At 71.7% G+C, this 56,983-nt stretch carries 52 protein-coding genes (2 of these 52 running past the window's edge); 7 read left to right on the plus strand and 45 right to left on the minus strand.

What is annotated here, in order from left to right:
* The 7 genes from ACGFR7_RS28035 to ACGFR7_RS28065 all read right to left on the minus strand — a co-directional run.
* Positions 1–658 carry the 5' end (the start) of an amino acid permease gene (locus ACGFR7_RS28035; RefSeq protein ID WP_393324680.1) on the minus strand. 806 nt of this gene lie to the left of the window's left edge, so 658 of the gene's 1,464 nt are visible here — the first part of the coding sequence; its start codon is at positions 656–658; its stop codon lies beyond the left edge, outside the window.
* Between the two features lie 379 nt (positions 659–1,037).
* The gene (locus ACGFR7_RS28040) at positions 1,038–2,501 is read right to left on the minus strand and encodes a GuaB1 family IMP dehydrogenase-related protein (protein WP_393324682.1); all 1,464 of its coding nucleotides are present in this window, start codon (positions 2,499–2,501) and stop codon (positions 1,038–1,040) included.
* A 177-nt stretch (positions 2,502–2,678) separates the two neighbouring features.
* Entirely contained in the window at positions 2,679–3,122 is a 444-nt protein-coding gene (locus ACGFR7_RS28045; protein ID WP_336050903.1) for a barstar family protein, read from the minus strand.
* A complete protein-coding gene (locus ACGFR7_RS28050) occupies positions 3,119–3,586 on the minus strand; it encodes a ribonuclease domain-containing protein (RefSeq protein ID WP_393324684.1) in 468 nt (155 codons plus the stop codon). Before ACGFR7_RS28050 ends, ACGFR7_RS28045 begins: the two co-directional genes overlap by 4 nt.
* Positions 3,587–3,706: 120 nt before the next feature.
* Positions 3,707–4,723: a sugar-binding domain-containing protein gene (locus ACGFR7_RS28055; RefSeq protein ID WP_336050943.1), complete on the minus strand. Its 1,017-nt coding sequence runs from the start codon at positions 4,721–4,723 to the stop codon at positions 3,707–3,709.
* A gap of 282 nt (positions 4,724–5,005) precedes the next feature.
* The gene (gene rpe / locus ACGFR7_RS28060; RefSeq protein WP_393324686.1) at positions 5,006–5,689 is read right to left on the minus strand and encodes a ribulose-phosphate 3-epimerase; all 684 of its coding nucleotides are present in this window, start codon (positions 5,687–5,689) and stop codon (positions 5,006–5,008) included.
* Positions 5,690–5,841: 152 nt separating this feature from the next.
* Complete coding sequence (locus ACGFR7_RS28065) at positions 5,842–6,762, minus strand: LysR family transcriptional regulator (protein ID WP_393324687.1); 921 nt, start codon at positions 6,760–6,762, stop codon at positions 5,842–5,844.
* Between the two features lie 300 nt (positions 6,763–7,062).
* Between ACGFR7_RS28065 and ACGFR7_RS28070 the strand changes: the two genes are divergently transcribed.
* Entirely contained in the window at positions 7,063–7,758 is a 696-nt protein-coding gene (locus ACGFR7_RS28070; RefSeq protein WP_393324689.1) for an SDR family oxidoreductase, read from the plus strand.
* A gap of 459 nt (positions 7,759–8,217) precedes the next feature.
* Here the strand turns inward: ACGFR7_RS28070 and ACGFR7_RS28075 are convergent, their stop codons facing one another.
* Both ACGFR7_RS28075 and fmt read right to left on the minus strand, forming a co-directional pair.
* Positions 8,218–9,651 carry an RsmB/NOP family class I SAM-dependent RNA methyltransferase gene (locus ACGFR7_RS28075; protein ID WP_393324691.1) on the minus strand — a complete coding sequence of 478 codons (1,434 nt, stop codon included), beginning with the start codon at positions 9,649–9,651 and terminating at the stop codon, positions 8,218–8,220.
* A 158-nt stretch (positions 9,652–9,809) separates the two neighbouring features.
* Positions 9,810–10,748 (minus strand): methionyl-tRNA formyltransferase, encoded by a 939-nt coding sequence (fmt, locus tag ACGFR7_RS28080; protein WP_393324693.1) that lies wholly within the window; start codon positions 10,746–10,748, stop codon positions 9,810–9,812.
* Positions 10,749–10,995: 247 nt separating this feature from the next.
* Here fmt and ACGFR7_RS28085 point away from each other — a divergent pair, with 247 nt between their 5' ends.
* Positions 10,996–11,553, plus strand: coding sequence for a hypothetical protein (locus ACGFR7_RS28085; RefSeq protein WP_393324695.1), 558 nt, complete (start codon positions 10,996–10,998; stop codon positions 11,551–11,553).
* A gap of 128 nt (positions 11,554–11,681) precedes the next feature.
* Here the strand turns inward: ACGFR7_RS28085 and ACGFR7_RS28090 are convergent, their stop codons facing one another.
* The 14 genes from ACGFR7_RS28090 to pyrR all read right to left on the minus strand — a co-directional run bounded on the left by ACGFR7_RS28090 (position 11,682) and on the right by pyrR (position 28,440).
* Positions 11,682–13,820 (minus strand): primosomal protein N', encoded by a 2,139-nt coding sequence (locus tag ACGFR7_RS28090; protein ID WP_393324697.1) that lies wholly within the window; start codon positions 13,818–13,820, stop codon positions 11,682–11,684.
* A gap of 123 nt (positions 13,821–13,943) precedes the next feature.
* On the minus strand, positions 13,944–15,152 hold the full coding sequence (gene metK, locus ACGFR7_RS28095; protein ID WP_350249835.1) for a methionine adenosyltransferase: 1,209 nt from the start codon (positions 15,150–15,152) through the stop codon (positions 13,944–13,946).
* Positions 15,153–15,405: 253 nt separating this feature from the next.
* A complete protein-coding gene (coaBC, locus tag ACGFR7_RS28100) occupies positions 15,406–16,641 on the minus strand; it encodes a bifunctional phosphopantothenoylcysteine decarboxylase/phosphopantothenate--cysteine ligase CoaBC (RefSeq protein WP_393324699.1) in 1,236 nt (411 codons plus the stop codon).
* 127 nt (positions 16,642–16,768) lie between these two features.
* Positions 16,769–17,041, minus strand: coding sequence for a DNA-directed RNA polymerase subunit omega (gene rpoZ, locus ACGFR7_RS28105; protein WP_005319902.1), 273 nt, complete (start codon positions 17,039–17,041; stop codon positions 16,769–16,771).
* A gap of 71 nt (positions 17,042–17,112) precedes the next feature.
* A complete protein-coding gene (gmk, locus tag ACGFR7_RS28110; protein WP_393324701.1) occupies positions 17,113–17,733 on the minus strand; it encodes a guanylate kinase in 621 nt (206 codons plus the stop codon).
* Positions 17,734–17,771: 38 nt separating this feature from the next.
* Positions 17,772–18,095, minus strand: a complete 324-nt coding sequence (locus ACGFR7_RS28115; protein ID WP_006607450.1) for an integration host factor — start codon at positions 18,093–18,095, stop codon at positions 17,772–17,774.
* 215 nt (positions 18,096–18,310) lie between these two features.
* Complete coding sequence (pyrF, locus tag ACGFR7_RS28120) at positions 18,311–19,222, minus strand: orotidine-5'-phosphate decarboxylase (RefSeq protein WP_393324703.1); 912 nt, start codon at positions 19,220–19,222, stop codon at positions 18,311–18,313.
* A complete protein-coding gene (locus tag ACGFR7_RS28125) occupies positions 19,219–20,328 on the minus strand; it encodes a quinone-dependent dihydroorotate dehydrogenase (RefSeq protein WP_393324705.1) in 1,110 nt (369 codons plus the stop codon). Before ACGFR7_RS28125 ends, pyrF begins: the two co-directional genes overlap by 4 nt.
* Before the next feature lie 80 nt (positions 20,329–20,408).
* Positions 20,409–23,720 (minus strand): carbamoyl-phosphate synthase large subunit, encoded by a 3,312-nt coding sequence (gene carB, locus ACGFR7_RS28130; RefSeq protein WP_393324707.1) that lies wholly within the window; start codon positions 23,718–23,720, stop codon positions 20,409–20,411.
* The gene (carA, locus tag ACGFR7_RS28135; RefSeq protein ID WP_393324709.1) at positions 23,713–24,882 is read right to left on the minus strand and encodes a glutamine-hydrolyzing carbamoyl-phosphate synthase small subunit; all 1,170 of its coding nucleotides are present in this window, start codon (positions 24,880–24,882) and stop codon (positions 23,713–23,715) included. The genes carB and carA overlap by 8 nt, the downstream gene beginning before the upstream one ends.
* A complete protein-coding gene (locus ACGFR7_RS28140; RefSeq protein ID WP_393324711.1) occupies positions 24,879–25,475 on the minus strand; it encodes a hypothetical protein in 597 nt (198 codons plus the stop codon). The genes carA and ACGFR7_RS28140 overlap by 4 nt, the downstream gene beginning before the upstream one ends.
* Positions 25,472–26,758, minus strand: a complete 1,287-nt coding sequence (locus tag ACGFR7_RS28145; RefSeq protein WP_393324713.1) for a dihydroorotase — start codon at positions 26,756–26,758, stop codon at positions 25,472–25,474. The genes ACGFR7_RS28140 and ACGFR7_RS28145 overlap by 4 nt, the downstream gene beginning before the upstream one ends.
* Positions 26,759–26,760: 2 nt before the next feature.
* On the minus strand, positions 26,761–27,756 hold the full coding sequence (locus ACGFR7_RS28150) for an aspartate carbamoyltransferase catalytic subunit (protein ID WP_393324715.1): 996 nt from the start codon (positions 27,754–27,756) through the stop codon (positions 26,761–26,763).
* A 93-nt stretch (positions 27,757–27,849) separates the two neighbouring features.
* Positions 27,850–28,440 carry a bifunctional pyr operon transcriptional regulator/uracil phosphoribosyltransferase PyrR gene (gene pyrR, locus ACGFR7_RS28155; protein ID WP_393324717.1) on the minus strand — a complete coding sequence of 197 codons (591 nt, stop codon included), beginning with the start codon at positions 28,438–28,440 and terminating at the stop codon, positions 27,850–27,852.
* A gap of 221 nt (positions 28,441–28,661) precedes the next feature.
* On the opposite strand from pyrR, the gene bldD reads away from it, so the two are divergent.
* Positions 28,662–29,162: a transcriptional regulator BldD gene (gene bldD, locus ACGFR7_RS28160; RefSeq protein ID WP_030987313.1), complete on the plus strand. Its 501-nt coding sequence runs from the start codon at positions 28,662–28,664 to the stop codon at positions 29,160–29,162.
* 199 nt (positions 29,163–29,361) lie between these two features.
* Here the strand turns inward: bldD and nusB are convergent, their stop codons facing one another.
* The 14 genes from nusB to ACGFR7_RS28230 form a co-directional block, all read right to left on the minus strand.
* Positions 29,362–29,793: a transcription antitermination factor NusB gene (gene nusB / locus ACGFR7_RS28165; RefSeq protein WP_393324719.1), complete on the minus strand. Its 432-nt coding sequence runs from the start codon at positions 29,791–29,793 to the stop codon at positions 29,362–29,364.
* A 2-nt stretch (positions 29,794–29,795) separates the two neighbouring features.
* Positions 29,796–30,362, minus strand: a complete 567-nt coding sequence (gene efp, locus ACGFR7_RS28170; RefSeq protein WP_129245034.1) for an elongation factor P — start codon at positions 30,360–30,362, stop codon at positions 29,796–29,798.
* 67 nt (positions 30,363–30,429) lie between these two features.
* A complete protein-coding gene (locus ACGFR7_RS28175; RefSeq protein WP_393324721.1) occupies positions 30,430–31,536 on the minus strand; it encodes an aminopeptidase P family protein in 1,107 nt (368 codons plus the stop codon).
* Between the two features lie 75 nt (positions 31,537–31,611).
* Positions 31,612–32,469 (minus strand): Pro-rich N-terminal domain-containing protein, encoded by an 858-nt coding sequence (locus tag ACGFR7_RS28180; protein ID WP_393324723.1) that lies wholly within the window; start codon positions 32,467–32,469, stop codon positions 31,612–31,614.
* A gap of 297 nt (positions 32,470–32,766) precedes the next feature.
* Complete coding sequence (aroQ, locus tag ACGFR7_RS28185) at positions 32,767–33,207, minus strand: type II 3-dehydroquinate dehydratase (RefSeq protein WP_393324725.1); 441 nt, start codon at positions 33,205–33,207, stop codon at positions 32,767–32,769.
* Positions 33,204–34,295 carry a 3-dehydroquinate synthase gene (gene aroB / locus ACGFR7_RS28190; RefSeq protein ID WP_393324726.1) on the minus strand — a complete coding sequence of 364 codons (1,092 nt, stop codon included), beginning with the start codon at positions 34,293–34,295 and terminating at the stop codon, positions 33,204–33,206. Before aroB ends, aroQ begins: the two co-directional genes overlap by 4 nt.
* Positions 34,292–34,849: a shikimate kinase gene (locus ACGFR7_RS28195; protein ID WP_393324728.1), complete on the minus strand. Its 558-nt coding sequence runs from the start codon at positions 34,847–34,849 to the stop codon at positions 34,292–34,294. The genes aroB and ACGFR7_RS28195 overlap by 4 nt, the downstream gene beginning before the upstream one ends.
* Positions 34,846–36,030: a chorismate synthase gene (gene aroC / locus ACGFR7_RS28200; RefSeq protein ID WP_393324730.1), complete on the minus strand. Its 1,185-nt coding sequence runs from the start codon at positions 36,028–36,030 to the stop codon at positions 34,846–34,848. Before aroC ends, ACGFR7_RS28195 begins: the two co-directional genes overlap by 4 nt.
* A 143-nt stretch (positions 36,031–36,173) precedes the next feature.
* A complete protein-coding gene (locus ACGFR7_RS28205; RefSeq protein ID WP_393324732.1) occupies positions 36,174–37,001 on the minus strand; it encodes a shikimate dehydrogenase in 828 nt (275 codons plus the stop codon).
* On the minus strand, positions 36,998–38,665 hold the full coding sequence (mltG, locus tag ACGFR7_RS28210; RefSeq protein WP_393324734.1) for an endolytic transglycosylase MltG: 1,668 nt from the start codon (positions 38,663–38,665) through the stop codon (positions 36,998–37,000). Before mltG ends, ACGFR7_RS28205 begins: the two co-directional genes overlap by 4 nt.
* Before the next feature lie 127 nt (positions 38,666–38,792).
* Positions 38,793–39,257: a Holliday junction resolvase RuvX gene (ruvX, locus tag ACGFR7_RS28215; protein WP_350256737.1), complete on the minus strand. Its 465-nt coding sequence runs from the start codon at positions 39,255–39,257 to the stop codon at positions 38,793–38,795.
* Positions 39,258–39,271: 14 nt separating this feature from the next.
* Positions 39,272–41,941 carry an alanine--tRNA ligase gene (gene alaS, locus ACGFR7_RS28220; RefSeq protein ID WP_393324735.1) on the minus strand — a complete coding sequence of 890 codons (2,670 nt, stop codon included), beginning with the start codon at positions 41,939–41,941 and terminating at the stop codon, positions 39,272–39,274.
* Positions 41,941–42,285 (minus strand): DUF6167 family protein, encoded by a 345-nt coding sequence (locus ACGFR7_RS28225; RefSeq protein ID WP_393324737.1) that lies wholly within the window; start codon positions 42,283–42,285, stop codon positions 41,941–41,943. Before ACGFR7_RS28225 ends, alaS begins: the two co-directional genes overlap by 1 nt.
* Before the next feature lie 8 nt (positions 42,286–42,293).
* On the minus strand, positions 42,294–42,728 hold the full coding sequence (locus ACGFR7_RS28230; RefSeq protein ID WP_393324836.1) for a DUF948 domain-containing protein: 435 nt from the start codon (positions 42,726–42,728) through the stop codon (positions 42,294–42,296).
* Positions 42,729–42,949: 221 nt separating this feature from the next.
* On the opposite strand from ACGFR7_RS28230, the gene ACGFR7_RS28235 reads away from it, so the two are divergent.
* On the plus strand, positions 42,950–45,196 hold the full coding sequence (locus ACGFR7_RS28235) for an ATP-binding protein (protein WP_393324739.1): 2,247 nt from the start codon (positions 42,950–42,952) through the stop codon (positions 45,194–45,196).
* A 73-nt stretch (positions 45,197–45,269) separates the two neighbouring features.
* Here the strand turns inward: ACGFR7_RS28235 and rpsD are convergent, their stop codons facing one another.
* Positions 45,270–45,881, minus strand: coding sequence for a 30S ribosomal protein S4 (gene rpsD, locus ACGFR7_RS28240; protein ID WP_030987289.1), 612 nt, complete (start codon positions 45,879–45,881; stop codon positions 45,270–45,272).
* 38 nt (positions 45,882–45,919) lie between these two features.
* On the minus strand, positions 45,920–46,060 hold the full coding sequence (locus ACGFR7_RS28245; protein WP_393324741.1) for a hypothetical protein: 141 nt from the start codon (positions 46,058–46,060) through the stop codon (positions 45,920–45,922).
* A 3-nt stretch (positions 46,061–46,063) separates the two neighbouring features.
* Here ACGFR7_RS28245 and ACGFR7_RS28250 point away from each other — a divergent pair, with 3 nt between their 5' ends.
* Positions 46,064–46,816 carry a DUF2470 domain-containing protein gene (locus ACGFR7_RS28250; RefSeq protein ID WP_393324743.1) on the plus strand — a complete coding sequence of 251 codons (753 nt, stop codon included), beginning with the start codon at positions 46,064–46,066 and terminating at the stop codon, positions 46,814–46,816.
* Between the two features lie 24 nt (positions 46,817–46,840).
* Here ACGFR7_RS28250 and ACGFR7_RS28255 read toward each other — a convergent pair whose 3' ends face one another.
* The 4 genes from ACGFR7_RS28255 to ACGFR7_RS28270 all read right to left on the minus strand — a co-directional run bounded on the left by ACGFR7_RS28255 (position 46,841) and on the right by ACGFR7_RS28270 (position 51,258).
* Positions 46,841–48,211, minus strand: a complete 1,371-nt coding sequence (locus ACGFR7_RS28255) for a replication-associated recombination protein A (RefSeq protein ID WP_393324745.1) — start codon at positions 48,209–48,211, stop codon at positions 46,841–46,843.
* Positions 48,212–48,300: 89 nt separating this feature from the next.
* Positions 48,301–48,942 (minus strand): vitamin K epoxide reductase family protein, encoded by a 642-nt coding sequence (locus tag ACGFR7_RS28260; RefSeq protein WP_393324747.1) that lies wholly within the window; start codon positions 48,940–48,942, stop codon positions 48,301–48,303.
* 328 nt (positions 48,943–49,270) lie between these two features.
* The gene (gene hisS / locus ACGFR7_RS28265; protein ID WP_393324749.1) at positions 49,271–50,533 is read right to left on the minus strand and encodes a histidine--tRNA ligase; all 1,263 of its coding nucleotides are present in this window, start codon (positions 50,531–50,533) and stop codon (positions 49,271–49,273) included.
* Positions 50,534–50,544: 11 nt separating this feature from the next.
* Positions 50,545–51,258, minus strand: a complete 714-nt coding sequence (locus ACGFR7_RS28270; protein ID WP_393324751.1) for an MBL fold metallo-hydrolase — start codon at positions 51,256–51,258, stop codon at positions 50,545–50,547.
* A 162-nt stretch (positions 51,259–51,420) separates the two neighbouring features.
* Between ACGFR7_RS28270 and ACGFR7_RS28275 the strand changes: the two genes are divergently transcribed.
* Positions 51,421–52,248: a peptidylprolyl isomerase gene (locus ACGFR7_RS28275; protein WP_393324753.1), complete on the plus strand. Its 828-nt coding sequence runs from the start codon at positions 51,421–51,423 to the stop codon at positions 52,246–52,248.
* A 250-nt stretch (positions 52,249–52,498) separates the two neighbouring features.
* Positions 52,499–53,728 carry a DUF349 domain-containing protein gene (locus ACGFR7_RS28280; protein ID WP_393324754.1) on the plus strand — a complete coding sequence of 410 codons (1,230 nt, stop codon included), beginning with the start codon at positions 52,499–52,501 and terminating at the stop codon, positions 53,726–53,728.
* Between the two features lie 63 nt (positions 53,729–53,791).
* On the opposite strand, the gene ACGFR7_RS28285 is transcribed toward ACGFR7_RS28280, so the two are convergent.
* Both ACGFR7_RS28285 and ACGFR7_RS28290 read right to left on the minus strand, forming a co-directional pair.
* A complete protein-coding gene (locus tag ACGFR7_RS28285; RefSeq protein WP_393324756.1) occupies positions 53,792–56,419 on the minus strand; it encodes a RelA/SpoT family protein in 2,628 nt (875 codons plus the stop codon).
* A 174-nt stretch (positions 56,420–56,593) separates the two neighbouring features.
* On the minus strand, positions 56,594–56,983 hold the 3' portion of the coding sequence (locus ACGFR7_RS28290; protein WP_393324758.1) for an adenine phosphoribosyltransferase. It continues 159 nt past the right edge of the window; the window shows 390 of its 549 coding nt (coding positions 160–549); its start codon lies beyond the right edge, outside the window — the gene reads right to left on this strand; its stop codon occupies positions 56,594–56,596.

Consider the following 56,983-nt stretch of genomic DNA (forward strand, 5'->3'; position numbering starts at 1 on the left):
CGCAGAACAGCAGCAGGGCAATGATCTTGACGATGACCATGATCGTGTTGGCGCGGGCGCTCTCCTTGGCCCCGCCCAGCAGGAACACCATCGCCAGCAGCACGACCAGCAGGGCCGGCAGGTTGAAGACGCCGCCGTCACCGGGCGGCTGGGACAGCGCGTCCGGGATGGTGAAGCCCAGCGTGCCGTCCAGCAGCTCGTTCAGATACTGGCCCCAGCCCACGGCGACGGCCGCGACCGAGACGCCGTACTCCAGGATCAGGCACCAGCCGCAGACCCAGGCGACCAGCTCACCGAGGGTGGCATAGGCGTAGGAGTACGACGATCCGGAGACCGGGATGGTGCCGGCCAGCTCCGCGTAGGACAGCGCGGAGAACAGGGCGGTGATACCGGCGATGACGAAGGAGAGGATGACCGCGGGCCCGGCGTCCGGGACGGCCTCGCCGAGGACCACGAAGATGCCGGTGCCCAGCGTGGCGCCGATGCTGATCATCGTCAGCTGCCACATGCCCATCGAGCGGCGGAGCGTGCCCCCCTCGCCCTTGCCGCCCTCGGCGACCAGCCGCTCGACGGGCTTGCGCCGCATCAGCCGGGTGCCGAGGCCACCGGAGGATTGCGGTGGGGGCCCTGCGGGCGGGGCTGCGCCGTGCTCCAACACTGGGGTGGCTCCTTTATCGCTGCCGATCAGATGACGGTACGGAGGACGGCGACCGGCAGCGGTCGGTACACGGGCATGCCGAAGCAACCCGCAGCAGGAGACCGCCGAGCAGACGGACTCCGTCACTCCACGTACAGCGCATGACCTTACGGCCCGCCGCTGACCTGCCGTAATGCAGGTTCCTTGCGCAACAGCGACAGATTGTTGCGCACCGGTGCGCCGGGCAGCCGTTCGTTGCGCGCCGGGCTTCGATCGTACGGGCTCCGAGAGGGTGAGGCGGAACCGGGGGCCCGGGTTCCGGATAGCCGACCGGCCCCGCACCGAGTCGGTGCGGGGCCGGTGAGCGGCGGTGCCGGGACGGGGCAGGTCCCGTGGCGGGTCAGTTCCAGCTGTCGTGCAGCGGCTTGCCCTCGGCGTAGCCGGCGGCGCTCTGCACCCCGACCACGGCCTTGTCGGCGAACTCCGCCAGGGAGGCGGCGCCCGCGTAGGTGCAGGAGCTGCGAACCCCCGCGATGATCGTGTCGATCAGGTCCTCGACGCCGGGGCGCGCCTGGTCGACGAACATCCGCGAGGTGGAGATGCCCTCCTCGAAGAGTCCCTTGCGGGCCCGGTCGTAGGCCGACTCATCGCTCGTACGGTTGCGCACGGCACGCGCGGAGGCCATCCCGAAGCTCTCCTTGTACGGCCGGCCGTCGGCGGTGTGCTGGAGGTCACCGGGCGATTCGAGGGTGCCGGCGAACCAGGAGCCGATCATGACGTTGGAGGCGCCCGCTGCCAGCGCCATCGCGACATCGCGGGGGTGGCGCACGCCGCCGTCGGCCCAGACGTGCTTGCCGAACTTCTTCGCCTCGGCGGCGCACTCCAGGACCGCGGAGAACTGCGGCCGGCCGACACCGGTCATCATCCGGGTGGTGCACATCGCGCCGGGTCCGACGCCGACCTTGATGATGTCCGCGCCGGCCTCGATCAGATCGCGGACGCCCTCGGCGGCGACGATGTTGCCCGCCACGATCGGGACCTGCGGGTCCAGCCCCCGGACGGCCCGGACCGCGGTGATCATCGACTCCTGGTGCCCGTGCGCGGTGTCCACGACGAGGGTGTCCACACCGGCCTCCAGCAGCGCCTTGGCCCGGCCGGCCACATCGCCGTTGATGCCGACGGCGGCCGCGATCCGCAGCTTGCCGTTGGCGTCCGTGGCGGGGGTGTACAGGGTGGCGCGGAGCGCGCCCTTGCGGGTGAGGATGCCGATCAGCATGCCGTCCGCGTCGACCGCGGGCGCGAGCTTGCGGTTGGCGGCGTCCAGGCGGTTGAAGGCCTCCCGCGGGTCGATGTCCGCGTCCAGGACGAGCAGGTCCTTGGACATGACCTCGGCCACCTGGGTGAAGCGGTCCACCCCGGCCAGGTCGTGCTCGGTGACGACGCCGACCGGGCGGCCGCCCTCGACGACGATGCCCGCGCCGTGCGCCCGCTTGGGCAGCAGCGCCAGGGCGTCGGCGACGGTCGCGACCGGGGACAGCACGATCGGGGTGTCCAGGACCAGATGGCGGCGCTTGATCCAGGTCACCACGTCGGTGACGACATCGAGCGGGATGTCCTGCGGAATGACGACCAGACCACCACGGCGGGCCACGGTCTCGGCCATCCGGCGGCCGGCGATCGCCGTCATGTTGGCGACCACGAGAGGGATGGTGGTGCCGGTCCCGTCGTGGGAGGACAGGTCCACTCCCTGACGGGAGCCGACGGCGGAGCGGCCGGGCACCATGAACACATCGTCGTAGGTCAGGTCGTAGGGCACCGAAGAACTCTCTTCGAGCGCGCCGTTCTTCGGATTCAGGAATCGCATACGGCCAGGATACGGGCCCTGACCAGGGCTCATGTGATAATCCGAGCCTTTCCCCGGCCGTGTGTGCGATCCGCCAAAGGCGCCGTTGACGGCGGGGAGAGCCACGCCGGAACAGGGGTGCTCCGCCGCCCGCCGGCCCGCACCGCATCGCCGCCGGTCAGGCCTGGTGCGCCGCCGCTACACTCCCTGCCGGTCCCGTCCCCTGGCCATGATCACGGCCAGCCCGGTGTCCGTGTCGCGCCAGTAGCCCACCGCATCCGCCAGTACGCCCTCGACGATGCTCCACTCGTCCGGCGACGCGGCCGCATAGCCCTGCCAGCCCGTCACGACGAGCAGCCGGCCGCGGTCGGCGGGGCACCAGGACAGATCGGTGAGGCAGTCGGCGAGCGCGTCCCAGTTGCGGCCGAACCAGTCCGGCAGCCGCAGGGCGCGGGCGCACCGGTCCATGAAGGCGGCCTTGTCCGCGACCCCCTCCAGATCCAGGGACGTGCCGGTCCAGCCGGCGTCCCGCGCGGCGGCCAGCGCCTGGGCCACCGAGCGCTCCGCCGGCCAGGGCAGCACCCCGGGGGGCGTACGTCCGTCGAGCACCGCGGCGAGCGGCCGGGGCACGGAACCCGTCATCGAAGCACCGCCTTGAAGGTCCGGTAGTGGTCGTCGGTGTAGTACGTCTCATGGCTGCGTCCGGTGACGAGCCGGCGGGCTCCGCGGTCCGGCGAGCCGGGCGTGGGCACCGTGTACTCGTGGTAGTAGCCACGCGGCTGACGGGGCAGCAGCCGCTCACGGTTGCCGAACACGGTGCCGTCCTGCGGATACGGGAAGGGACCGCCGGCGTCGATGAGCCGGAGGGTGTCCCGCGCCGGGGCGGGCAGCGCGCCGGCCGGCACGACCGGCATGCCCCGCGGCCGGTCCGGGGCGCCGGAGGGGCCCGGCGCGTCGGCTGCGGCCGTGGCGGTGGACCGCGGCGATCCGGACGAACTCCCGCCCGCGCCACCGCCCGTGGCACAGCCGGTCAGCACGAGGAGCAGCCCTGCGAGCAGCGTGCCGAGGACAGCGGCGGCACGACGCGGGACGGAGCGGATCACCATGCGCCGATGCTGTCACAGGGCTGCGCAGGCTGCTCGTCGGTGACCGGCGCCAGGGGGCCCGGGCGGGGCGGTGGGGCGGTCACGCAGGGCCATCCGCCGCCGCGTCCCGCCCGGCGCGGGTCACGCCCCGTCAGGATCCGCCCGGTCCAGTGCGGGGCGCGGCCCGGGGCCGGTCTCCAGCAGCAGGTGGTCGGCCGCGGCGGTGTCCGTGACCAGGCTGGTCACCAGGCCGGAGCGGAGCACCGCGCCGATCGCGTCGGCCTTGCGCCGGCCGCCGGCGATGGCGACGACCTCCGGGATACGGCGGAGCCGGTCCGCCTCGACGGTGATGCAGCGCTCGCCGAGGTCCCGGCCGATCCGGCGTCCTTCGGCGTCGAAGAGGTGCGCCGACATCTCGGCGGCCGCCCCGAGCGAGGCGTAGTGCTCCCGCTCCTGCTCCGAGAGCATGTCGTAGACGGTCGAGACGCCCGGTTCCCAGGAACCGATGGAGACGCAGGCGACGGTGACCTTGTCGAAGTAGTCGAACGCGCGGGCGATGCCGGTCTGGCGGCGCAGCGCCTCGGCGGTCGCCGAGTCGGGCAGCAGCATCGGCGCATAGATCGGATGCGCCTCACCGCCGGCGACATCGGCCGCGCGGCGCACCGCCTCGACCGAGCCGCGGTCGGCGGTACCGGCGTCGTACACACCGGTCAACTGCACCACGGTGCAGGGCGGGAGGCGGTGCAACGCGGCCGCCATATGAATGGTCGACCGGCCCCACGCGAGCCCCAGCACATCGCCCTCGGTGACCAGCTCACCGAGGAGATCGGCCGCGACCTCGCCCAGGTTCTCCGGGTCCGCGGCGTCGTCGGGCGGCGTCTGGCCGCCGAAGGCGGGGGGAGCGTCCGCGGGCGACTCGACAACGACCGCGTGCCGCAGCCCGTAGCGGGCCCGCAAGGCGTCGGAACGTTCGGCGTCCAGCTCGGAGGGCACCCGGATCTCGATCCGTACGAGATCACGTTCCAGGGCGGTCTCCAGCACCCGCGCGACCTTGAACCGGCTGACGCCGAACTCCTCCGCGATCTGGATCTTCGACTTGCCCTCAAGATAGAAACGGCGGGCCATGGCCGCGGCCTGCACCAGCTCGGCAGGGCCCATTCCGGACTGTGGGCGGCTGGCTACCACGAAATTCTCCCCTTTTGCGCATCTGATCGAGTCTTTGCTCATCCTTTCAGAAACCCGGCGGCAACGGGGACCATGACCGCCCCGACCCTCGTGAACGCTCGGTTGCGCCCCGCACAACGGGCGGCAGGGCCCCGGCCACGGGCAAATTCCCGTGGCGTGAATCAGCCGGGCCGCCGGCTCCGGTCCCCAGGGCCTGTCTTCCATCCCGCCTGCCCTGCGGGCGAACGACGGGACTGTGCGGACAGGCCCGCGCACTCAGTGCGCGCAGCCCCAGCCCGCCGCCGCGGTCGCCGTTTCGGCCTGCTCGCGCAGGTCCCGGACCGCCTTGGCCGGGTCGTCCGCGCCGTACACCGCGGAGCCCGCCACGAACACATCGGCGCCCGCTTCGGCGCACCGCTCGATGGTGGCCGCCGAGACCCCGCCGTCCACCTGGAGCCCCAGCTGCAGGCCGTGCCGGGAGATCAGTTCACGGGTGCGGCGGATCTTCGGCAACATGATGTCCAGGAATGCCTGGCCGCCGAAGCCGGGCTCCACGGTCATGATCAGCACCATGTCGAGCTCGGGAAGCAGGTCCTCGTACGGCTCGATCGGCGTGGCCGGCTTCAGCGCCATCGCCGCCCGCGCGCCCTTGGCCCGGATCTCCCGCGCCAGCCGCACCGGCGCGGCCGCCGCCTCCACGTGGAACGTCACGGACCCGGCTCCGGCCTCGATGTACTGCGGCGCCCAGCGGTCCGGGTCCTCGATCATCAGATGCAGGTCGAGGGGGGTGTCCGTCGCCTTGCTCAGCGACTCGACCACCGGCACACCGAGGGTGAGGTTCGGGACGAAGTGGTTGTCCATGACGTCGACGTGCAGCCAGTCGGCGCCCTTGACGGCCTGCGCCTCCTCGGCGAGGCGGGCGAAGTCTGCGGACAGGATGCTGGGGTTGATCAAGGCCATGCCCCCAGTATGGCGTGCGGGCCGGGAGCGGGCGGCGGCGGGAGGGACGGGGACCGGCGGGCCTGTGACACCCCGGCGCCCCCGGACGCGGAGCGCGGGCTTCGAGGGCGCCGATGAGCGCTCCCCCGCGTGCTCGGTCGCCGCCCGCTCGGTCAGTCCGCGGACGCCGCGCGCACCGGTTCGCCGCCTGGGCGGCCGCCGCGGAAGGGCGCATGGCTCGCGGCCCCGGCGTCCTCCGCCTCCGCCTCCGCCTTCGCCTCGCCGGACGGCCGGCGCAGCGTTGCGGTGGCGATGTCCAGGAAGTCCGGCACGGGGCCCGCGCAGTTGTCCTCCGGAACCGCCAGGCAGGTCTCGACGGGCGGGGCATCGCTGACGGGCAGGTAGACGAGGTCGGGGCGGGAGTATGAGGCCGCGACACTGAGGGGGACGAGCGCGAGGCCCTGCCCGGAGGCGATGAGCTCGAACTTCTCCTCCAGTGAGGAGGTCCGCCGCGTCCTGACGTCGAGGACCGGCTCACCGTCGAGAGCGGCCGACGTGAGGGTGCGACGGCCGGCCAGCCGATGGGTCACGGGCAGGCACGCGACCTTGGTCTCGTGGCCGATGGGGACGGTGCGCAGCCCCGCGTCGTCGAAGGGGCGCCGGAGGTATCCGACGTGCGCGCGGCCGTCGCGGAGCGGGGCGTCCTGCTCCCACCAGCGCAGCGGAAACACATCGATCTCAACCTTCGGGTGGCTCGCCGTGAACGCCCGGATCGCCTCCGACACGCGCAGGCCGGGCGAGAAGGCGACGACGAGCCGCTGCTCGCCCCGCCCGGCCTCGTGCACGCGCCGCAGCGCCGTCTCCACCACCGTGGTGATCCTGCCCGCCTCGTCGTACAACTGCCGTCCCGCGGCGGTCAGTTCGACGCTGCGCGTGGTCCGCGTGAACAGCAGGCAGCCCAACTCCTGCTCGAAGGCGCGGATCTGCCGGCTGAGGACGGGCTGCGCGATGAACAACGCCTGTGCCGCCCGGCCGAATTGCCGGTGCTCGGCCACCGCGACGAAATAGCGGAGCTTGCGCAGATCTAAATCCATGCCCGAAAGGTATCAACGTGGTGGAAAGGGTATTGGACGCCCGGCCGAACCCCTCGGAGACTTGCCTCGTGATCGCCATCGCCTCTCCGGCGGGCGGCACCCACGCGGACCTCCGCCCCGCGGTACGGCGCGCACCTCATGTCCGAGGTACTGCACCGTCAAGCGGGCCACGCACGGCCGCCGTTGGACGGCCACGCCGCCACGTTCACCGGCCGCGTCAACGAGGTCTCGCGGCAGCCCCGGCCCCACACCTCCTGACCCGCGACCCTGACCACAATCCTGAACCGCAAGAGGAATCACATGACCGACACCCGCAAGACCGCCCTCGTCATCGGGGCCTCCCGGACTCTGGGCCTCGGGCTCGCCGCCGAGTACCTGCGCCGTGGCTGGGACGTCATCGGCACGGTCCGCGGCAGCCGGCGCACCGGCCTCCACGACCTGGCCGAAGCCTCCGGAGGGCGGCTGACCATCGAGTCGCTGGAGATGACCGAGCCGGAGCAGATCTCGGCACTGCGCGACCGGCTGGCCCGGCGCACCCTCGACCTGCTCTTCGTCAACGCCGCCATCACACGCGGCGACCTCCCGATCGGCGAGGTACCGACGGACATGTTCACCGAGGTCATGGTCACCAACGCCCTCAGCCCGATGCGCGTCGTGGAATCCCTGCGCCCGCTGGTCGCGCCCCACGGGACCATCGGCGTCATGTCCTCCGACCAGGGAAGCATCGCCCTGAACACCGAGGGCGGACAGGATCTGTACCGGGCCAGCAAGTCCGCGCTCAACCAGCTGATGCGCAGCTACGCCGCCCGCCATGCCGAGGACACCCGCAAGCTGCTGCTCATCGACCCGGGCTGGGTGCGCACCGAGCTCGGCGGCCCGGACGCCGAGCTCAGCGTGGAGGAGAGCATTCCCGGGGTGGTGGAGACGATCGAGGGCCACCGGGGGGAACCCGGTCTGCGCTTTCTCGACTACCAGGGTCAGGCCGTGCCCTGGTAGACGCCGCGACCGGGTCGCGCCGGAGCAGTGTTCCTGCTGCAGCGCGGTAGGCCCTCGTTCGGAATGTCCCGTTCCGCCTCCCCCGCTTCGAGTGCGGCCGCCGGTTCTGCCTGGGTGGGCGGCTGAGCTGCTTGGCAAGAACCACAAGACCCGCGACCAACTGGGCAAGGAGCACCCAACGACAGCACTCGCACCGACGAGGCCGCCGCTTGGGCCGTCGCTCATTTCCCGCCCGGCTGCGGTCCAACGATCGACGGAACCGCGGACGACCTCGACCGCCCCTGATCACGCGTCGGCCATCCGGCGCGCCCCAGGCACTGAACGGCGGCGCAGACTCACCTCATGGGGTCTGCGCCGCCATTCGTAGCGGGAGACCACCGCAGGGGATGGCATAGCGCGGGGTGGCGCAGGGTGCTCCCACCGCAGCGGCTCCGGGACACCACGAAGGCAGACGTCTCCTCATGCCGTCCGGCGCAGCAACGCCAGATACATCGCGTCCGTGCCGTGCAGATGCGGCCACAGCTGGACGTCCGGCCCGTCGCCGAGCGCCGGGACGCCGGGCATCAGCGGGCGGGCGTCGATCCACTCCACCTGCACCGGCTCGCCGCCCCGCCCCTTGAGGACGTCGTCCACCACGGCCCGGGTCTCGGCCGGATGCGGCGAGCAGGTCGCGTAGCCGACGACGCCGCCGACCCGTACGGCCGTGAGCGCCTGCCGGAGCAGTTCGCGCTGCAGCGGGGCGAACCCGTCCAGGTCCTCGGGGCGGCGCCGCCAGCGCGCCTCCGGCCGCCGGCGCAGCGCCCCCAGACCGGTGCACGGCACGTCGACCAGCACCCGGTCGAAGGAGCCGGACCGCCAGGCCGGGCGGGTGCCGTCGGCGGTGATGACCGCATACGGACCGGGGTTGCCGTCGAGTGCCCGCGCCACCAGGCGTGCCCGGTGCGGCTGCTTCTCCGAGGCCAGCAGGGCGGCACCGCGCTCGGCCGCGAGCGCCGCCAGCAGCGCTGCCTTGCCGCCGGGGCCCGCGCAGCCGTCGAGCCAGGCGCGGTCGGGGCCCTCGACCGGTGCGTTCGCCAGCGCGAGGGCGACGAGCTGGCTGCCCTCGTCCTGCACCCCGGCGCGCCCTTCGCCGACCGGCCCCAGGGCGCCCGGCTCCCCGCCTTCCGCGAGCCGCACCGCATACGGGGACCAGCGTCCGGGGAGCACGCTGTCCGCGCCGGCCGCCGCCACCAGCTCCTCGGTGGTGCTCCGGCCGGGCCGGGCGACCAGCGTCACCTCGGGGCGTTCGTTGTCCGCCTCCAGCAGGTCCTCGATACCGGCCCGGCCCCCGCCGAGCGCGTCCCACAGCGCCGAGACGATCCAGCGGGGGTGTGCGTGCACGATGCCGAGGTGGTCCTCGGGGTCCTCGTCGTACTCCGGGGCGACCCGCTCCAGCCAGCCGTCCAGGTCATGGGCCGCGACCTTGCGCAGCACCGCGTTGACGAACTTCGCCCGACCGTCGCCCAGCACCACCCGCGCCAGCTCGACGCTGGCGCTCACCGCGGCATGCGTCGGAATGCGGGTGCCGAGCAACTGGTGCGCGCCGAGGGTCAGCACGTCCAGGACCGGCGGGTCCACCTCCCGCAGCGGCCGGTCCACACAGTTCGCGATGACCGCGTCATACGTCCCCTGCCACCGAAGCGAGCCATAGACCAGCTCCGTCGCCAGCGCCGCGTCCCGGGCGTCGAAGTCGCCGCCCTCGCGTGCCTTGCGCAACAACGGCGGCAACACGAGGTTCGCGTACGCGTCCCGCTCGTCGACGGCCCGCAACGCCTCGAACGCGAGGACCCTGACCGGGTCCTTCTGCGGGCGGCGATGGGGCTTGCTGGGGCGGCGGCGCGGCTGCTGGCTCACAGAAAAGGTGCTCCGGATACGAGATGAGGGGTCCCTCCCAGCCTACGCGGGCACGCGGCCGGACCGCGCGGAGAGGCCGGACCGCGCGGAGAGGCCGGAGCCGGACCGGGGCCGCCCTCCGGCGGCTGCCGGCCCGCCCGGCAGCGCACGCCGGGGGTTCAGTCCCCCAGCCGCTCCCCGCTCTCGATCCGCACCCCGCGGGCCCAATCGGCCGCCTTCATCGGCTTCTTGCCCTGCGGCTGGACCCAGCCGAGTTCGACGGGGTGGCTGCCGGTACCGGCGTACACCGCCTTCTTTGTCACGGCGAGTTCGCCGGGCGCGAGGGCGGGCCCGGTGTGGCCCGCGGCGTCAGCGGCCGACATCAGCTTGAGGCGCTCGCCGCGGAAGACCGTCCAGGCCCCCGGCGCGGGCGCACAGCCGCGGATCACCCGGTCGACCCGCAGCGCGGGCGCCGCCCAGTCCACCTTGGCGTCCTCGACCTCGATCTTCGGCGCGAGCGTGACCCCGTCGGCCGGCTGCGGCACCGCCTGCAGCGTGCCCTCCTCGATGCCGTCCATCGTCGCCACCAGCAGCCCGGAGCCGGCGAATGCCAGCCGGGTGAGCAGATCGCCGCTGGTATCGGTCGGCCGGACCTCCTCGGTCAGCACCCCGAAAACCGGGCCGGAGTCCAGTCCGGTCTCGATCTGGAACGTCGAGGCACCGGTCACCTCGTCCCCCGCCAGCACCGCATGCTGCACGGGCGCCGCGCCCCGCCACGCGGGCAGCAGCGAGAAGTGCAGATTGACCCACCCCTTGGCGGGAATGTCGAGCGCGGCCTTCGGCAGCAGCGCCCCGTAGGCGACCACCGGGCAGCAGTCCGGCGCGATCTCCCGCAGCCGGTCCAGGAAGTCCTCGTCGCGCGGCTTGACGGGCTTGAGCACCTCGATGCCCGCCTCCTCCGCCCGCTCCGCGACGGGGCTGGCGACCAGCTTCCGGCCGCGCCCCGCGGGCGCGTCGGGCCGGGTGACGACGGCCACGACCTCGTGCCGGTCCGAGGCGAGCAGGGCATCGAGGGCGGGTACGGCGACCTCGGGGGTGCCGGCGAAGACGAGCCTCATGGGTGGCGATCTACCTCTCACACGCAGCGGAACGACACACCAGTCTATGGGGACGTCCCAGGCCATGGGCGGTGGATCAGGGGGCGTACGACATTTCCCGCGCCTTGTACGGAAGCTCGTGCGCCCCCATACCGTGACCAGAGCCGCTGCTGTCGCGTTGGTCAAACAGCATTGACCCGGACCGGGCCGCTTTGGCGGCCCGCTCGCTTTCACCCTTCCTTTCCACGCCGGTTCGAGAGGCTTGCTCATGGCCGACCACGCAACCCACGACGCCCAGGCGCGCGCCAGCCTGCATCTCCTGGTGCGGGACATCGAACGGGTGCGCCGGCAGGTGGACGCACTGCGCACGCTGACCGCTCAGCTCGGCAACGTCTACCGGCCGCGGCGCACGGGCCCCTCCGCAGGCTTCGTCGTCTACGGACGCGCCCCCGCCCCGACGGTGCGCCTCGCCCAGGAGCTGCGGGACAGCGTCGAAACCCTGGTCACGGCCGCGGTCGACTTCGACCGTTCGCTGGGCTTCTCCTGGGACGCGGTGGGCTCGGCACTCGGCGTCACCAAGCAGGCGGTGCACCGCCGTTACGGTGCCCGCCGGGCCGCCGCCCAGCCCTCCGCGGAGAGCAACGGCGGTGAGCCGACGGTGCGTTCGCCCGATGCCGCCGCCGCGAGCCGTGCGGTGACCATGACCGCGGGCCTGCCCGGTTCCCCGTCCGTCCCGGCCGCCCGCGCCATGCCCGCCCAGCCCTCCACGGTCTCCCGCGACGAGCCGGCCCGCCCGGGCGCCTTCCCCGGCCCCCGCAACGGCTGAACCACCCCGGCACCGAGCGCCCTTGGCTCTCCCGCCGCCCGCCAACGCCCCGGGATCACCCGCCGACAGCGGTCCCGGGGCGGCGCCATGTCCGGGAGCACCGCCATGTCCGGGAGCACCCGGGCGCCTCAGCCCAGATCGGGCGGATCGATGCGTACCCGAACCGCCTCGCCCTCCCGCTTGACCAGCCGGGCCGCGCGGGCGGCCTTGAGCGCCGCGGCGAGGGCGGCACCCTGGCCGGGGCGGACGCGGACCAGGGCGCGTTCCCACTGCTCGCCCGGCGGCGGGTCGCCGGGGCGGCGCGGGCGCGCGGGGTCCGACGCCGGGAGCGGAACGGGCCCCAGCACCTCGGCGCCCGCGGGGAGTCCGGCATCCCTCAGCAGCTCGACGACATCCTCCGCGCGGCCGGCCACCGAAGCCATCCGCGACACCGGAGGGAAGCCCAACTCGGCCCGTTCGGCCAGCTCGCGGACCGCATGACCGACCGGGTCCCAGCGCACCAGCGCCTGCACCGGCCGCAGCGTCGGCTCCGCGATCACCGCGACGGTGCCGCCCTCCGCCTGACCTCGGACCAGCGCGGCGGCGCCCAGCCAGCGGCGCAGTGCCTCCTCCCCCGCCCGCAGGTCCGGCCGCCCCAGCAGCGCCCAGCCGTCCAGCAGCAGCGCCGCCGCGTATCCGCCGTCCTCGGCCACCGGCTCCGCGCCCGGTGTGCTCACCACCAGCGCGGGCACCCCCGGAACCGTGGGCAGCACATGATCGCGCCCCGAGGTGCGCACCGGGACCGACGGGAACACCCGGCCCAGCTCCTCCGCCGTCCGCCGCGCCCCCACGACCTGGGCCCGCAGCCGCGCCCCGCCGCACTCGGCACAGTGCCAGTCCGGCTCGGGCCGGCCGCACCACGCACAGGCCAGCTCGCCCGCGTCCTGCGACTCCAGCGGGCCCGCACAGGCCCGGCAGCGCGCGGGAGTACGGCAGCGTTCGCAGGCCAGGCGGGGCGCATACCCCCGGCGCGGCACCTGCACGAGCACCGGCCCGCGCTGCAGGCCCTCGCGCATCACCTGCCAGGCCATCGTCGGCAACCGGGCGGCGCGCGCCGCGGCGTCCCGCGCCTCGTCACCGTCGCTGACCGTACGCACCAGCGGCGCAGCACTCCGCACCTGCTCGCGCTCGGCGGTCAGCGGGCGCGCCCAGCCGGTTTCGACGAGCTGGGCCGCCTCGACCGTGCAGCTCAGCCCGCCCAGCAGAAATCCGGCGCGCTCGTTGACCGACCGCTGGATCAGGACCTCACGGGCGTGTGGCTGGGGCGCATGCGGATCGCTGTGGCTGGCGTCCCCGTCGTCCCACAGGGCGACCAGGCCCAGTCCTGCGACCGGTGCGAACATCGCCGCGCGCGTGCCGACCACGGCGCGCACCGCGCCACGGCTGACCGCCAGCCAGCGGCGGTAGCGCTCCTCGGGCCCGGCATCGGCGGTCAGCAGCACATGCCGGCCCTCGCCGATCAGCTCGCCGAGGGCCGCGTCCACCCGCGCCGCGGCGCGCCCGTCCGGCACCACCACCAGCGCGCCACGCCCGCCGGCCAGCGCCGCGGCCACCGCCCTCGCCAGCTCCTGCGGCCAGGTCGCCCCGGGGAGCGCCGTCCACACCGCCCGCGGCACATCCCCCCGCGTCAGCGCCGCCAGGAACCCGGAGCCCGCACCATAGCGGACCCAACTGCCGGGCTCCGGGGCGGGGTTGGGCGGCAGTGGGGCCGGCGACGGCTTGGCCTCCGCCCGCGCCCGGCGCGGTGGCACGGCCAGCTGCACCACATCGGCGAGCGTCCCGGCATAGCGGTCCGCCACCGCCCGGCACAGCCCCAGCAGCTCGGGCGTCAGCACCCGCTCGGACGACAGCACCTGTGCGATCGGGGCGAGCACCCCGCGGTAGTCGCTCTCCGCGGCCCGCTCCACGATGAATCCGCTGACCAGCTTGCCGCCCTCACGACGGCCGCCCTTCTCCCCCGCCCCGAAGCGCACCCGCACCCGCACCCCGGGCTGGGCCTCGGCGTCCATCGCCGCGGGCACCGCGTAATCGAAATAGCGGTCGAGGTGCACCAGCCCCTTGTCGACCAGCACCCGCGCCACCGGCAGCCCGGCGGCCAGCTCGGCGCCCCGCCACGTCCGCGGCTTCGCCCGCTCCGCCTTGGTCTCCCGCACGGCCTCCCGGATGAGGGCCAACTGCTCGCCCGCACCCGACGCCCCCGCCTCCGGTCGCCCGTTCTCCCTGCTCACAGCATCAGTCTTAGCAGATGGCACGGACAGCGAGGGGCGCCTGTGGACAGCCGACGGCCCCGGACCACTGGTGCGGTCCGGGGCCGTGGGCCACTACACGGGCGGTACGAAAACCGAGGAGTCCTAGAGACCCGCAGCCTTCTTCAGCGCCTCCACCCGGTCCGTGCGCTCCCAGGTGAAGTCCTCCAGCTCACGGCCGAAGTGGCCGTAGGCGGCGGTCTGGGCGTAGATGGGACGGAGCAGATCGAGGTCGCGGATGATGGCGGCCGGGCGGAGGTCGAAGACCTCGCCGATGGCCTGCTCGATCTTGTCGGTGTCGACGGTGGCGGTGCCGAAGGTCTCGACGAAGAGACCGACCGGCTCGGCCTTGCCGATGGCGTAGGCGACCTGAACCTCGCAGCGGGCCGCGAGACCGGCGGCGACGACGTTCTTGGCGACCCAGCGCATCGCGTAGGCGGCCGAGCGGTCGACCTTGGACGGGTCCTTGCCGGAGAAGGCACCGCCGCCGTGGCGGGCCATGCCGCCGTAGGTGTCGATGATGATCTTGCGGCCGGTGAGGCCGGCGTCACCCATGGGGCCGCCGATCTCGAAGCGGCCGGTCGGGTTGACCAGCAGCCGGTAGCCGTCGGTGTCCAGCTTGATGCCGTCCTCGACCAGCTGGGCCAGGACGTGCTCGACGACGAACTCGCGGATGTCGGGAGCGAGCAGCGAGTCGAGGTCGATGTCGCTGGCGTGCTGGGAGGAGACCACGACGGTGTCGAGGCGGACGGCCTTGTGGCCGTCGTACTCGATGGTGACCTGGGTCTTGCCGTCGGGGCGGAGGTAGGGGATGGTGCCGTTCTTGCGGACCTCGGACAGGCGCTTGGACAGGCGGTGCGCGAGGTTGATCGGGAGCGGCATCAGCTCCGGGGTCTCGTCGCAGGCGTAGCCGAACATCAGGCCCTGGTCGCCGGCGCCCTGCTTGTCCAGCTCGTCGTCGTCGCCCTCGACGCGGTTCTCGTACGCGGTGTCGACACCCTGGGCGATGTCCGGGGACTGCGCGCCGATGGACACCGAGACGCCGCAGGAAGCGCCGTCGAAGCCCTTCTTGGACGAGTCGTAACCGATGTCCAGGATCTTGTTGCGGACGAGGTTGGGGATGTCGGCGTACGCCTTCGTCGTCACCTCGCCGGCCACATGCACCAGGCCGGTGGTGATCAACGTCTCCACGGCGACCCGGGAGGTCGGGTCTTCCTTGAGGAGAGCGTCGAGGATGGTGTCGCTGATCTGGTCAGCGATCTTGTCGGGGTGGCCCTCGGTGACGGACTCCGAGGTGAACAGGCGGCGGGACACATCGCTCCCTGGGGTTGCAGCGGCTGCTGGCTGATCATTGGCGGAAGGGCCGAGAGCTGCGCTCGGCCCGATCCACTCGCCAGTTTATCGGTCGTGTGCGGCGTTCGGGCACGCGGTCTCGATTTATGGACCCCCCGTGACCTGGGACACCACGGCCCTCGGTAGGACGATCACCTCGAGTATGGGCCGGGTCAAGGGGACATGCCGGAGTTTAGGCGGCCGGCAGAGTGACTCCGGGGTCCGTACGGGCGTGTCAGGGGCGAGTCTCGGCCAGGCGGGGCGCGACCAGGTCCCAGACCATGTCGGCCAGGTCCTCCTTGGGGCCGTACGGGACCGGGGTCTCGGTTCCGTCGGCCGCCAGGATCACCGCCTCGTTCTCCGCCGAACCGAAGGTCTTGTGCTCGCCGACCTCATTGACGACCAGCAGGTCACAGCCCTTGCGGGCCAGCTTGGCGCGGCCGTTGGCGAGCACGTCGTCGGTCTCCGCGGCAAAGCCGACCACGAGCCGGCCGGGGCGGGCCCGCTCGGCGGAGAGTTCGGCGAGGATGTCCGGATTCCGGACCAGACCGACCGGTTCCGGCTCCTTCCCTTCGATCTTCTTGATCTTGCCGTCGGCGTAGACGGCAGGCCGGAAATCGGCGACGGCGGCGGCCATGATCACCGCGTCGGCGTCCTCGGCGGCCTTCAGCACCGCCTCATGGAGCTGACGGGCGGTGCCGATGCGGATCACGTCCACCCCGGCCGGATCGGGCAGCTCGGTGTTGCCGGCGATCAGCGTGACCCGGGCACCGCGGGCCGCCGCCGTGCGGGCGAGCGCGTAGCCCTGTTTGCCGGAGGAGCGGTTGCCCAGGTAGCGGACGGGGTCCAGCGGCTCGCGGGTGCCGCCCGCGCTGACCACGACGCGGCGGCCGGCGAGATCCTGCTCCGCCGCCCGGTCGCCGCGGGCCAGCACCCGGCGGCAGAAGGCGAAGATCTCGGCCGGGTCGGGGAAGCGGCCCTTGCCGGTGTCGACGCCGGTCAGCCGGCCGACCGCCGGGTCGATGACGAGGGCGCCGCGGCGCCGCAGCGTGGCGACGTTCTCCTGGGTGGCGGGGTGCTCCCACATCTCGGTGTGCATCGCCGGGGCGAAGACCACCGGACAGCGCGCGGTGAGCAGGGTATTGGTCAGCAGATCGTCGGCGAGGCCGTGGGCCGCCTTGGCGAGCAGGTCGGCGGTGGCGGGGGCGACCACGACGAGGTCGGCGGCCTGGCCGATCCGGACGTGCGGGACCTCGTGGACGGATTCCCAGACCTCGGTGCCTGCCGGGTTGCCGGACAGCGCCGACCAGGTGGCCTCCCCGACGAAGTGCAGCGCCGAGGCGGTCGGCACGACCCGTACGTCGTGCCCGGACTCGGTCAGCCGCCGCAGCAGCTCACACGCCTTGTAGGCGGCGATCCCGCCGCTCACCCCCAGGACGACCCTGGGCCGCTCCCGCTCACGCCTGTCCATCGCTTCGCCGCTCCCCGGGCCTAGGTCCCTACGTATGCCCCTATGACACACCAAGGGCCCGGCTGGGAGCCCCTCCCAGCGTTAGCCGGGGGAGCGCCGCCGGGCCCCAGGTGAAACGTTCTGCTGCTTACTGCGCCGGGCCCTCGATGGCCTCGGAGGTCAGCAGGCCCGCGTTGATCTCGCGCAGCGCGATCGACAGGGGCTTCTCGTGGACGTGGGTGTCCACGAGCGGGCCGACGTACTCGAGCAGGCCCTCGCCGAGCTGCGAGTAGTACGCGTTGATCTGGCGCGCGCGCTTGGCGGCGTAGATCACCAGGCTGTACTTCGAATCGGTGGCCTCGAGAAGCTCATCAATGGGCGGGTTGATGATGCCCTCGGGTGCGGTGATGGAAGAGGACACTCTCTACCTTCCGAAGGGGGATGAAGCGGGGGTGTAACGCAAAGTCTTCGACGGTCCGGGGAGCTGCGCGGTCAGCCGCTGGTGTTCTCGTCTCCGGACCTGTCCAGCATCAAGGCTAGCAGCTCACGGCTGACGTCCTCGACGGAGGTGTTGACAAGCGTCGTATCGAACTCCTTCTCCGCCGCCAGTTCGATCCTGGCGGCGGCCAGCCGGCGCTCGATGACCTCCGGCGCCTCCGTGCCCCGGCCGGTGAGCCGGCGGACCAGCTCGTCCCAGCTCGGCGGGGCCAGGAAGACCAGATGCGCTTCGCCCATGGACTCGCGGACCTGGCGGGCGCCCTGCAGGTCGATCTCCAGCAGGACCGGCTCCCCGGACTCCAGGCGGTCCAGCACCGCCTTGCGGGGAGTGCCGTACCGGTTGCCCGCGAACTCGGCCCATTCGAGCAGCTCACCGTTGGCGATGAGCTTGTCGAATTCTCCGTCGTCGACGAAGAAGTAGTGGACACCGTGCCGCTCCCCGGGGCGCGGCTTGCGGGTGGTGGCCGATACCGAGAGCCAGACCTCGGGGTGGACCTTGCGCATATGCGCGACGACCGTGCTCTTGCCGACCCCGGAGGGGCCGGAGAGCACGGTCAGTCGCGGTTGTCTGGCCGGGGGCGCGGGGGTCGTCCCCCCGGAGACTGCAGAACTCATGCAGCGATTATTCCAGCTTCCCGGTGATGCCGGAAAATTCAGGAAGCAGTGCTGCCGAACTCGCGCTCCAGCGACGCGATCTGGTTGGAGCCAAGACCCCGGACACGGCGGCTCTCGGAGATCCCGAGCCGTTCCATGATCTGCTTGGCGCGGACCTTGCCGACGCCCGGCAGGGACTCAAGGAGCGCGGAGACCTTCATCTTGCCGATGACGTCGTTCTCCTGGCCCTGCTTGATGACCTCATGGAGGGAAGCACCGGAGTGCTTGAGCCGATTCTTGACCTCGGCGCGCTCCCGGCGAGCCGCGGCGGCCTTCTCGAGCGCGGCTGCGCGCTGTTCAGGGGTAAGGGGCGGAAGAGCCACGCCTACGTCACCTCGGATGTCGAACTGTCGGATACGGACCGGTGTGGAACCTAGTCGCCCCGCACCTGCGGAGCAACGAGCAACGCGCTTACGTGCAGTGCTCTCGTCGGAGACTAGCGCCAGAGGGCGCCGGAGTCAGCGAGAACAAGCGAAAAGTCCTGGTCAGACTCTGCTGACCAGGACAATTCGGGACCAAAGTCCCCGTCGGAAGGCTCTCAATCGAGCGCGGTGCGCACTTCGCCGGCGAATCGGTCCGCCGCGGCGCGCAGCGCCGAGGTGTCCGGACCGTGCCGCAGCACCCCCCGGCTGACGCTCGGCACGACGTTGCGCACGGCGTCACCGAAGACCTTCGGGAGGTCGGCGGGGGTGGCGCCCTGGGCGCCGATGCCGGGGGCGAGCAGCGGGCCGTTGATCGCCAGGTCGAACGAGGAGAGATCGCCCAGCGTGGCGCCGACGACCGCGCCGAAGGAGCCCAGCGGCTCGGCACCGGCGTTCTCGGCTGCGAGGTGGCCGAGCATGGTCGCGGCGAGCGTGCGGCCGTCCTCGCGCACCGCCCGCTGGACCTCGGCGCCCTCCGGGTTGGAGGTGAGGGCGAGGACGAAGAGCCCGGCGCCGTTCTCGCGCGCCAGGTCGACGGCCGGCTTCAGCGAGCCGTACCCGAGGTACGGGGAGACGGTCAGCGCGTCGGAGAACAGCGGCGAGTCCTTGCGCAGGTAGGTCTCGGCGTAGGCGGCCATGGTCGAGCCGATGTCGCCGCGCTTGGCGTCCATCAGCACCAGGGCACCGCGCTCGCGCGCCTCCTCGACGGCGGTCTCCAGGACGGCGAGGCCGCGGGAGCCGAAGCGCTCGAAGAACGCGGATTGTGGCTTGAAGAGTGCCACCGTCTCGCCCAGGGCCTCCACGACGGTCCGGGTGAACCGCGCCAGGCCCGCGACATCGTCGTTCAGGCCCCAGTCGGCCAGCAGCGAGGCGTGCGGGTCGATGCCGACGCAGAGCGGGCCGCGCTCGTCCATGGCGCGGCGCAGACGGGCCCCGAAGGGGTTCGCAGACGAATCCTGCGGCCCGGAGGGCCTCGGTGAGGGGCGGTGGCCGGGCGACGGGCGGGCGCCGAAGGATTCCTGGATCATGCGGTCACCTTCTTGTGCTCGGCGCCGACCGCGTCGGCGAGAGTGGCGTACGGGCTGTTGCGCAGACGGGCGGCGAGGCCCTTGTGGATCGCGCGGCACCAGAACGGGCCCTGGTAGATGAAGGCGCTGTAGCCCTGGACCAGGGTGGCGCCGGCCAGGATGCGCTGCCAGGCGTCCTCGGCGTTCTCGATGCCGCCCACCCCGATGAGGGTGATCGTGCCGCCGACACGGGCGTAGAGGCGGCGCAGCACCTCCAGGGAGCGCTCCTTGACGGGCGCGCCGGACAGGCCGCCGGTCTCGGCGGTCAGCGCCGGGTCGGAGGTCAGGCCCAGGCCCTCGCGGGCGATCGTGGTGTTGGTGGCGATGATCCCGTCCAGGCCCAGCTCGACGGCCAGATCGGCGACCGCGTCCACGTCCGCGTCGGCCAGATCGGGGGCGATCTTGACCAGCAGCGGGACCCGGCGGTCGGTGACCGTACGGTCGGCGGCCTCGCGGACGGCCGTCAGCAGCGGGCGCAGATGGTCGACGGCCTGGAGGTTGCGCAGCCCCGGGGTGTTCGGGGAGGAGACGTTGACGACCAGGTAGTCGGCGTGCCGGGCGAGCCGCTCGGTGGAGGTGACGTAGTCGGCGACGGCTTCGTCCTCCGGCACGGCCTTGGTCTTGCCGATGTTGACGCCGACGGTGGCCGGGAAGACGGGGTTGCGGGCCGCCAGACGGGCCGCCACGGACGCGGAGCCGTCGTTGTTGAACCCCATCCGGTTGATCAGCGCGCGGTCCGCCACGAGCCGGAACAGGCGCTTCTTGGGGTTGCCGGGCTGCGGCTGGGCGGTGACCGTGCCGATCTCGACATGGTCGAAGCCCAGCATGGTCATCCCGTCGATGGCGACGGCGTTCTTGTCGAAGCCGGCGGCCAGGCCGAAGGGACCGTGCATCCGGCGGCCCAGGGCCTCGGTGCGCAGCTCCCGGTAGCGGGGTGCGAGGGCGGCCGCCAGGAAGGTGCGCAGCACGGGGAGGCGCACGGCCAGCTGGATCCAGCGGAAGGCCAGGTGGTGGGCCTGCTCGGGGTCCATGCGCTTGAAGATCAGGTGGAAGAAGAGGCGGTACATCGTCGGGTGGGCCTTCCGGGGTGAGGAGTGCGAGGGCTCATGAAGAGGGGGACACCGCGTCGGTGTCCCCCTCCTGGCCGCTACTCCTCGCGGGCCGCGGTGAGATGTTCGGCGTGTTCCTGGAGGGAACGCACCCCCACGTCGCCGCGGGACACCGCCTCGATGCCCTGGACCGCGGCGGCCAGCGCCTGGACCGTGGTCAGGCAGGGCACGGCGCGGGCGACCGCCGCGGTACGGATGTCGTAGCCGTCGAGCCGGCCACCGGTCCCGTAGGGGGTGTTGACGATCAGGTCGACCTGGCCGTCGTGGATGAGCTGGACGATGGTCTTCTCACCGTCAGGGCCCTCGCCCTCGGACTGCTTGCGCACCACCGTGGCGTTGATGCCGTTGCGGCGCAGCACCTCGGCGGTGCCGGAGGTGGCGAGCAGTTCGAAGCCGTGCGCGACCAGCTCCCGGGCCGGGAAGATCATCGAGCGCTTGTCGCGGTTGGCGACGGAGACGAACGCCCGGCCCTTGGTGGGCAGGGCCCCGTAGGCGCCGGACTGCGACTTGGCGTAGGCGGTGCCGAAGACCGAGTCGATGCCCATGACCTCGCCGGTGGAGCGCATCTCCGGGCCGAGGACGGTGTCCACACCGCGGCCGTGGATGTCGCGGAACCGCGACCAGGGCATCACGGCTTCCTTCACGGAGATCGGCGCGTCCAGCGGCAGGGTGCCGCCGTCGCCCGTCTTGGGCAGCATGCCCTCGGCGCGCAGCTCGGCAATCGTGGAGCCCAGCGAGATCCGGGCGGCGGCCTTGGCCAGCGGTACGGCGGTGGCCTTCGAGGTGAAGGGGACCGTACGGGAGGCGCGGGGGTTGGCCTCCAGGACGTAGAGGATGTCGCCGGCCATCGCGAACTGGATGTTGATCAGTCCGCGGACGCCGACGCCCTTGGCGATGGCCTCCGTCGAGATGCGCAGCCGCTTGATGTCGTAGCCGCCGAGCGTGATCGGGGGCAGCGCACAGGCGGAGTCGCCGGAGTGGATGCCGGCCTCCTCGATGTGCTCCATGACGCCGCCGAGGTAGAGCTCGTGGCCGTCGTAGAGCGCATCGACGTCGATCTCGATGGCGTCGTCGAGGAACCGGTCGATGAGGACCGGGTGGCGGTCGATCAGGCCGGCGTGGCGGGTGAGGTACTCGCCGAGCGACGGCTCGTCGTAGACGATCTCCATACCGCGGCCGCCGAGCACGTAGGACGGGCGGACCATGACCGGGTAGCCGATCTCGGCGGCGATCCGCTGGGCCTCGTCGAAGGAGAAGGCGGTGCCGTACTTGGGCGCGGGCAGTCCGGCCTCGGTGAGCACCCGGCCGAAGGCGCCGCGCTCCTCGGCGAGGTCGATCGCCTCGGGCGAGGTGCCGACGATCGGCACGCCGTTGTCCTTGAGCGCCTGCGCCAGGCCCAGCGGGGTCTGGCCGCCGAGCTGGACGATGACGCCGGCGACCGGTCCCGCCTGGGTCTCGGCGTGCACGATCTCCAGCACGTCTTCCAGCGTCAGCGGCTCGAAGTACAGACGGTCGGAGGTGTCGTAGTCCGTCGAGACGGTCTCCGGGTTGCAGTTGACCATCACGGTCTCGTAGCCGGCGTCGCTGAGCGCGAACGAGGCGTGGACGCAGGAGTAGTCGAACTCGATGCCCTGACCGATGCGGTTGGGGCCGGAGCCGAGGATGATCACGGCCGGCTTCTCGCGCGGGGCGACCTCGGTCTCCTCGTCGTAGGACGAGTAGAAGTACGGGGTCTTCGCGGCGAATTCGGCGGCGCAGGTGTCGACCGTCTTGTAGACCGGGCGGACACCGAGGGCGTGCCGGACCTCACGGACGACGTCCTCGCGCAGCCCGCGGATCGCGGCGATCTGGGCGTCGGAGAAGCCGTAGCGCTTTGCGTCCGCAAGGATCTCCGGGTGGAGCTTTTCGGCGGCCGCGATCTCGTCCGCGATCTCCTTGACGAGGAAGAGCTGGTCGACGAACCACGGGTCGATCTTCGTGGCGTCGAAGACCTCCTGGGGCGTGGCGCCGGCCCGGATCGCCGCCATGACGGTGTTGATCCGGCCGTCGGTGGGGACCTGGGACTTCTCCAGCAGCGCGGCCTTCTCGCCCGGCTCGGTGACGAAGTCGAACTGGCTGCCCTTCTTCTCCAGGGAGCGCAGGGCCTTGTTCAGCGCCTCGGGGAAGTTGCGGCCGATGGCCATGGCCTCGCCGACGGACTTCATGGTCGTGGTGAGCGTGGCGTCGGCGGCCGGGAACTTCTCGAAGGCGAACCGCGGCACCTTGACGACGACATAGTCGAGGGTCGGCTCGAAGGAGGCCGGCGTCTTCTCGGTGATGTCGTTGGGGATCTCGTCGAGGGTGTAGCCGACGGCGAGCCGGGCGGCGATCTTCGCGATCGGGAAGCCGGTGGCCTTGGACGCCAGCGCCGACGAGCGCGAGACGCGGGGGTTCATCTCGATGACGATGACCCGGCCGTCCTCGGGGTTGACCGCGAACTGGATGTTGCAGCCGCCGGTGTCGACACCGACCTCGCGGATGACGGCGATGCCGATGTCCCGCAGGGTCTGGTACTCGCGGTCGGTGAGCGTCATCGCCGGGGCGACGGTGATCGAGTCGCCGGTGTGCACGCCCATCGGGTCGAAGTTCTCGATGGAGCAGACGACCACGACGTTGTCGTTCTTGTCGCGCATCAGCTCCAGCTCGTACTCCTTCCAGCCGAGGATGGACTCCTCCAGGAGCACCTCGGTGGTCGGCGAGAGCGTCAGGCCCTGGCCGGCGATCCGGCGCAGCTCCTCCTCGTTGTGCGCGAAGCCGGAGCCGGCCCCGCCCATGGTGAAGGAGGGACGGACGACGACGGGGTAGCCGCCGAGCTCGTCGACGCCCTTGAGGACGTCGTCCATGGAGTGGCAGATGTACGAGCGGGCGGACTCGCCGTGGCCGATCTTGCGGTTGACGGCCTCGACGACCTCCTTGAACAGGTCGCGGTCCTCGCCCTTGTTGATCGCCTCGACGTTGGCCCCGATCAGCTCGACGTTGTACTTGTCGAGGGTGCCGGACGCGTGCAGCGAGATCGCGGTGTTCAGCGCGGTCTGGCCGCCCAGGGTCGGCAGGAGCGCGTCGGGGCGCTCCTTGGCGATGATCTTCTCGACGAATTCCGGGGTGATCGGCTCGACATAGGTGGCGTCGGCGATCTCCGGGTCGGTCATGATCGTCGCCGGGTTGGAGTTCACCAGGATGACGCGCAGGCCCTCGGACTTGAGGACCCGGCATGCCTGGGTACCGGAGTAGTCGAACTCGGCGGCCTGGCCGATGACGATCGGGCCGGAGCCGATGACCAGGACGGACTGGATATCGGTGCGCTTAGGCACGCTGGCCCTCCATCAGGACGGTGTTCATCAAAGACGTGAAGCGGTCGAAGAGGTACGCGGCGTCGTGCGGACCCGCGGCGGCTTCGGGGTGGTACTGGACGCTGAAGGCCGGCTGGTCGAGGAGGTGCAGACCCTCCACCACGTTGTCGTTGAGGCAGACGTGGGAGACCTCGGCGCGGCCGAAGGGGGTGTCGGAGACGGTGTCGAGCGGGGCGTCGACGGCGAATCCGTGGTTGTGCGCGGTGACCTCGACCTTGCCGGTCGTGCGGTCCTGCACCGGCTGGTTGATGCCGCGGTGGCCGTACTTGAGCTTGTAGGTGCCAAAGCCCAGCGCGCGGCCCAGGATCTGGTTGCCGAAGCAGATGCCGAACAGCGGCGTCTTGCGCTCCAGCACTCCCCGCATGACGGAGACCGGGTGGTCGGCGGTGGCCGGGTCGCCCGGGCCGTTGGAGAAGAACACCCCGTCCGGGTTCACCGCGTAGACGTCCTCGACGGTGGCGGTGGCCGGCAGGACGTGCACCTCGATGCCGCGCTCGGCCATCCGGTGCGGGGTCATGCCCTTGATGCCCAGGTCGATCGCGGCGACGGTGAACTTCTTCGTGCCGATCGCCGGGACGACGTAGGGCTCCTTGGTGGCGACCTGAGTGGACAGGTCCGCGCCCTGCATCTCGGGGGCCTGGCGCACCTTGGCCAGCATCATGCCCTCGTCGGCCAGCGCCTCGCCGGAGAAGATGCCGACCCGCATGGCACCGCGCTCGCGCAGGTGGCGGGTCAGGGCGCGGGTGTCGACGCCGCTGATGCCGACGACGCCCTGGGCGACCAGCTCGTCGTCCAGGGAGCGCACCGAGCGCCAGTTGGACGGGACGCGGGCGGGGTCGCGGACGACGTAGCCGGCCACCCAGATCCGCTGGGACTCGGGGTCCTCGTCGTTCACGCCGGTGTTGCCGATGTGCGGGGCGGTCATGACGACGACCTGGCGGTGGTACGACGGGTCGGTCAGCGTCTCCTGGTAGCCGGTCATGCCGGTGGAGAACACCGCTTCGCCGAAGGCCTCCCCCACGGCCCCGTAGGCGCGGCCGCGGAAGCTGCGGCCGTCCTCCAGGACGAGTACGGCGGGGATCCCCCTTGTGCCGTGGGCGGTGCCCCTGGTGGAGGTCGTCATCGTGCGCCTTCCGTTTCGGTGTGCTCGGTGGTGCTGGTGGTGTGCTCGGTGGTGCTCAGCCGGTTGACGGCCTCGACCCAGGCCGGGTGCGCGTCCGCCCGGTCGGAGCGGAAGCCGGAGTCGAGCTGCCGGCCGCCGTGCTCCCAGGTGACGATCAGCAGGCCGCCCTCGGTCAGGACCTTGCCGGCGATGCCCTTGTCGAGCCGGGCGCCGCGCAGCGCGGGAGCCGGCACGAAGAAGTCCGCCGCGCCCGGCCGTACGACGTCCAGTCCCTGGTCGGTCAGGGTCAGCTCGGCGCGGCTACGGGTCCCCAGACCGCGCGCCACGATCCGGTCGAGCCACTGCCCGGCGGTGGTGGAGCCGTGGTAGCGGCCCGACAGGGTCAGCAGGGGGGTGCCGAGGTCGTCGGGGGTGGACGGCAGCTCGGGCAGGTCGCCCTGGAGCGTGCCGCGCCACTTCCAGCCCTGGCGCATCAGCCAGTAGACGAAGATGACGAAGACCAGCAGGCCGGCGACCCAGCCGATCCGTGCGGCCCAGTCCGTGACCGGAGCGGAGTGCTGCGCCGCGGCCAAGGTGCTCAGTGGAGGTGTCACGCCAGCTTCCCGTCGACGACCGTTGCCCGGCCCCGCAGGAAGGTGTGGGTGACACGCCCCGGCAGCTCGCGGCCCTCGTAGGGGGTGTTGCGGCTGCGGGAGGCGAAGCCCGCGGGGTCCACCTCTCCACGGTAAGCGGAATCGAGCAGCGTGAGGTTGGCGGGCTCACCAGCCGAGACGGGGCGGCCGTGGCCCTCCAGGCGGCCGATGTGCGCCGGGCGGAAGGACATCCGGTCGGCAACGCCGGCCCAGTCCAGCAGCCCGCTGTCGACCATCGTGTGCTGGACGACGGAGAGCGCGGTCTCCAGGCCGACCATGCCCATGGCCGCCGCGCCCCACTCGCAGTCCTTGTCCTCGTGCGGGTGCGGGGCGTGGTCGGTGGCGACACAGTCGATCGTGCCGTCGGCGAGCGCTTCGCGCAGCGCCAGCACGTCGGCCTCGGTGCGCAGCGGCGGGTTCACCTTGTAGACGGGGTTGTAGCTGCGGACCAGCTCGTCGGTGAGCAGCAGGTGGTGCGGGGTGACCTCGGCGGTGACGTTCCAGCCCTTGGACTTCGCCCAGCGGACGATCTCCACCGAGCCGGCCGTGGACAGGTGGCAGATGTGCACCCGGGAGCCGACGTGCGCGGCGAGCAGCACATCGCGGGCGATGATCGACTCCTCGGCGACCGCCGGCCAGCCGCCGAGGCCCAGCTCGGCGGAGACGATGCCCTCGTTCATCTGGGCGCCCTCGGTGAGCCGGGGCTCCTGGGCGTGCTGGGCGACGACTCCGTCGAAGGCCTTCACGTACTCCAGGGCGCGCCGCATGATCACGGCGTCGTCCACGCACTTGCCGTCGTCGGAGAAGACCCGGACGCCGGCCGCGGAGTCGTGCATCGCGCCGAGCTCGGCGAGCTTCTTGCCCTCCAGGCCGACGGTGACCGCGCCGACGGGCTGGACGTCGCAGTAGCCGGACTCCTTGCCCAGCCGCCAGACCTGCTCGACGACGCCGGCGGTGTCCGCGACGGGAAAGGTGTTGGCCATGGCGTGGACGGCGGTGAAGCCGCCGACGGCGGCCGCCTTGGTGCCGGTCAGCACGGTCTCGGAGTCCTCGCGGCCCGGCTCGCGCAGATGGGTGTGCAGGTCGACCAGGCCCGGCAGCAGGATCTTGCCGCCGGCCTCGATGACCTGCGCGCCCTCGGCGCTGAGCCCGCTCCCGACCGCCGCGATGATCTCGCCGTCGATCAGCACGTCCTGCGGTTCGCCACCGAGGACCTTCGCGCCGCGAATAAGGATCTTGCTCATGGTTACTTGCTCTCCTCGGTGCGAGTGCTGGTGCCGTTGCCGGCGGTCAGGGCGGGCTCGTTGCCGCCCAGAAGCAGATAGAGGACGGCCATCCGGATGCTGACGCCGTTGGTGACCTGCTCGACGGCCGTGCAGCGCGGCGAGTCGGCGACCTCGGCGGTGATCTCCATACCGCGGTTCATCGGGCCGGGGTGCATCACGATCGCGTGCTCCGGCATCCGGGACATCCGGTCGCCGTCCAGGCCGTAGCGCCGCGCGTACTCCCGCTCGGTCGGGAAGAACGCCGCGTTCATCCGCTCGCGCTGGACGCGCAGCATCATCACCGCGTCGGACTTGGCGAGGACGGCGTCGAGGTCGTAGGAGACCTCGCAGGGCCACTGCTCGACCCCGATCGGCACCAGTGTCGGCGGCGCGACCAGGGTGACCTCGGCACCGAGGGTGGTCAGCAGGTGGACGTTGGAGCGGGCGACCCGGCTGTGCAGGATGTCGCCGACGACGGTGATCCGGCGGCCGGCGAGGTCCTGGCCCACGCCCGCGTCGGCGCCGACGAGCCGGCGGCGCATCGTGAAGGCGTCCAGCAGTGCCTGCGTGGGGTGTTCGTGGGTGCCGTCACCGGCGTTGACCACGGAGCCGCCGATCCAGCCGGAGGTCGCCAGGCGGTGCGGGGCGCCGGAGTCGTGGTGGCGGATGACGACCGCATCCGCGCCCATCGCCTCCAGGGTGAGGGCGGTGTCCTTGAGCGACTCGCCCTTGGAGACCGACGACCCCTTGGCGGAGAAGTTGATGACGTCGGCGGAGAGGCGCTTCGCCGCGGCCTCGAAGGAGATACGGGTACGGGTCGAGTCCTCGAAGAAGAGGTTGACGACGGTGCGTCCGCGCAGGGTGGGGAGCTTCTTGATCGGCCGGTCGGCGACCCGGGCCATCTCCTCGGCGGTGTCGAGGATCAGGACGGCGTCGTCGCGCGTGAGATCGGCGGCCGAGATGAGGTGACGCTTCATCCGGTTTTCTCCGTGAGTGAAGGAGGTGTACGGGAATATCCGTCGAGCGGGCATGCCTGCGGACCCGGGGTCACCGGGTCCGAGCGCGGTGCGCTATCGCTCGCCGGCCGGGGCGGGGTGCTTCACGCCGAGCAGCACGGCGTCCCGGCCGTCCTCCTCGGTGAGCTGGACCTTGACCGTCTCCCGCAGCGACGTGGGGAGGTTCTTGCCTACGTAGTCGGCACGGATCGGCAGTTCGCGGTGGCCGCGGTCGACCAGGACCGCCAGCTGCACGGCGCGCGGCCGTCCGATGTCGCCCAGCGCGTCCAGCGCGGCGCGGATGGTGCGTCCGGAGAAGAGCACGTCATCGACGAGCAGGACGACGCGTCCTTCGATGCCGTCGGCGGGGATGTCCGTGCGGGCGAGCGTGCGGGCCGGGCCCAGACGCAGGTCGTCGCGGTACATCGTGATGTCGAGCGAGCCGACCGGGACCGTGCGGCCGGTGATCTCTTCGAGCTTGGCGGCGAGCCGTCGGGCGAGGAAGACGCCGCGGGTGGGGATACCCAGGAGCACCACATCGTCCGCGCCCTTGGCGCGCTCGACGATCTCGTGGGCGATACGGGTGAGCATCCGCGCGATGTCCGGGCCTTCGAGCACCGGGCGTGCGGGGAGCTGAGCCGTCATGTCGGCACTGCTTGCGTCCATATGAAACGGACCTCCTTCTCCGCCTCACGGGACGGACCTTAAAGGACGTCGGAATTACGCAGCCCAGGCTATCAGGACCCCTCACCGGAGCGGTCCGCACCCCTGACGGGTGAGGGTCTGCCCCGTTCCGCTTGACGAAGTCAGATTACGCTGCGTAACCTCACAGTGAGTTACCAGCCCGCGGCGGAGCCGCATGTCGATACAGCCGTCTGGGGAGTTTTATGTCCAGCGAATACGCCAAACAGCTCGGGGCCAAGCTCCGCGCCATCCGCACCCAGCAGGGCCTTTCTCTCCACGGTGTCGAGGAGAAGTCCCAGGGCCGCTGGAAGGCCGTGGTGGTCGGTTCGTACGAGCGCGGCGACCGCGCCGTGACCGTGCAGCGCCTTGCCGAGCTGGCGGACTTCTACGGCGTTCCGGTGCAGGAACTGCTGCCGGGGACGACACCGGGCGGAGCGGCCGAGCCGCCGCCGAAGCTGGTGCTCGACCTGGAGCGCCTGGCCCATGTCCCGCAGGAGAAGGCCGGCCCGCTGCAGCGCTACGCCGCCACCATCCAGAGCCAGCGCGGTGACTACAACGGCAAGGTCCTCTCGATCCGCCAGGACGACCTGCGCACCCTCGCGGTCATCTACGACCAGTCGCCCTCGGTGCTGACCGAGCAGCTGATCAGCTGGGGTGTGCTGGACGCGGAAGCGCGCCGTGCCGTGCAGCACGACGAGATCTGATCCACCGCACCACCTGCAGAAACGTGCCGCCGCTCCGGGCCTCCGGGGCGGCGGTTTCGCTGTACCGGCGCACGGACGGCGCACACGGCGCGCGGAGAGTGCGCCAGGAGAGCCCCCGTACGGCGTTCTGCGGGCATGCGAAGGGCCCGGAGCACTGGCCTTCGCTCCGGGCCCGTTCACACGCTCTGCCGACCGCCTGCTACGCCTCGCGCCGCAGGCTCGGCTTCAGCTCCTTGAACCGGCCGAGGAGGCCGTTGACGAAGGCCGGGGAGTCGTCAGTGGAGAACTCCCTGGCGAGCTGCACGGCTTCGTCGATCGCCACCGCGTCCGGCGTGTCGTCCACCCAGAGCAGCTCATAGGCACCGAGCCGCACGATGCTGCGGTCGGCCGCAGGCATCCGGTCCAGGTCCCAGTCGACCGCGTAGGTGGAAATCAGCTCGTCGATCCGGGCGACATGGTCCGCGTACCCCTCGACCAACTGCAGGGTGTATTCGTTCACCGGCGGCTGCCGGGGGTCGGTCCGGGCGTGCCTCATCCAGTCCGCGAGCACGGACTGCACATCGGCACCGCGCTGGTCGGCCTCGAAAAGAATCTGGAAGGCGCGCTTACGGGCCTTGGTGCGGGCAGCCACGGTTAGCTGTTCACCCGGCCGAGGTAGTCGCCCGTGCGGGTGTCGACCTTGATCTTCTCACCGGTCGTGATGAAGAGCGGCACCTGGATGGAGTAGCCGGTCTCCAGCTCGGCGGGCTTGGAACCACCGGTGGAGCGGTCGCCCTGCACACCGGGCTCGGTGTGCTTGATGGTCAGCTCGACCGCGGCGGGCAGCTCGACGTACAGCACCTCGCCCTCGTGCTGCGCCACGACCGCCTCGAAGCCCTCGATGAGGTAGTTCGCGGCGTCGCCGACGGCCTTGCGGTCGACGTGCAGCTGGTCGTAGGTGTCCATGTCCATGAAGACGAAGTAGTCGCCGTCCATGTACGAGAACTGCATCCCGCGCTTGTCGACGGTGGCCGTCTCGACCTTCACGCCGGCATTGAAGGTCTTGTCCACCACCTTGCCGGACAGCACGTTCTTGAGCTTGGTGCGGACAAAGGCCGGGCCCTTGCCGGGCTTGACGTGCTGGAACTCGACGACGGACCAGAGCTGGCCGCCGTCGAGCTTGAGCACCATGCCGTTCTTGAGGTCGTTCGTGGATGCCACGGTTGCGGAATCTCCTGGACTGCAGGTGGTGGGACCCCGGAGCACGCGCACGCCGAACCCCTACGGCTCAGAGTGCGAGCAGCTCCTTGGTCGTGATCGTGAGTAGCTCGGGCCCGCCGTCCGCCTCGGGGCGGACGACGAGTGTGTCGTCGATCCGGACACCCCCGCGGCCCGGGATGTGAACCCCCGGCTCGACGGTGACCGGCACGCAAGCGTCCAGTTTACCCATGGCGGCAGGCGACAATTGAGGGTCCTCGTCGATTTCGAGCCCCACACCGTGCCCGGTCCATGCTCCCAGCCGCTCCCCGTACCCCGCGGCGTCCAGCACATGGCGGGTCACCCGGTCCACTTCGCGGCACTCCACACCCGGCGCAAGTGCCTCGCGCCCGGCCCGCTGGGCTGCGAAAACGAGATCGTACAGTTCGATCTGCCAGTCCGAGGGCGTGGTGCCGATGACGAAGGTCCGGCCGATCTCACAACGGTAGCCGCGGTAATTGGCGCCCAGGCAGACGCTGAGGAAGTCGCCCTCCTCGACCCGCCGGTCGGTGGGCAGATGCCCGGGGCGGCCGGCGTTCGGGCCGGTCGCGACGGACGTGGGGAAGGCCGGGCCGTCCGCGCCGTGGTCCACCAGCCGCCTCTCCAGTTCCAGTGCCAGATGCCGCTCGGTGCGGCCGACCAGGATCGATTCGAGGAGTTCCCCCAGTGCCTGGTCGGCGATCTCCGCGGAGATCCGCAGACAGGCGATCTCGTCGTCGTCCTTCACCAGCCGCTGCGCCTCGACCGCGCAGGCCAGGTCGGTCAGCCGCAGCCGGGGCGCGACCTGGCAGAGCGCACGGTGCCGGGTGACGGTGAGGTGGTGCTCCTCGACGGCCAGGGTGTCCGCGCCGGCCGTCGCGGCGAGGTCGGCGCCGGCCACCACCGGGTCGCCGCCCCGGGTCGGCAGCACCGACACCCGTACGTCATCGGCAGGCCGGCCCTCGGCGGGATCACCACTCAGCGGCCTGGCGCACAGCAGCACCTCGTCGGCCGGGCCCAGCAGCAGCGCGGCGCCGGGCGGCGCGCAGCCGGTGAGATAGCGGACGTTCGCGGGGCGCGAGATCAGTGCGGCGGCACTTCCGGCCCCGGCTACGCGGTCGCGCAGCCGCGTGCGCCGGGCCGCGTACAACTCGGACATATCACGAGCGTACGGCGGCTCCCCCGGGGCGGCCGGTCGAGCGGGGCCGCCCGGGGGACCGGGCTGCCGCGGCCGCTACCAGTTCGGCGGGCTGGCGATGCTGCGGGCGACGACGTCGTCCAGCACCCGCACCGTCGTGGCGACGTCGTGCTGGGAGTTGTCGATGATCGGCAGGCCGGAGCCGTACCAGCCGGCCATCCGGCCGTGGATCCTCGCCACCTCTTCGTCGGACAGCCGGCGGTTGCCGCTGCGCCGGGCGTTGCGCTCCAGGACGATCTCCAGGCCGGGCAGCAGCACGATCGGCAGCAGGCCGGGGCCCACGTGGCGCTTCCAGCCGCCCAGACCGATGACCGGCCGGTCGGGGAAGACGGCGTCGTCGAGGATGCAGGAGATGCCGTTGGCAAGGAAGTTGCGGGCCGCGAAGCCGCAGGTGCGGCGGGCGAGGCGGTACTGCGCCTCGGAGTGGTCGTTCCAGCCTGCCTGCGGGTCGGCGAAGCCGGACCGGACCCATTCGCGGACGTCGTCGAGGCTGATGTGCGCGGTCGGCACCCGACGGGTGTCGGCCCAGTGGCGCGCCACGCTGGTCTTGCCGGCCCCGGCCGGGCCGATGAGCAGCACCGCGACGGCCGCATGCGCGGCGTCCGGCGCCGTGGTGTCGGTGGGCGGGCTGGGCAGCGGCACCGGGGCGCCCGGGGGCAGCTGGACATGGCCGGTGATGTCCGTGCCGTGCGGCAGGGGCGGGGCCTGCTGGGGCACGGGCCCGTGCCCGCCCTGACCGGAGGCGGGCTGCTGCGCGGGCGGCGGCGGGGCGGCCGGGGCCGGCGGCGAGGCGGGCGGGGTGTGCTGTCCCGGGTGGGGCGTCCAGTTCATGGCGGCGCCGGGTGATGCCTGCCCGTGGGGCGGTGGCAGCGGAGCCCCCACTGCGTAGTGCATCCGGTGGCTCTCCGTCTCGTGCGGTCGACTCGTGCGGTCGATGTGGTGCGGTGCTCCGCCGGCTCACGCCGGGTGGGATGCCCCCGGGCGTCCGGGGCTCGGCTGCCCGGTGCGCCTGACGGTAACCCGGCGGCCCGGAGGGGCCGTTGTGCCCCACGGCCGTCGGCGTGGGCGGGTGCTGCTGCGAACGGTACCCTCCCGGACGCGGCAGGAGCGCCCGCTGCCCCCGGGCGCTCGGTGCGGGAACGGCCCGGGGGCGGGAACTGCCGGGGGCGGGGAAAGGTGCCCGAGGGGGCGTCAGCCGTTCAGTTCCTCGGCCAGCGCACGGAGCGCGAGACGGTAGGAACCGATGCCGAAGCCGGCGACCGTGCCGCTGGCGACGGCGGCGAGGACCGAGTTGTGGCGGAACTCCTCGCGGGCGTACGGGTTCGAGATGTGCACCTCGATCAGCGGGGCGGTGCGCTGGGCGGCCGCGTCCCGCATGCCGTACGAGTAGTGCGTGAAGGCACCGGGGTTGATGACGACCGGGACGGATCCGTCGGCGGCCTCGTGCAGCCAGCGGATCATCTCGCCCTCGTCGTTGGTCTCCCGGACCTCGGCCTCGAAGCCCAGCTCCTTGCCGAGCCGGGCGCACTCCTGGACCAGTCCGGCGTAGGAGGTGGCGCCGTAGACCTCGGGCTCACGGGAGCCCAGCCGGCCGAGGTTGGGCCCGTTGAGGACGAGCACCCGCCGGGTCATGAAGCGATCTCCGCGTGGGCGGCGAGCAGCATCGCCGGGTCCGGGCCCTCCAGAACGGTCGGCTTGGCGAGGCCGTCCAGGACGATGAAGCGCAGCCGGTCGCCGCGGGACTTCTTGTCGACCTTCATCGTCTCCAGCAGCTTGGGCCACTGGTCCCCGCGGTAGGTCAGCGGCAGCCCGACGGACTCCAGCACGGAGCGGTGCCGGTCGGCGGTGGCGTCGTCCAGGCGGCCGGCGATCCGGCCGAGCTCGGCGGCGAAGACCATGCCGACGGAGACGGCCGCGCCGTGCCGCCAGTTGTAGCGCTCGTTCTTCTCGATGGCGTGCGCGAGGGTGTGGCCGTAGTTGAGGATTTCGCGCAGGCCGGACTCCTTGAGGTCCGCGGAGACGACCTCGGCCTTGACCCGGATGGACCGCTCGATCAGCTCGGCGGTGTGCGCACCGTCCGGGCGCTTGGCGGCCTCCGGGTCCGACTCGATCAGTTCGAGGATCGCCGGGTCGGCGATGAAGCCGGCCTTGATGACCTCGGCCAGACCGGAGACGTAGTCGTTGACCGGCAGCGAGTCGAGCGCGGCCAGGTCGCAGAGCACCCCGGCCGGCGGGTGGAAGGCGCCGACGAGGTTCTTGCCCTCGGCGGTGTTGATGCCGGTCTTGCCGCCGACCGCCGCGTCCACCATGCCCAGCACGGTCGTCGGCACCGCGATCCAGCGCACCCCGCGCAGCCAGGTCGCGGCGACGAAACCGGCCAGGTCGGTGGTGGCTCCGCCGCCGACGCCGACGATCACATCACTGCGGGTGAAGCCGGACTGGCCGAGCGCCTTCCAGCAGTACGCCGCGACCTCGGCGGTCTTGGACTCCTCGGCGTTCGGCAGCTGGATCGCGATCGCCTCGTAGCCCTGGGAGGCCAGGTCCTCGCGCAGCGCCTCGCCGGTGGCGGCCAGCGCCTCCGGGTGCAGCACCGCCACCCGCTTCGCGCTCTCACCGATCAGACCCGCGAGCTCGCCGAGCAGCTGCCGCCCGACAAGCACCTCGTACGGGTCGGTGCCCGCCGTGCCGCCGACCTGGATACGGGTGGCCTGCTCCGTCATGCCTGTTCCTCCCTGTGGGCGGCCCGCGGGCGGTCTCCCGCGGCCGGCCGTAGCTCCAAAGCGTCCAGGATCGCCTCGGCGACCTGCTCGGGGGTGCGCTCCCCCGTTTCAATCACGGCACGCGCGACCGCGGTGTACAGCGGGCGGCGGTGCTCCATCAGCTCGCGCCACTGCTTGCGCGGGTTGACGGCCAGCAGCGGGCGGGGCGCGTCCAGGCCCACCCGCTTGACGGCGTCGGAGAGTTGCACGTCCAGGAAGACCACCGGCAGCCCGGTCAGCAGTGCGCGGGTGCCGTCGTCCAGGATCGCGCCGCCGCCGAGCGAGAGCACCCCGGGGTGGCCCTCCAGCGCCTCGCGCACCGCCGTCCGCTCCAGCCCGCGGAAGTACGGCTCGCCCTCGTCGATGAAGATCTCGGCGATCGGGCGGCCGGCCGTGGCGACGATGTCGGCGTCGGTGTCCCGGTAGCCGACGCCCAGCCGCTCGGCCAGCAGCGCGCCCACCGTCGACTTGCCGGCCCCGGGCGGGCCGATCAGCACGACGACCGGCGACGTCATCGGATCGCCAGGTGGTCGAGGTAGGTCTGCACATTGCGGCGGGTCTCCGGCACGCTGTCACCGCCGAACTTCTCCACCACCGCGTCCGCCAGGACCAGGGCCACCATCGCCTCGGCGACGATGCCCGCGGCCGGCACGGCGCAGACGTCCGAGCGCTGGTGGTGCGCCTTGGCCGCCTCACCGGTGCTCACGTCGATGGTCGCCAGCGCCTTCGGCACCGTCGCGATCGGTTTCATCGCGGCACGCACCCGCAGCAGCTCGCCGGTGGTCAGCCCGCCCTCGGTGCCGCCGGAGCGGCCCGAGCTGCGCTTGATGCCGTCGTCGGTCGAGACGATCTCGTCATGGGCCTTCGAGCCGGGCACCCGCGCCAGGTCGAAGCCGTCGCCGACCTCGACGCCCTTGATCGCCTGGATGCCCATGAGCGCGGCGGCCAGCCGGGCGTCCAGGCGCCGGTCCCAGTGGACGTGCGAGCCCAGGCCCACCGGCACGCCGTATGCCAGCACCTCGACCACGCCGCCGAGGGTGTCGCCGTCCTTGTGGGCCTGGTCGATCTCGGCGACCATCGCCTTGCTCGCGTCCGCGTCCAGGCAGCGCACCGGGTCGGCGTCCAGCCGCTCGACGTCGGAGGGCTTCGGGTAGACCCCGTACGGGGCCTTGGCCGCGGCCAGCTCGACGACGTGCGAGACGATCTCGATACCGGCCGTCTCCTTGAGGAAGGAACGGGCCACCGCGCCCAGGGCGACCCGGGCGGCGGTCTCACGGGCGGAGGCGCGCTCCAGGATCGGGCGGGCCTCGTCGAAGCCGTACTTCTGCATACCGGCGAGGTCGGCGTGGCCGGGGCGGGGACGGGTCAGCGGCGCGTTACGGGCGAGTGCGGCCAGCTCCTCCGGGTCCACCGGGTCGGCCGCCATCACCTGCTCCCACTTGGGCCACTCGGTGTTGCCGACCATCACGGCCACCGGCGAGCCCAGCGACAGGCCGTGCCGCACCCCGCCCAGGAACGTGACCTGGTCCTGCTCGAACTTCATCCGGGCACCGCGGCCATAGCCGAGCCGGCGCCGGGCCAGGGCGTCCGCCACCAGCTCCGTGGTGATCGGGACTCCGGCCGGAAGGCCCTCCAGCGTCGCCACGAGTGCGGGGCCGTGCGACTCCCCCGCCGTCAGCCAGCGCAACCTGCTCAACGGTGCTCCTCATGTACTGCTCATCCGCGTACGGTCTTCCCCCCGATCCTCCCACGTCGCGCGCGAGGGGCGGCGCCCAGTCCAGGGGGCGGACCGGGCACGGGCGGACAGGGCGGACGGACCGGGCCGGGCCGGACCGACGGTCAGCGGGCGGCGAGCGCCGCCTCCCCGGCCTTGCGCATCGCGGCCAGGGGCGCCGGGGAGCGCCCCGTCATCTGTTCCACCTGCAGTACGGCCTGGTGGACCAGCAGGTCGAGACCGCCCACCACCGGGCCGCCGCGGGCGGCCCAGGCGGTGGCGAGCGTCGTCGGCCAGGGCTCGTAGAGGACGTCGAAGAGCGTGCCGGGCCGGTCGGGGACGGCGGCGGCGAGCGCGTCGGTGGTGCCCGCCGGGGTGGTCGCGATGGTCAGCGGCGCCTCGAAGGCCGCCGCGGCGTCCTCCCAGGCGGCGGTGCGGACCGTGACGCCCAGCCGCTCGCCCCAGCCGCGCATCTCGTCGGCGCGTGCCCGGCTGCGGACGTATGCGGTGACCTCACCGGTGCAGATGCGCGAGAGCGCGGCGAGCGCCGAGGAGGCGGTGGCGCCGGCGCCCAGCACCGACGCCCGCTCGACCTGCCGCACCCCGCGTTCGCGCAGCGCGGCGAGCATCCCGGGGATGTCGGTGTTGTCGCCGAGGCGGCGTCCGTCGGCGGCGAGGACGACGGTGTTCACCGCCTCGACCGAGGACGCCGTGGGGCTGATCTCGTCGAGCAGCGGGATCACCGCCCGCTTGAGCGGCATGGTCAGCGAGAGCCCCGCCCAGGTGGCGTCCAGGCGCTCCATGAAGGCGGGCAGCGCCGCTTCGTCGACCTCGTGGCGGTCGTAGGTCCAGTCGCTCAGTCCGAGTTCCCGGTAGGCGGCGCGGTGCAGCACCGGCGAGAGGGAATGGGCAATCGGGGATCCGAGCACCGCGGCTCGACGGGTGGCGCTCATTGCTTGTTTTTCTCTTGTTCCTTTTCGTAGATGCGCCGGTTTCGCTCGTGCTCTTCGTTCGTCTCGGCGAACAGCGTCTTTTCCGGGTTGATCGAGACGAAGTAGTACCAGTTGCCCTTGGCCGGGGCGATGGCCGACTTGAGCGCCACTTCACCCGGGTTGCCGATCGGGCCCGGCGGCAGTCCCTTGAACTTGTAGGTGTTGTAGGGATCGTTGAAATTGCGCAGGTTGTCGACGGAGCCGGTGTCCAGCGTGCTCTGGGATTTCGCGTAGTTCACCGTCGAGTCGAAATCCAGCAGGCCGTACGTCTCGGTGTTGTTCGGCTTGAGGCGGTTGTAGACGACGCGCGCGACCTTGACGAAGTCGTGCTTGTACTTGCCTTCGGCCTGCGTGAGGCTGGCGACGGTCAGCAGCTGCATCGGCGAGTCGAGCTTGAGCGTGCGGGCCTTTCCTTCCAGGTCGTACTTCGTGTACACCTGGTTCGCCCGCGCCACCATCTGCTTGAGGACCGCGGCCGGCTTCGCCTTTCCGCCGACGCTGTAGGTCGACGGGTAGAGGAATCCCTCCAGCGGGTCCTTTATCTTCGGCGAGTCATTGGCCCACGACGGCAGCCCGAGGCTCTTGACGTCGCTCTTGGCCACGCCCTTGGTCGTGCCCGCCTTGAGGTGCAGCTTTTGGTCGATGAGTTTGTAGACGTCGCCGGCCCGCAGCCCCTCACGGATCGTGAGGCCGTTACGGCTCTTGGGATCCAGCATCAGTTCGATGGCCGCGGCGCCCGACATCTGCTTGCGCAGCGTGTACGTCCCCGGCTGCATGCTGTTCGCCTTCTGGTTCTCACCGGCCGCCTCGGTAAAGGCTCCAGGGCTCTTGATGACGCCCTCGCGCTGGAGGATCTGCCCCATTTCCGAGAGCGTCGAACCATCCGGAATGTCGACCTGGATCTCGCCGGACCCCTCCCCCTCGTAGTCGGGGGCCGATCCGAAGTGCGCCATGAAGAAGTCATAGCCGAAGTAGCCGACCGCGCCCACGGCTCCGGCGAAGACCAGCGCGACGACCAGACAGGCGGTGCCGCTGCGCCGTTTGTTCTTCTTGCCGCGGCGCTCACGGTCGGCCCGGCGGGTCTCGCGCGGTTCGTCGTCGTGATCGTCGTCGCCGCCGCCCGCGAAGAACGCATGCTCCGGCTCCGGCTCGCGGGGCTCCGGCTCGGCCCGCCAGTCGTCACCGGGGCCGTCGCCGTCGTCGTAGTGCGGCTGCTGCTGCGGCTCCGGCTGCTGCGGATACTGCGGGCTCTGATGCTGCGGATGCGGCGCCTGCTGGTACTGCTGCTGTTGCGCCTGCTGCTGCAGATGCTGCGGCTGTGGTGGCGGGTAGGCGTCAGGGGTCGCGTAGTAGTCGGGGCTCGCCCCGCTGTACGGGTCGACCGGCGGCTGCTGCCCGTAGGGGTCGTAGGGGTCGTACGGCAGCTGCCCGCCCTGCGTACCGTCCCAGCCGCCGTTGTACTGCTGCTCGGCATACGGGTCGGCGTGTTGCTGGGGATACCGGGCGGCCTGCTGTCCGTCCCACGGGGGCTGCTGCGCCTGGCCTCTGGAGGCACCCTGCTCGCCGTAGAGCGGGTCCTCGGGATGCCACGGTTCGGAGCCGTAGCCCCGGCCATACTCGGTCATCGATCCCCTAGAGCCGAGAGGCGGTGCGCTCCGGACCGGCAGCGCGCTTGCTGAATCCGACCCGCCTCTACTTGCACGCGCGGCTGTTCGAACGCCGCACATCGCGCGGAACGTTACCGTACCGCGATCAGATGACCACTTCGACGCTCTCGCCCGGGGGTTCCCCGGAGACGCGTTCGGCCTCCAGCGCGCTCTGCAGGATCACCACCGCGGCGGCCTGGTCGACCACCGAGCGGCCCTTCTTGCTGCGCACCCCCGAGGCCCGCAGACCCTGGGTCGCGGTGACCGTCGACATCCGCTCATCGACCAGCCGGACCCCTACGGGCGCGATGTTCCGGGCCAGCTCCTGGACGAAGCCCCGGACCTTGGCCGCGGCCGGCCCCTCTCCCCCGCTGAGGGAGCGGGGCAGGCCGACCACGACTTCGAGGGGTTCGTACTCCTCGACGATCGCCTTGAGCCGGCGGTGCGCTGACGGTACGTCACGTCCCGGCACGGTCTCCACGGGGGTGGCGAGGACCCCGTCGGGGTCGCACGAGGCGACCCCGATACGGGCGTCCCCGACATCCACGGCGATGCGCCGTCCGCGTCGCATCTCACTCACGCGCGTCAGGCCGCCTCGGCGACAAGGCGCTCGACGGCCTCGATGGCCTCGGGCACCGCGGCGGCGTTCTGCCCGCCACCCTGGGCGACGTCCGGCTTGCCGCCGCCACCGCCGCCGAGCGTCTTGGCGGCCGTACGCACCAGGTCACCGGCCTTGATGCCGCGCTCACGGGCGGCCTCGTTGGTGGCGATGACCGTCACCGGGCGGCCATTGGCCACGGTGAAGAGCGCCACAACGGCGGCCCGGCCGCCCTGGATCCGCCCGCGGACATCGAGCACCAGCTTGCGCAGGTCGTCGGCCGAGGTGCCGTCCGGGACCTGACCGGCGGCCAGCGCCACCCCGCGGACGTCCTTGGCGCCCTCGGCCAGCCCGGCGGCGGCCTGCAGCACCTTCTCCGCGCGGAACTTCTCGATCTCCTTCTCGGCGTCCTTCAGCTTGGCCAGGACGCCGGAGATCTTCTCGGGAAGCTCCTCCGGGCGTCCCTTGACCAGCTCGGTGAGCTGGGAGACGACGGTGTGCTCGCGGGCGAGGAACTTGTAGGCGTCCACGCCGACCAGCGCCTCGACGCGGCGTACGCCGGAGCCGATGGAGGACTCGCCGAGCAGCTTCACCAGGCCCAGCTGAGCGGTGTTGTGGACGTGGGTGCCGCCGCACAGCTCCTTGGAGAAGTCACCGATGGTGACCACCCGGACGCGGTCGCCGTACTTCTCGCCGAATTCGGCGATGGCGCCCTGCTTCTTGGCGTCGTCCATGCTCATGACCTCGGCATGGACGTCGAGCTCACGGGCGAGCACGTCATTGATCTTCTGCTCGACGTCGGTGAGGACCGAGCCCGGCACGGCGGCCGGCGAGCCGAAGTCGAAGCGGAAGCGGCCCGGGGAGTTCTCCGAACCGGCCTGGGCGGCCGTCGGGCCGAGGGCGTCGCGCAGCGCCTGGTGGGTGAGGTGGGTGGCGCTGTGGGCGCGGGCGATGGCACGCCGGCGGGTGACGTCGATGGTGGCGTACCCGGCAGAGCCGAGCACCACCTCGCCGACCTGGACGACGCCCTTGTGGACCGTGACGCCGGGCACCGGCTGCTGGACGTCGCGGACCTCGACGACGGCGCCGGAGTCCAGCTTGATCCGGCCGGTGTCGGCGAGCTGGCCGCCGCCCTCGGCGTAGAAGGGGGTGCGGTCCAGGACGACCTCGACGTCGTCACCCTCATGGGCGGCGGGCGCCGGGACTCCGCCCACCAGCAGACCGACGACGGTGGACTCGCCCTCGGTGGCGCTGTAGCCGGTGAATTCCGTGGCGCCGGACTTGTCGGCGACCTCGCGGTAGGCCGACAGGTCGGCGTGGCCGCTCTTCTTGGCCTGGGCGTCGGCCTTGGCGCGGTCCCGCTGCTCCTTCATCAGGCGGCGGAAGCCGTCCTCGTCCACCGACAGGCCCTGTTCGGCGGCCATTTCGAGGGTGAGGTCGATCGGGAAGCCCCAGGTGTCGTGGAGCAGGAAGGCCTTGTCACCGGGCAGGACCGCGGAGCCGGCGGCCTTGGTGTCGGTGACGGCGGTGTCGAGGATGTTGGTGCCGGCCTTCAGCGTCTTGACGAAGGCTGCCTCCTCGGCGAGGGCGACCGTCTCGATGCGGCGGCGGTCCTCCAGCAGCTCCGGGTACTGCTGGCCCATGGTCTTGATGACCACGTCCAGCAGCTCGCCGATGACCAGCCCGCCGGCCCCGAGCAGGCGCATGTTGCGGATGGCGCGGCGCATGATGCGGCGCAGGACGTAGCCGCGCCCCTCGTTGCCCGGGGTGACGCCGTCGCCGATGAGCATCGTGGACGTACGGATGTGGTCGGCGACGACGCGCAGCGAGACATCGGTGGCGTCCGAGGCGCCGTATCGCACGCCGGAGAGCTCGGTGGCCTTGTCGATGACGACACGGAGGGTGTCCGTCTCGTACATGTTCGGGACGTCCTGCAGGATCATCGCCAGGCGTTCGAGGCCGAGGCCGGTGTCGATGTTCTTGCTGGGCAGCTCGCCGAGGATCTCGAAGTCCTCCTTGCTCGTGCCCGCACCCCGCTCGTACTGCATGAAGACCAGGTTCCAGATCTCCACGTACCGCTCGTCGTTGACGGCCGGGCCGCCCTCGACGCCGAACTCCGGGCCGCGGTCGTAGTTGATCTCGGAGCACGGGCCGCAGGGGCCCGGGACGCCCATGGACCAGTAGTTCTCCGTCTTGCCCAGCCGCTGGATGCGCTCCTTGGGCACCCCGACGACCTCGTGCCAGATGCGCTCGGCCTCGTCGTCGTCGAGGTAGACGGTGATCCAGAGCTTCTCCGGGTCGAGGCCGTAGCCACCGTCGGCCTGGGAGCCGGTCAGCAGCTCCCAGGCGTACTTGATGGCGCCTTCCTTGAAGTAGTCGCCGAAGGAGAAGTTGCCGCACATCTGGAAGAACGTGCCGTGCCGGGTGGTCTTGCCGACCTCTTCGATGTCCGGCGTACGCACGCACTTCTGGACGCTGGTGGCACGCGGGGCGGGCGGCTTGACCTCACCGAGGAAGTACGGCTTGAAGGGGACCATGCCCGCGTTGACGAGCAGCAGCGTCGGGTCGTCCGCGATGAGCGACGCCGACGGCACGACGGTGTGCCCGCGCTCCTCGAAGAAGCGCAGCCAGCGGCGGCGGATTTCAGCCGACTCCATCAGTGGTCCTCTTTTCCAGTCGGTCCGGTCAGACCGGTGTGTCCGGTTGTTCTCGTGGTGCGGTACTGCGGTTCGAGCACCGCGCGGCGGGGCGCGGGCAGCTCGCGCACCTCGCCCGTCTCCCCGAGGCCCAGGGCCTCGTGCAGCTGCTCTTCACGGTCCGCCATTCCGGTCCGTACGTCCAATGCAAATTGGCGCAGCCGGTGTCCGGTCTCGACGGCCTTGTCCGCGGCCTGTGCGGCGAGACTGTCGGGCTGCAGCTTGCGCAGCTTGCGGTGGACCTTGTTGGTGGCCCAGACCCCGGCGGCGGCGCCGGTGGTGAACCAGAATGCGCGGCGGAACATCGCTGTGATCAGTCCTTGGAGCGACGGTTGCGGCGCCCGCCACGGCGGGCGCCGAGCAGGGTACGGCCGAGGAGGACGGTGCGCTCCGCGCGCCCGGCGGCAGGGGCTTCCTCGCCCTTCTTGCCGATCGCGCGGCGCACGCCGTAGCCGAACGCCGCGACCTTGACCAGCGGGCCGCCGAAGGCGGAGGAGACGGTCGAGGAGAGCGCGGAGGCGTTGGCGGTGACCTCTTGGACATCGGCGGCAATGGCGTCGACGCGGGCCAGCTGGGTGTGCGCGGAGCGGACGGTCGCGGAGGCGTCGGCCAGGAGCGGGACGGCCTGCTCGGACACCTCTGCCACCATCTTGGTGGTCGCCTTGAGCGTCTGCGCGAGCCTCACCAGCACGAGGGCGAGGAACGACACGAGGATCGCCCAGAAGACGGCCACGAGGATCCCGGCCACCTCTCCACCGGACACGTTGGCACCACACTCCGACTGATTTGGTCTGGGGCTCATTCCCGATCGGCTTCCCGGTCGGCTGTCCCGCTCGAACGGCAACCTTGACCTTATCGCGCCGTGACTGTCCGTCCGTACCCCGTTCCCCCTCGAACGCGGAGCGCGCGCCCCGGATTCCCGAGGCGTGATTGTACGGTCCGCATCCTGCCGAGTACGCTCCGTGTGCCATGCGACGCCTCACGCGCCCCGGCCCTGCTCCCCGTCCCTCCCCCGCGCGCCTGCGGGAGCCGGACCGGCCGGGGAATCTGCCCGCGGAGCTGGGCGGCTTCATCGGCCGCCACGACGAACTGGCCGCGCTGGCACGGCAGCTGGAATCCGCCCGGCTGGTGACCCTCACCGGCCCGGGCGGCGTCGGGAAGTCGCGGCTTGCCCGCCAGGCGGCAGGGATCTTGCAGGATCGCTTCTGCGATGGGGTGTGGCTGGTCGAACTTGCCGCCCTGCGCGAGCCGCACCTCCTGGACCACACCGTCGCCGAGGCACTGGGAGCCACCGACCACAGCGGACGCCCGGTGCGCTCCGCGCTGTGCGACCTCCTCGCCGACCGGGACCTGCTGCTCGTCCTGGACGGCTACGAGCACCTGGTCGACGCCTGTGCCGAACTGACCGGGCGGCTGCTGCGCCGGGCCCCCGGGCTGCAGGTGCTGGCCGCGGGCCGCCGTCCGCTCGGGCTGAACGGGGAGCGGACCGTGCCGCTGCCGCCGATGAACGCCGCCGACGCGGCCGCCCTCTTCGCCGAGCGCGCCGCTGCCGTCGTCCCCGGGTTCACCGTCGGGCCGGCCGACGAGGCGGCGGTCTCCGAGCTCTGCGACCGGCTCGACGGCATTCCGCTCGCGCTGGAGCTGGCCGCCGGACGGCTGCGCGCCCTGTCCGTGGACCAGGTGCTGCACCGGCTCGACGACCGTTTCCGGCTGCTGACCGGCACCCGCCCGCGCCGCTCCCCCGAGCTCTCGGCCCCGTTCGCGCCGGAGGGGCACCCCTCCCGGCTCCCGGCCCCCCGCGAGCCGGGAGGCCCCCCGCCGCGCCACCAGACGCTGCGTACCGCGATCGGCTGGAGCCACGAGCTGTGCACGCCCGAGGAACGGCTGCTGTGGGCGCGGCTGTCGGTCTTCGCCGGGCACTTCGATCTGGACGCGGCCGAATACGTCTGCTCGGGGCCGGAGCTGCCGGCCGGTGAACTCCTCGACGTCCTCACCGAGTTGGTCACCCAGTCGGTGCTCGTGCGCGAGGAGACCGCGGCCGGGGTCCGCTACCGGATGCTGGACACCGTACGGGCCTACGGGGCGGGCTGGCTGGCGGTGACGCCCGACGGCGAGCGGCTGCGGCGCCGGCACCGCGACTGGTATCTGGGGCTGGCCACCTGGTGCGAACTGGACTGGTTCAGCTCCCGGCAGGCCGAGATCGCGGCCCGGATCGAGGCCGACCTGCCCAATGTGCGGGTGGCGCTGGAACAGAGCCTGGAGACCCCCGCCGATACCCACCTCGGCCAGTACCTGGCGGGCACGCTGTGGTTCTACTGGGTGGGCTGCGGCCGGCTCGCGGAGGGCCGGCACTGGCTGGACCGGGCCCTGGAGCGGGAGAGCACCCACGACGAGGCGCGGATGAAGGCCCTGTGGGTGGCCGGCTATGTCGCGGTGCTCCAGGGGGACACGGCCGGCGCGCTGGGGGCCCTGCAGGAGTGCCGCGACGAGGCCGAGCGGACCGGCAACGCCACCGCGGCCGCGTATGCGCTGCACCGCACCGGCTGTCTGGCGCTGGTCAGCGACGACATGCCGCGCGCCGAGGAGCTGCTGCGCGCGGCGCTGGACCGCTATCGGGAGATCGGCGAGCTCAACAGCAATGTGCTGCTGGGGCAGGTCGAGCTGGCGATGGCGGTGGCCTTCCGGGGCGAGCTGGCGGACGCGGTGCGCCTGTGCGAGGACGTCCTGAAGGTGTGCGAGGAGCACGGTGAGCGCTGGACGCTGGCGTACGCCCAGTACGTGCTGGCCTTCGCGGCCTGGTCCCGTGGCGACGGCAAGCGGGCCCGTGCGCTGCTGGAGGAGTGCCTGGCCATCGATCACACCTTCCACGACCTGCTCGGGGCGGTGCTGGCGATCGAGCTGCTGGCCCTGGTGACGCTCGGGGAGGGCGACGCGGAGGAGGCGGCGGTGCTGCAGGGCGCCGCCGGGCGGATCTGGCCGTCGGTGGGGCTGCCGCTGTTCGGCTCGCGCCACTTCAACCAGCCCCATGCCCGGTGCGAGGAGCAGGCGCGCGAGCGGCTGGGGGACGAGCGCTACGAGCGCTGCCGGCGCGTGGGCGGGCGGCTCGACCTGGACGCGGCGGTGGCCCGGGTCCTGCGGCCCGCAGGACTGCTGCCGGCAGGACTGCTGCCCGCACAGCTGCGCACCGTGCGGCGCACGGAATCCGGGCACGAATGAGCCCGCCGCCTCCCCCTCCGCGAGGGCGGGGAGACGGCGGGCCGAGCGCGTGGCGCTGCGCCTGCTGTGGTGCTTAGCGGGCGTAGTACTCGACGACGAGCTGCTCGTCGCAGATCACCGGGATCTCCTTGCGGTTCGGGTCCCGGTCGAGACGGAACGCCAGAGCCGGCAGGTTGACCTCGAGGTAGCGCGGGGTCTCACCGTCGGTGTCGTAGCCACCCTCACGGGCAACCTGGAAGGGGTGCTTCTCGCGGCTGCGCTCGCGGACCATCACGACATCGCCGGGACGGACGCGGAAGGACGGCTTGTCGACCTTGCGGTCGTTCACCGAGATGTGGCCGTGGACGACCATCTGACGGGCCTGGTAGATGGTGCGGGCGATGCCCGACCGCAGGACGAGCGCGTCCAGACGGCGCTCAAGCTCGATGATCAGCGCTTCGCCGGTCTTGCCTTCGACCTTCCGAGCGCGGTCGTAGGCACGCGCCATCTGGCGCTCGCTGATGTCGTACTGCGCACGCAGGCGCTGCTTCTCGAGCAGACGGACCTTGTAGTCACTGCTCTGCTTGCGGCCACGGCCGTGCTCGCCGGGCGGGTAGGGACGGGCCTCGAAGTACTTGACGGCCTTCGGCGTCAGCGCGATGCCGAGCGCGCGGGACTTCTTGACCTTGGGACGCGACTGGTTCACGTGGAACGTTCCTCCATGTAAGTTAGGTGAGGCTTACCTTAGCGCGAGGAGAACGCATGTTTCGACCTGGGATCCCCCTGCCCGGTGCACACCGCACCGAGGCGGGTCAGCCGCGTCCCGTGGAAGACGCCCAGCAGCCCTCTGCTGCCGAGCGCATACGAACCCTCGTCGAATCCCATGCTATGGCGTCCTTGAGCATCCCCGGTGTCGAGGACCCCGACGAGGCCGGTCTCTCAGCCCCCGTCTGCCGGACCGTGACACCCGGCGGAGACGTGCTGTTGCTGGTTCCAGGGGGCTCTGCGGCGGCTCGGGCGGCCGCGCCCGCGCAGGACGACGACCTCACAGCCGTGATGGAGATCACGGACGTCGCACCGGTTTCGGTGCCTCATCGCATCCGCGGACGGGCCTGGGTGGCCGGCTGGCTGACCCCCGTACGCGATGACCAGCGCGCCGAGGCCGCCATGCTGCTCGCCGAGCGGCACCCGGTGGGTGAGCTGCCGGGCATCGGTGAGGCGCCGCAGCCGAACCCGGCACCGGGCCTGTACGGGTGGACCGCCTGGATGATGCTGCGCCTGGAGGTCGGCGAGGGCGCGGTGGACGATCTGTGGGGCGCCGAGTCCGTCGAGCCCGACGAGTTCGCCGTCGCGGCCCCCGATCCGCTGGCCGCCCACGAGGCGGAGCTTCTGCAGCATCTGCACGCGGCGCACAGCGAGCAGGTGCGCGGGCTGTGTGCCCTGCTGGGCGACCGCAAGGAGGCCTGCGGAGTGCGCGAGGGGGCCGTGCCGGTGGGCCTGGACCGCTTCGGCCTGCGGGTCCGCTTCACCGACGCCGGGCAGCGGTCCTTCGACGCGCGGTTCGACTTCCCCGGGCCCGTGCGGGACGTGGTGGAGCTGCGGCGAGCGATGCATCTGCTCTTCGAGGCGGCGGCCGGGTAGCCGGGGCTCCCGGAGCGGCCGGGGCTAGTCGGCGGCGGCCTCGCCGGAGGCCGAGCGCAGGCGGACGCGGACCCGCTCGACCACATCGGCGTAGCGCGCCTCGGAGCCGTGGCGGGTGGGCTCGTAGTACCGCTTGCCGTGCACCTCGTCCGGCGCGTACTGCTGGGCCGCGATACCGCCCGGCAGGTCGTGCGGGTACTGATAGCCCTGGCCGTGGCCGAGCTTCTGAGCGCCCTTGTAGTGGCTGTCGCGCAGATGCGGCGGCACCGCACCCGCCTGACCGGCCCGGACGTCCGCCAGGGCGGCGTCGATCGCCAGGTACGCGGCGTTCGACTTCGGCGCCAGGGCGAGCGCGATGGTGGCCTGGCTGAGCGTGATCCGCGCCTCCGGGAAGCCGATCATCGCCACGGCCTGGGCGGCGGCCACCGCGGTCTGCAGGGCCGTCGGATCGGCCAGGCCGATGTCCTCGCTCGCCGAGATCATCAGCCGGCGGGCGATGAAGCGCGGGTCCTCCCCCGCCTCGATCATGCGCGCGAGGTAGTGCAGCGCGGCGTCGACATCCGAGCCCCGGATGGACTTGATCAGCGCGCTGGCGACGTCGTAGTGCTGGTCGCCGTCCCGGTCGTACTTCACCGCCGCCCGGTCGACGGACTCCTCCAGCGTCCGGAGGGTGATCTCCTTCTCCCCCTTGGCCAGCGCGGATCCCGCGCCGGCCTCCAGCGCCGTCAGCGCCCGCCGGGCATCTCCGCCGGCGATCCGCAGCAGATGCCCCTCGGTGTCCTCGGGCAGGGTGACCGAGCCCGCCAGCCCGCGCGCATCGCTCAGCGCGCGCCGCAGCAGCCCGCGCAGATCGTCGTCCGTGAGCGGTTCGAGGGTCAGCAGCAGGGAGCGGGACAGCAGCGGCGAGATCACCGAGAAGTACGGATTCTCGGTCGTCGCGGCGATCAGGGTGACCCAGCGGTTCTCCACGGCGGGCAGCAGGGAGTCCTGCTGGGCCTTGCTGAAACGGTGGATCTCGTCCAGGAAGAGGACGGTCTCCTTGCCGAAACCGCCGGAGGCGCGCCGGGCGCCGTCGATCACCGCGCGGACCTCCTTGACGCCCGCCGTGATGGCCGAGAGCTCCACGAAGCGCTTGTTCGTCGCCTGGCTGACGACGTACGCGAGGGTCGTCTTGCCGATGCCCGGCGGGCCCCAAAGGAACACCGAGGACGGCCCGGCCGGTCCGCCGTTGCCCTCGCCGACCAGCCGGCGCAGCGGCGAGCCCGGCTTGAGGAGATGCTGCTGGCCCACTACTTCGTCGAGGGTGCGCGGACGCATCCGCACGGCGAGCGGGGACCCCGCGGGGTCCTTCTCCTGACGGTCTTCGGCAGCGGCGGTGAACAGGTCGGGCTCCACATCCACGAGCCTATGCCACCCCACTGACAACGCCCCGGTCGCCGTTGACGTCGACGGCGGCCGGGGCGTGCGTGGATGCGCGCGGCGAGCTAGATCAGCGTGCTCCAGTACGACCACCACTTGGTGAGGATCAGCATCGCGATCACGCCGTACCAGACCACGGGCACCACCCAGTGGAACTCCACCACCGCGGCGCGCAGCCCCGCGGGAGCCGGAATGATGCCGTGCTTGAGGTTGTGCGCTGTGGTGTACCAGAACATCAGGATGGTGACGCCCCAGGTCAGCGTGCACCACAGGCACAGCGAGTTGATGCTGTACAGCGACTGGGACATCAGCCACATGCAGAAGACCGCCGCGAGCCCGGTGCCGACGTTCAGGCCGATCCAGTACCAGCGGCGGAAGCGGGCGCCGGCCAGCAGGGCCATCCCGATCGCGATCACCACACCGAAGCCGACCAGCCCGGCCATCGGGTTCGGGAAGCCGAAGACGTCCGCCTGCTTGCTCTGCATGACGTTGCCGCAGGAGATGATCGGGTTGAGGCTGCAGGCGGGCTTGAAGTTCGGGTCCTTCAGCAGCTCGAACTTGTCCAGGGTGATGACCCAGGCCGCGAGGATGCCCAGCGCGCTGGTGATCACCAGGAGCAGCGCGAAGCCGCGGCCGGAACCGATCCTGTCCGCGCCGCTCGCGTGGTCGTCGTCGGTGGACACGTCGTCAAGCGCTGTCGTCGTCATATCGCCGTTCCGTCGATCCCTGGGGAGATGGGGCTGGGCAAACGGGTCCGCGAGCGCGGCACCGCCGTTCATTCTGCCCCAACTCCACCATGACCCACTGTGCGATGAACATAAAGCCGAAGCCTCCGTACACAGGCTTCTCTCAGGTTCGCGCCCTGCCTGCCCGCCCTGCCGCCCGCTGCGGCACCGGCCGTCGCCGGTGGCGGGGCGCGTCCAAGACCCTCCGCCGGGATGACGGCTCGGCGGTCGTTGACACCCGGCACCGGCAGCACGAGGGGCCCGGACGGCAGATCGCCGTCGGGCCCCTCACGCCTCTCGCCGCGCGGCCTCAGCCCAGCGTGCGCCGGACCTCCTCGGCCACGCCGTCCAGCGCCACCGCGGTCTGCTCGCCGCTCTCCAGGTCCTTGAGCTGGACGACGCCCTCGGCCAGGTCCCGCTCGCCCGCCACCAGTGCCAGCCGCGCGCCGGAACGGTTGGCGGACTTCATGGCGTTCTTCAGGCCCTTGCCGCCGAACGCGAAGTCGGTGGCGACACCGGTCCGGCGCAGCTCGGTGACCACGCCGAACAGCACCCGGCGGGCCTCCTCGCCGAGCGGGACGGCGTACACGGCGGTGGCGGCGGGGATGTCGAGCGTGATCCCCTCCGCCTCCAGCGCCAGGACCGTGCGGTCGACGCCCAGGGCCCAGCCGACGGACGGCAGCGCGGGGCCGCCGATCATCTCGGACAGACCGTCGTAGCGGCCGCCGCCGCCCACCGCCGACTGCGAGCCGAGGCCGTCGTGGACGAACTCGAAGGTGGTGCGGGTGTAGTAGTCCAGGCCGCGCACCAGCTTCTCGTCGTCCTCGAAGGTCACGCCCGCCGCGGTCAGCAGCTCGCGCACCTGCTCGTGGTACGCCTTGCAGGCCTCGCAGAGGTAGTCGCGGAGCTTGGGCGCCCCGTCGAGCTGCTTCTGTACGGCTTCGCGCTTGTCGTCCAGGACCCGCAGCGGGTTGATGTCGACCCGGCGCCGGGTGTCCTCGTCCAGGTCGAGCTCGCGCAGGAAGTCCTGCAGCGCGGCGCGGTAGACGGGACGGCACTCCTTGTCGCCCAGGGAGTTGAGCAGGATACGGAAGTTCCGCAGGCCCAGCGCGCGGTAGGCCTGGTCGGCCAGGATGATCAACTCGGCGTCCAGCGCCGGGTCTTCGGCGCCGATGGCCTCGGCGCCGACCTGGGAGAAGTGACGGTAACGGCCCTTCTGCGGACGCTCGTAGCGGTAGTACGAGCCGGAGTACCAGAGCTTGACGGGGAGGTTGCCGGCCTTGTGGAGGTTGGCCTCCAGCGCGGCCCGCAGCACGGAAGCGGTGCCCTCGGGACGCAGCGCCAGCTGGTCGCCGCCCTTGGTCTCGAAGGCGTACATCTCCTTGGTCACGATGTCGGTGGACTCGCCGACCCCGCGCGCGAACAGCTCGACGTTCTCGAAGCCGGGCGTCTCGATGTAGCCGTACCCGGAGTTCTTCAGCGGCGCGGCGATCGCCTCGCGCACCGCGAGATAGGTGGCGGACTGCGGCGGAATCAGGTCGTACGTGCCCTTGGGGGCCTTGAAGGTGCTCACGGAAGCTCTCGTCACATTCCTCGTCGTGGAGCGGCGGTGAAGCCGTCTCCGAGGCCGGCGGCCACTTCCTGGAGGAAGGGGTTGGTGGCGCGCTCGTGGCCGATGGTGGTCTGGGGGCCGTGGCCGGACAGGACGACGGTCGAGTCCTCCAGCGGCAGGCACACACGCGCCAGCGACTGCAGGATCTCGGCGTGGTCGCCGCCCGGCAGGTCGGTGCGTCCGATGGAGCCGGCGAACAGCAGGTCGCCCGAGAAGAAGACCGGCGGAATGTCGGCCTGCCCGGGCATCCGGAAGGTCACCGACCCCTTGGTATGGCCCGGGGCGTGCGCGACGGAGAATTCCATCCCGGCGAGTTCCAGGGCGGCACCGTCGCTCAGCTCCTTGACGTCGTCCGGCTCGCCCACCGTGAGTTCGCCCAGGAGCTGCTGACCGATGGAGCGGCCGAGGGCCTTCTCCGGGTCGCTCATCATGTAGCGGTCCTCGGGGTGGATCCAGGCCGGGACGTCGTGCGCGCCGCACACCGGGACGACCGAGGCGACGTGGTCGATATGACCATGCGTGAGAACGACCGCGACGGGCTTGAGCCGATGCTTTGCGACCGCGTCCTCGACTCCTGGGGCCGCCTGGTGGCCCGGGTCGATGATGACGCACTCCTCGCCTGCGGCGGGGGCGACCAAGTAGCAGTTGGTGCCCCAGGCCCCGGCGGGGAACCCGGCAATCAGCACGTTCGTCCTTACGGTCGGTGTGGAGGCCGGCCCGCAAGGCCGCTCCTCCCGGACATCTCGGCAGCTCCAGAGCCTACCGGCGGGACTCCCGGCAGGGCGAACCCGTATACCGTACGGCCACGGCGCACGAGCGCGATCGATGATCGGACAAGGAGACGACCGGTGGTCAGCAAAGATCAGCGGCGGCGGCAGCTCGCCCGCCGGAAGTACGAGCGTCAGCAGCAACGGCGGTCCGCGGCACAGCGGAAGACCAAACGCCGCAATGTGATCATCGCGTCCGCCGCGGCCGTCGCGCTGGCCGCCGGCGCCGTCGTCTACGTCTCCGCGGGCCTCGCGGGCGGCAGCGACCGGGAGGACCGGGCCGCGGCCCCGACGCCGTCCAAGGCGCCGGACCCCTGCGGCCGGCCCGCGAAGGGCAGCCCGTCGAAGAAGACCTGGGCCAAGGAACCGGCGCTGTCGCTCGACACCTCGGCCTCCTACTCCGCGAAGCTGGCGACGACCTGCGGCACGATCGGTCTCAAGCTGGACGCCGGCAAGGCGCCGCACACGGTCAACTCCTTCGCCTTCCTGGCCGGCCAGGGCTACTTCGACCACAGCAGGTGCCACCGCCTGGTGGACGACCGGATCCACATCCTGCAGTGCGGCGACCCGAAGGGCACCGGCCGGGGCACCCCCGGCTACACCATCCCGGACGAGAACCTCAAGGACCCGCGGCTCAAGGGCGGCATCTATCCGGCGGGCACGGTCGCGATGGCGAACCGCTACGACGGGGCGAGCGGGAAGACCCGCAACTCCGGCGACAGCCAGTTCTTCCTCGTCTACCAGGACAGCAAGCTGCCGCCGAACTACACACCGTTCGGCACCATCACGGGCGGTATGGACGTCCTGCGAAAGATCGCCAAGGCCGGTTCCACGACCGACCCGCAGACCCGCAACAGTGCGCCCAACGCCACCGTCGTGATCGACAAGGCGTCCGTGAAGAAGTCCTGACCGGCCGGACGACCTGGGGCGGCACCGCGGCGCCGCCCCGTGCGAACCGCGGAAATTCGTCGTGCTGGATGCGGACAGCGGACCGCCGGTCGCCTAGATTGGCGTTGTGTAGGGTGCCTGCTCCGACGGCTGCCACCCTCACCCGCAATTCAGCCCGTCGGACCGGCCAGGGCGCGGCTCTGCCGGACAGAAACTGTGGACGATGCCGGGGGGCCGCACGCCCCCGTCGGCATCATGTGGAGGAGGCGCTGTGAGCAGCGACCCATGGGGCCGCGTCGACGAGACGGGGACCGTGTACGTGCGTACCGCCGAGGGCGAGCAGGTCGTCGGATCGTGGCAGGCAGGAACTCCCGAGGAGGCCCTCGCCTACTTCGAGCGCAAGTATGAGGGCCTGGTCGTCGAGATCGGCCTCCTCGAGCGCCGGGTCAAGACCACCGACCTGTCGGCGAAGGACGCGACGACCGCGATCGAGCATCTGCGCACCCAGGTCGACGAACACCACGCGGTGGGCGATCTGGACGCGCTGCGCAAGCGGCTGGACAAGCTCGTCGAGGCCGTCGAGTCGCGCCGCGAGGAGCGCAAGGCGCAGAAGGCGCGGCAGAGCGACGAGGCACGCCAGGCCAAGGAGAAGCTGGTCGCCGAGGCCGAGGAGCTGGCCGCCAGCGAACAGTGGCGGGCGGCCGGCGAGCGGCTGCGCGCGCTGGTCGACACCTGGAAGGGCCTGCCGCGGCTCGACCGCAAGGCGGACGACGAACTGTGGCACCGCTTCTCGCACGCCCGCTCGGCGTTCTCCAAGCGCCGCAAGGCACACTTCGCGTCGCTGGACGCGCAGCGCGAGGAGTCCCGTAAGGCGAAGGAGAAGCTGGTCGCGGAGGCCGAGTCGCTGTCGAACTCGACGGACTGGGGGGCCACCGCGGCCCGCTACCGCGAGCTGATGGCCGACTGGAAGGCCGCGGGCCGCGCCCAGCGCGAGCACGAGGACGACCTGTGGAACCGCTTCCGCGGCGCCCAGGACATCTTCTTCCAGGCGCGCGGTGAGATCTTCGCGGAGCGCGACGCCGAGCAGCGGGAGAACCTGACCCGCAAGGAGGAGCTGGCCGTCGAGGCCGAGAAGCTGCTCCCCGTCTCGGACCTGAAGGCCGCGCGGTCGGCGTTCCGCTCGATCAACGAGCGGTGGGAGGCCATCGGCCACGTCCCCCGGGACGCCCGCCCCAAGATCGAGGGCCGGATGCACGCCGTCGAGCGCGCGATCCAGGAGGCCGAGGAGGGCGAGTGGCGGCGGACGAACCCTGAGGCGCGGGCCCGCGCCGCGGGGCTGACCGGCCAGCTCCAGGACGCGGTCGACAAGCTGCAGAAGCAGATCGACACGGCCCGGGCGGCGGGCAACAACGCCAAGGCCGACAAGCTCGGGCGGGAACTGGAGGGCCGCAAGGAGCTGCTGGACCAGGCGCTCAAGGGCCTGGAGGAGTTCGGCGGTTAACGGCAGAACAGCGGGCGGCCCCGGTACGGATTTCCGTACCGGGGCCGCCCGCTGTCTGCGCCGCTACGGCCGCCGGGCCGACGTCACCCGGTAGACGTCGTACACGCCCTCCACGCTCCGTACGGCCTTCAGGACGTGCCCCAGGTGCTTGGGGTCGCCCATCTCGAAGGTGAAGCGGGAGGTGGCCACCCGGTCGCGGGAGGTCTGGACCGCGGCCGACAGGATGTTGACGTGCTGGTCGGACAGGATGCGGGTGACGTCCGACAGCAGACGGGAGCGGTCCAGCGCCTCGACCTGGATGGCGACCAGGAAGACCGAGGACTGGGTGGGCGCCCACTCGACGTCCAGGATCCGCTCCGGCTGCCGCGACAGCGAGTCGACGTTGACACAGTCGGCGCGGTGCACCGAGACGCCGTTGCCGCGGGTGACGAAGCCGATGATGGGATCGCCAGGCACCGGCGTACAGCAGCGGGCGAGCTTGACCCAGACGTCGTCGACGCCCTTGACGACCACACCGGGGTCGGCGCTGGAGCGGCGCTTGGAGCGCGGCCGGATCGGCGTGGACTCGGCGATGTCCTCGGTGGCCTCGTCCTGGCCGCCGAGCGCCTGCACCAGCTTCTGGACGACGCCCTGGGCGGCGACATGGCCCTCGCCGATGGCGGCGTAGAGCGAGGAGATGTCCGGGTAGCGCATCTCGTGCGCCAGGGTCACCAGCGAGTCGCCGGTCAGGATCCGCTGGATCGGCAGGTTCTGCTTGCGCATGGCGCGCGCGATGGCGTCCTTGCCCTGCTCGATGGCCTCGTCGCGGCGCTCCTTGGAGAACCAGCCGCGGATCTTGTTGCGGGCGCGGGGGGACTTGACGAAGCCGAGCCAGTCGCGGGAGGGCCCGGCGCCCGTTGCCTTGGAGGTGAAGACCTCCACCAGGTCGCCGTTGTCCAGGGTCGATTCGAGCGGGACGAGGCGCCCGTTGACCCGCGCTCCTATCGTGCGGTGGCCGACCTCGGTGTGCACCGCGTACGCGAAGTCGACGGGGGTGGCACCGGCCGGCAGCGCTATCACGTCGCCCTTGGGCGTGAAGACGAAGACTTCGTTGCGGGACAGGTCGAAGCGCAGCGACTCCAGGAACTCGCCCGGGTCCTCGGTCTCCTTCTGCCAGTCCAGCAACTGCCGCAGCCAGGCCATGTCGTTGACGGTGTCCTGGCCCTTGCCGGCGTTCTTCGGCACGTCCGTACGGATCTTGGAGGCGCCGGCGACCGCCTCCTGCTTGTACTTCCAGTGCGCGGCGATGCCGTACTCGGCGCGGCGGTGCATGTCGAAGGTGCGGATCTGGAGCTCAACGGGCTTGCCGCTGGGGCCGATCACCGTCGTGTGCAGCGACTGGTACATGTTGAACTTGGGCATCGCGATGTAGTCCTTGAACCGGCCGGGGACCGGGTTCCACCGCGCATGGATGGTGCCGAGAGCGGCGTAGCAGTCGCGGACGGTGTCGACGAGGACCCGGATGCCCACCAGGTCGTAGATCTCGGCGAAGTCGCGGCCGCGGACGATCATCTTCTGGTAGACGCTGTAGTAGTGCTTCGGGCGGCCGGTGACGGTGGCCTTGATGCGGGCGGAGCGCAGATCGGCCTGGACCTCGTCGGTCACTATGGCCAGGTACTCGTCGCGCTTGGGCGCCCGCTCGGCGACCAGCCGGACGATCTCGTCGTACATCTTCGGGTAGAGGATCGCGAAGGCGAGGTCCTCCAGCTCCCACTTGATGGTGTTCATGCCCAGGCGGTGGGCGAGCGGAGCGTAGATCTCCAGCGTCTCGCGGGCCTTCTTCTCCTGCTTCTCCCGCTTGAGGTAGCGCATGGTGCGCATGTTGTGCAGCCGGTCGGCGAGCTTGATGACCAGGACGCGCGGGTCCTTGGCCATCGCGACGACCATCTTGCGCACCGTCTCGGCCTGCGCGGCCTCGCCGAACTTGACGCGGTCGAGCTTGGTGACGCCGTCGACCAGCAGCGCGACCTGGTCACCGAAGTCGCCCCGGAGGGTGTCCAGGCCGTATTCGGTGTCCTCGACGGTGTCGTGCAGCAGGCCGGCCATCAGCGTCGCCGGGTCCATGCCCAGCTCGGCGAGGATCGTCGTCACCGCGAGCGGGTGGGTGATGTACGGGTCACCGCTCTTGCGCTTCTGGCCGCGGTGCCAGCGCTCGGCGACCTGATAGGCGCGCTCGATCTGGCGCAGCGTGCCGGTCTCGATCTTGGGGTCGTTGCCGCGGACGGCCCGCAGCAGCGGCTCCAGGACCGGGTTGTACGGGCTGGAGCGCTGGACGCCGAGCCGGGCGAGGCGGGCCCGCACCCGGTTGGGCGAGCCGGAACGGCCGGCGGAGGTGGGGGCCGGCGGCTTGGGCGGAGCGGGCTGGTCGGCCTTGGCGGGCGGCTTGGCCGCACGGGACGGCGCCGCCGGCTGGGGCGAGGAGGCCGCCGGGCCCGGCTTGGGCGCCGGGCGGGGCCGCTCGGCGGGGTCCTGGGACGCGGTCGATCCGCCGCCCTTGGGCCGGGGCGCGGTGGTGCCGTCGGACGCGCCCTGCCGCTCGGGCTGGGGCGCGTTCGAGGGCGCCGCGGCCGCCGGCTTCGGCTCGTCCGGGCGCGCGGCGTCGGATCCCGCCGGACGCAGTCCGGGGGAGAGCGGCTGGGCCTCGTCTGGCAAGAGCACTCCTCAGGCGGCTGGGACCCCAGGACCTCGAACGGGCCGGGGTGCCATGGTATCGACCTCGGGGCCGCTGCTCCCCCGCGGCCGGGGTTCCGTACATGACACAGCAGCAGGGGCACCCGGATTCTTCCGGATGCCCCTGTTTGCGCGACGGTGCGGTGCGAGCGCGGCTCAGACCGTGATCAGAGCCTCCAGCACAGCGCCCTTCAGGCCCGGCTCCAGCCGTTCCCGCCCGGCCAGGAAGCCCAGCTCCAGCAGGACCGCCACGCCCGCGACCTCGGCACCCGCACGGCGGATGAGCTGCAGCGAGGCGTCGGCGGTGCCGCCGGTGGCGAGGACGTCGTCGATCACCAGCACCCGGTCGCCCGGGGCCAGCGCATCGGCATGCATCTCGATCTCGGCCGTGCCGTACTCCAGCTCGTACGCCTGTCCGAGCGTCGCGCCGGGCAGCTTGCCCGCCTTGCGTACGGGGACGAAGCCGATACCGGCCCGGACCGCGACCGGGGCGGCGAGTATGAACCCGCGGGCCTCCAGGCCCACGATCTTGTCCACGCGGTGCCG

The organism is Streptomyces sp. NPDC048516 (assembly GCF_043199875.1).
Classification (GTDB): Bacteria; Actinomycetota; Actinomycetes; order Streptomycetales; family Streptomycetaceae; genus Streptomyces.

Excerpts from the sequence above, each read along its gene's own strand:
- ACGFR7_RS28040 (WP_393324682.1), bottom strand. The coding sequence starts at position 2,501 with ATGCGATTCCTGAATCCGAAGAACGGCGCGCTCGAAGAGAGTTCTTCG.
- ACGFR7_RS28045 (WP_336050903.1), bottom strand. The coding sequence starts at position 3,122 with ATGACGGGTTCCGTGCCCCGGCCGCTCGCCGCGGTGCTCGACGGACGT.
- ACGFR7_RS28050 (WP_393324684.1), bottom strand. The coding sequence starts at position 3,586 with ATGGTGATCCGCTCCGTCCCGCGTCGTGCCGCCGCTGTCCTCGGCACG.
- ACGFR7_RS28055 (WP_336050943.1), bottom strand. The coding sequence starts at position 4,723 with ATGGGCCCTGCCGAGCTGGTGCAGGCCGCGGCCATGGCCCGCCGTTTC.
- rpe (WP_393324686.1), bottom strand. The coding sequence starts at position 5,689 with ATGGCCTTGATCAACCCCAGCATCCTGTCCGCAGACTTCGCCCGCCTC.
- ACGFR7_RS28065 (WP_393324687.1), bottom strand. The coding sequence starts at position 6,762 with ATGGATTTAGATCTGCGCAAGCTCCGCTATTTCGTCGCGGTGGCCGAG.
- ACGFR7_RS28070 (WP_393324689.1), top strand. The coding sequence starts at position 7,063 with ATGACCGACACCCGCAAGACCGCCCTCGTCATCGGGGCCTCCCGGACT.
- fmt (WP_393324693.1), bottom strand. The coding sequence starts at position 10,748 with ATGAGGCTCGTCTTCGCCGGCACCCCCGAGGTCGCCGTACCCGCCCTC.
- ACGFR7_RS28085 (WP_393324695.1), top strand. The coding sequence starts at position 10,996 with ATGGCCGACCACGCAACCCACGACGCCCAGGCGCGCGCCAGCCTGCAT.
- coaBC (WP_393324699.1), bottom strand. The coding sequence starts at position 16,641 with ATGGACAGGCGTGAGCGGGAGCGGCCCAGGGTCGTCCTGGGGGTGAGC.
- gmk (WP_393324701.1), bottom strand. The coding sequence starts at position 17,733 with ATGAGTTCTGCAGTCTCCGGGGGGACGACCCCCGCGCCCCCGGCCAGA.
- pyrF (WP_393324703.1), bottom strand. The coding sequence starts at position 19,222 with ATGATCCAGGAATCCTTCGGCGCCCGCCCGTCGCCCGGCCACCGCCCC.
- ACGFR7_RS28125 (WP_393324705.1), bottom strand. The coding sequence starts at position 20,328 with ATGTACCGCCTCTTCTTCCACCTGATCTTCAAGCGCATGGACCCCGAG.
- carA (WP_393324709.1), bottom strand. The coding sequence starts at position 24,882 with ATGACGACCTCCACCAGGGGCACCGCCCACGGCACAAGGGGGATCCCC.
- ACGFR7_RS28145 (WP_393324713.1), bottom strand. The coding sequence starts at position 26,758 with ATGAGCAAGATCCTTATTCGCGGCGCGAAGGTCCTCGGTGGCGAACCG.
- ACGFR7_RS28150 (WP_393324715.1), bottom strand. The coding sequence starts at position 27,756 with ATGAAGCGTCACCTCATCTCGGCCGCCGATCTCACGCGCGACGACGCC.
- pyrR (WP_393324717.1), bottom strand. The coding sequence starts at position 28,440 with ATGGACGCAAGCAGTGCCGACATGACGGCTCAGCTCCCCGCACGCCCG.
- bldD (WP_030987313.1), top strand. The coding sequence starts at position 28,662 with ATGTCCAGCGAATACGCCAAACAGCTCGGGGCCAAGCTCCGCGCCATC.
- ACGFR7_RS28175 (WP_393324721.1), bottom strand. The coding sequence starts at position 31,536 with ATGTCCGAGTTGTACGCGGCCCGGCGCACGCGGCTGCGCGACCGCGTA.
- ACGFR7_RS28180 (WP_393324723.1), bottom strand. The coding sequence starts at position 32,469 with ATGCACTACGCAGTGGGGGCTCCGCTGCCACCGCCCCACGGGCAGGCA.
- aroQ (WP_393324725.1), bottom strand. The coding sequence starts at position 33,207 with ATGACCCGGCGGGTGCTCGTCCTCAACGGGCCCAACCTCGGCCGGCTG.
- aroB (WP_393324726.1), bottom strand. The coding sequence starts at position 34,295 with ATGACGGAGCAGGCCACCCGTATCCAGGTCGGCGGCACGGCGGGCACC.
- ACGFR7_RS28195 (WP_393324728.1), bottom strand. The coding sequence starts at position 34,849 with ATGACGTCGCCGGTCGTCGTGCTGATCGGCCCGCCCGGGGCCGGCAAG.
- ACGFR7_RS28205 (WP_393324732.1), bottom strand. The coding sequence starts at position 37,001 with ATGAGCGCCACCCGTCGAGCCGCGGTGCTCGGATCCCCGATTGCCCAT.
- mltG (WP_393324734.1), bottom strand. The coding sequence starts at position 38,665 with ATGACCGAGTATGGCCGGGGCTACGGCTCCGAACCGTGGCATCCCGAG.
- ruvX (WP_350256737.1), bottom strand. The coding sequence starts at position 39,257 with ATGCGACGCGGACGGCGCATCGCCGTGGATGTCGGGGACGCCCGTATC.
- alaS (WP_393324735.1), bottom strand. The coding sequence starts at position 41,941 with ATGGAGTCGGCTGAAATCCGCCGCCGCTGGCTGCGCTTCTTCGAGGAG.
- ACGFR7_RS28225 (WP_393324737.1), bottom strand. The coding sequence starts at position 42,285 with ATGTTCCGCCGCGCATTCTGGTTCACCACCGGCGCCGCCGCCGGGGTC.
- ACGFR7_RS28235 (WP_393324739.1), top strand. The coding sequence starts at position 42,950 with ATGCGACGCCTCACGCGCCCCGGCCCTGCTCCCCGTCCCTCCCCCGCG.
- ACGFR7_RS28245 (WP_393324741.1), bottom strand. The coding sequence starts at position 46,060 with ATGGGATTCGACGAGGGTTCGTATGCGCTCGGCAGCAGAGGGCTGCTG.
- ACGFR7_RS28250 (WP_393324743.1), top strand. The coding sequence starts at position 46,064 with ATGGCGTCCTTGAGCATCCCCGGTGTCGAGGACCCCGACGAGGCCGGT.
- ACGFR7_RS28260 (WP_393324747.1), bottom strand. The coding sequence starts at position 48,942 with ATGACGACGACAGCGCTTGACGACGTGTCCACCGACGACGACCACGCG.